Here is a 57,671-nt window from a genome sequence, read left to right as displayed (position 1 = left end):
AAGGATCCAACCAAACTCTTTACGGGATCAGAAGCTCTTGGGAAAGTCTTTGCTATGACGTCTACCAATGTACCGTTCTCCTTCCTATTGACAAATGGGATTGGACTGGTCGGTAGTGCTGGCAAAGGAATGGAACGCGTGACCATCCCAGAAAATGGGGATTGGGTCGATGCCTACGATATGTACGGTGGTCAAGGATTGCTCGTCGATTTCGATGCTTATAAAAAGAAATTGTACCAAATGGGACTGAGATGATATAATAAGGGGATAGGAGTTTTGGACTCCATCCCTTTTAATTTGTAGAAAGATAGAGAATCATGTTGAAGAAAAATGAGATTGTAACCGTTGAGATTGTCGATTTGACCCACGAAGGAGCAGGAGTGGCTAAGGTAGACGGCCTGGTCTTTTTTGTGGAGAATGCCCTACCTGGAGAAGTCATCCGCATGCGCGTGCTTAAAGTCAACAAAAAGATCGGCTACGGAAAAGTAGAGGAGTACTTAGAAAAATCTCCTCATCGTAATGAAGAGCTGGATCTTGCTTATTTACGAAGCGGAATCGCCGACTTAGGTCACCTAGCTTATCCGGAGCAACTGAAATTCAAGGCCAAACAGGTCAAGGATAGTCTTTACAAGATGGCAGGGATCACTGATATCGAAGTGCCCTTAACCTTGGGGATGGACCATCCTGTCCACTACCGCAACAAGGCCCAAGTTCCTGTTCGTCGCGTCAATGGTCAGGTAGAAACAGGCTTCTTTCGAAAGAACTCTCATGATTTGATGCCGATCGAAGATTTCTACATCCAAGATCCAGTCATTGACCAAGTGGTCTTGGCGCTTCGGGATTTGATTCGTCGTTTCGATCTCAAACCTTATGATGAGAAGGAACAGTCTGGCCTGATTCGGAACCTTATCGTCCGTCGAGGACATCATTCTGGAGAAATTATGGTCATTTTGGTCACCACTCGTCCCAAGATTTTCCGTGTGGACCAGTTGATCGAGCAGTTGATTAAGCAATTCCCAGCCATCAAATCTGTCATGCAAAATATTAATGACCAGAATACCAATGCTATTTTTGGGAAAGAATGGCGTAGGCTTTATGGCCAAGATTACATTACCGACCAAATGTTGGGCAATAGCTTCCAAATCTCAGGACCAGCCTTTTATCAAGTCAATACAGAAATGGCTGAGAAGCTCTATCAGACAGCCATTGACTTTGCGGAGTTAAGAGCAGAGGATGTAGTCATTGATGCCTACTCCGGAATTGGGACCATTGGTTTATCAGTTGCCAAGCACGTCAAGGAAGTCTATGGCGTAGAAGTCATCCCTGAAGCTGTGGAAAATAGCCAGAAAAATGCTGGTCTAAATGGCATCACCAATGCCCACTATATCTGTGATACAGCTGAAAATGCTATGAAGAATTGGCTCAAGGAAGGCATCCAACCAACTGCTATCCTAGTCGACCCACCACGCAAGGGCTTGACCGAAAGCTTTATAAAAGCAAGTGCCCAAACAGGAGCTGACCGTATCGCCTATATTTCCTGTAACGTCGCCACCATGGCGCGTGATATCAAACTCTACCAAGAGTTGGGCTATGAATTGAAGAAAGTCCAGCCGGTGGACCTGTTTCCTCAAACGCATCACGTGGAGTGTGTTGTTCTGCTCGTGAAAGATTAGAAACTTTTTAGCGAAAGGCTTTATGAAGTCACTGGGAACAGTGGCTTTTTAACTTGAGTGGGAATGTATCAAAGTAACCTCTCAAGTTGAGATAGTTGCTTTGATACTAATACTCTTTATTTTAAGTATGAAGTTTATTACCATAGACACTTGATAGGGATGCAAACGAACGGAGATACTTCTAATTATTTACGGACTACAGTTTAATTTGTTTTGTCTGTAGATAGTTTCTGTGTATAATCCTATTATTTCAGCTATTTCATGATTTTTTTGATAGTAAATCTGTAGTTTTTGATTGTGTTAGACTACAGATTTCGATATAATTTTATTAGGTAAAAAATCATTCAAATGGAAGGAATATTTCAAATGGCTAAAGTAAAATATTCATTGCAGCGACTAGGAGACAATAGCTTTGTAGATATTGTCAAAGAAACTTTAAGCAAAGAACATTCAAAGGCTTTTTATTATTCAGCTTTTTTAAGAGAAGATAGTGTTTCAGAAATTAAAGAGTTTTTAGAGAAAGAGAGTGATCTAAAAGCGATTATTGGAATTAGAAATGGCGCAACATCTTCTCAAGGATTAAAAGCTTTACTCAGCACAGGAGTTCAGCTATTCGTTGTGGATACTGGCTCCCCTATAACTATTTTTCATGCTAAATCACTTTTAGTTATCGATGAAAAAAATGATAAAGCTTTTGCTGCGATTGGGAGTTCAAATTTTACTCCGGGAGGGTTTTATAGAAACATTGAAAACAACACCTTTATAGAACTTGATTTAAAGGATAAATCTGATAAAGAATTTTATGATGATTTTATGAGCGGCTTTTATAGCTTAATGGCATATGTGGGAAATGGTGATAACGTACTGGAAATTACAAATAATGTGGAGATTGATAATTTTCTTAATGATGGGCGAGTTGTGGATGAAGAAAGTAGCGTTATAAAAGCGAGTTTAGGGAGGAATAGAGCTGGCACAAAAGCTATTAAAGGTATGAAATTGAACCCGTATAAACAGAGAGGTAGTAACTTAAGAAGCAGTGCAAGCAAGAAATCTAAAAGTAGCAAGACCACCCTAGTACTCACATCTATGATTCAAGGACAGATTGAGGAAGTCTGGAAATCAAAAGAATTAAAGGAGAGAGACCTTACTATACCATCTAATAAAAAAACTAACCCCACGGGCTCAATGTTAATGAAAAAAGGAGCCTATGATATTAATCAACAAAGTTATTTTTATAACGAGGTTTTCAAAGATCTTTCTTGGGTAAGAAAGAATCCTAAGCAACCGCATTATCAGTTTGCAGAAGCAAAATTTTATTTTATAATTGAGGGAATAGAGTATGGCCCATATGAACTTACTTTAAAATATGACGAGAGAACTGATACAGCCGGTTACCTTCAGAAACAACCAAATGTGAGTTTAAGTTGGGGTAAAGCAGGAGAAATCATAAAAAATAGAAATTTACTTGGAAAAATAATGTATTTGTATAGAGTAGTTGAGAAAGCAGATGAATTTTTAATCGAAATAAAAGATGATTAAATAATTACTCTATTTGTTGAACTTATTTAAAGGTTATGCTAATATCTACACAACTAAGCTGTACATATTTAGGTCCGATTTAGCTAATAAAGGAGAATACTAGTTGTTATTAAAGGAAAATGCTTCAATTGAAAAATTGAACGGAAGATATTTCACCCCACAGTTAATTGCAGATTTTGTAACTGAATGGGTTGTGGATCAAGAACAAGCTATAAAAAATGTGCTTGAACCTAGTGTGGGAGAGGGGATATTTTTATCAAGTCTTTCAAAATTTGAAAACACTACTAATTCGAATATCATTGCCATTGAAATTGACGAAGATACAGCAAAAGAGGCAATATCAAAAACAGGTTATTCATTTTATTCAAATTGGGGTTTTTTTAGGGAAAAAACAGAAGATAAAAAAGTCGTTATAAATGATGATTTTTACCACGCATATAAAAATGGATTAGAACAAAAGCGGTTTCAGGCGATACTTGGTAATCCTCCATATATTAGATATCAATATTTACAGGAAGATCAAAGAGTTGAACAAAGTGAAATTTTGACCCGTAATTTAATGAAGTCGAATAAGCTTATAAATGCATGGGTTTCTTTTACAGTGGCATGTATAAGTTGTATGGAAGATTCTAGTAGAATCGGCCTTGTTGTCCCCGCAGAATTATTGCAAGTAAAGTATTCTGAGGATTTACGAAAGTTTCTTGTTAAACAACTAAATAGATGTACTATTGTTACCTTTGATAATTTGGTTTTTGATGATATCGAACAAGAAGTGGTACTATTACTTGGAGAAAAGATTGCCAATGATGATGAGCACCTAATTAAAATAGTCCCCTTTGAAAATGCTGAATCACTTGAAATCAATAGATTAGCTTCTATTGATTTCATGGAAGCTGATATTGAGTCAAGCAAGTGGACAAAATACTTTTTGATAGATAAGCAACTTGAGATTATTGATAGAATTAAAAATAGCAATAATTTTTTAAAATTTTCAGATGTAGCTACATGTGAGGTTGGAATAACCACAGGTAATAATAAATATTTTTGTATTAACGATGATACCGTAAGGGAATTTGACCTTAAACAGTATTGTAGGCCATTGATTGCAAGAAGCGTTAATATTCGAGGAGTACAATTTTTAAAAGAAGACTGGGAAGAAAACGTAACTTTAGGGGCAAGAACATATTTACTTGATTTAGCACCCTATGAATCTCGTGAGTTTGCAAAAGGAGTAAAAGAATATATAAAATGGGGAGAAAAAACTGAACAAAATTCATCATATAAAACTAGAATTCGAGATGAATGGTACAAAGTTCCTTCAGTATGGAGTCCAGATGTGTTTTTCTTAAGAAGAAACTATCAATTTCCAAAGGTGATGTTAAATACACCTGAGGTGGAGGCTGTGAGTACAGATACGATGCATAGAATCAAATTGAAAGACTCTAAAAATCGATTAAGGCTGATAGTTTCATATTATACTACTGTTGGACTACTGTTTTCAGAATTAGAGGGACGTAGCTATGGAGGTGGTGTTTTAGAGATTTTACCAAGTGAAGTTTCTAAAGTAATGTTACCAAATATTTTTGAAAATCAAATTCTAACCGATCAAGAAATAAAAGAATTATTCCATAAAATTGATCAGTATATAAGAAGTAATGGGAATGAACGAATTGAGTCTCTGTTGGATGACATTGACAGAAGAATATTAGTCAAAGGGATTGGGATGAGCCAAAGGGAAATTACAGAATTGAGAAATGCATGGAATATATTGAAGAACAGACGCTTATCTAGAGGAAAATGATATATAACTAGTTTAATTTTAATTAGACTTTGATTCAATAAATAAAAATCAGTTAGAATCCTAATTTTTACTTGGATTTTGACTGATTTTATTTAAAAAAGTGTAGCTAAGAAGCTCAAAAAATTACTGCCTGTGCCACACTGTAATTGAAACTTTTTAGTTTAGGTGTTAGAACTGTTGTCTCAGTCCTTGCGCCTTTTATTTTTGATAAGTTTGATGGGTTGAGAGTAGTTTGTAAATAATTCTGAGAATTTTATGTGCACACGCAACTACAGCTTTCATCTTGGTTCCTCTATGGGAGATTCGATTATAGAAAGAAGAAAAATCTGGAACCTTAGAATGCGCTGCAATCAATCCAGTCATAGTCAAAGCCTGTTTGAGATACTGATTTCCTTGCGTGATGTGTGAGGATTTTTTAATACCTGCACTTTCATAATAACCTAGGTAGAGACCAGATCATGACGCTAAGTGTGCATCGGATGGAAAGGCTGTAAAAGTTGGGCCAATTTCGGCTAAAATGATAGCTACACATGTTTGGCTGACTCCTGGAATGGTCATCAAAATATCATATTCTTCAGGGGAACTCCTTTTTAAGATAATGCTGTATTTCTTTCTCCAGTTTGTCTATCATCTCTTGATACATCTGTAACTCATGAAGACTTTGATCGATGAGGAAGAGGTCTTACAATGATAACTTCCCATTCATCGCTTCAAGCAGCTCCTCTGGGCTGGTTTTCACTATTTTTTGAATGCAGGCAAGTATGCTTGATGTATCAATGGCCTCACCGTTCATAAATAAGGTTAATAAAGCTTGTCCAGTCTTTGAGTAGATATCAGAAAGATAACTGGTTAGCTTTATAATGGCTCGCTGTAAGAGATTGTGTATTTCATTTTTGACTTGTGTTTGTCGTTGCTTGTAAGAACGCATGCGACGGGTTAGTAAACGAAGCTGTACAACTTCAGGGCCAGGGATATAGGATGGTTCGATTAGCTCATAACGTCCGAGTTGCGCAATCCATTCAGCGTCTTTCATGTCTGTTTTGAGACTGGGTACATTCTTGATATGTTGGGGATTAGCAAGCACTGAGATTAGATCAGAATCTGAAAAGATATTAAAGAGAGGGAGCCAATATTGATCTGTGGCTTATTGGTATCTAGCGGACTATCTAGAATACAACAAACAATGGACTTTTGGTGGACATCAATGCCACAACATATTTCGATTATAACTTCCAATATAAAAACCTCCTGTCAACCATTGAACAATAGAACAAGATGCATGTTGTAATTTTATTTTCATGTTCACGACGTATTCGAGTTATCTCATGACTCTTGTTCATACAGTTTTTTATACAAGCTAGGTAAAGCCTGCTTATAGTTTCTTGTCCTAAATGAGGGCTTTCTGCACTTTGCTAGAGAGAAGTTATTTGCTTTTTACATATTTAGTGTAGTGTTCCTCATACTGAGATTTTATTTTATACTCTCCTAAGATGTCAAATACCTGAATTGCTTGTTCCATCTTTTCTATTCCATATATTTGACCTTTTTTAAATTCGAAATATCCTGTCGCATAGAGAAAGACAGTCTGTTCATAGTAGTTCAATTCATTTTTTAAAAGTTTTTTAATTTTAGAAATTAAGTATGAACAATTTAAAAATTCACTTTGATCAATACTTAGAATTAAACAGTTAATTGCTAATTGTGTAACAAGTTTTTTATTATATTTATTTAATGATGAATAAATATAATTTTTTAACATTTCTTTTGTTAAGACAAAATAAGAGCTATATTTTATAGTTCTTACACAGTTTCCTAACAATATTATTTCGTAGTATCCCCATTTTTCAACTTTAAAAAGATAATCTGTTAGTTGAAGTATCTCTTTCTCTGTAGGACTAATACTATTATCTAGAGTATGGATGATTGATTTTATCATTGTCTTTTCAAAAGAGTTTAAATTATAGTTGGAAGATTCTAAGAGTAATAATTTAATCTTTTTTATATTTTGCGACGAGTACTCTTTTTGAATATACTGTACTAAGTTAGCAAACGATTCAGTTCTAGTATAATCGTTATCATGGAGAATAAGAAATTCCTCTAAAGAAACATGTAGCTTATCTAAAATATTGATAAGCCTGGAACAAGAGATTTCTGATTCTCCTCGTTCAAACCGTGAAATTTGTGATTTAGATAAATGTTTATCCGCAATAGAGCATATGCTGACTTGTTTATTTTGACGAACTTGTCTTAAGGTTTTACCGAGATTTGATTTCATTTAAATTCCCGCTTTCACAACAAATAATATAACTTCTACGGATTATTATACAATAAATCAAAAGAAAAGGAGTAAATAGATGAAAAATATTTTAAAAGTTATACCAATTTTTCTATTGTTTTTGGATATTATCATTATTGTAGGTGGATAAATTGCTTAGGTGTACACCTAAGTCTATAGGAGCTCCTATAGACTTAGTCTAGATAGTAAATTCTTTTAGTTAGGAGGGTAATGAGTGAAAGTTGTAGTAATTACTGGTGGCAAAAGTGGAATTGGAAGTGCAACTGTTGATATTTTTCTTAATAATAATTATCAGGTTGTAGTTCTTGATAAAGAAGAGGTGGGAAAATCTCATCCAAAATTATTATATTACAATTGCGATATATCTGATGAGCATATGGTTAAAAATGTCTTTGAAGAAATTTATAAAAAATTTTGTAAGATTGATGTTTTAATTAATTGTGCTGGAATTCAAATTTTAGAAGAATGGCATTCAATCAGTACAGTTCATTGGAATAAAGTAATCAAAAATAATTTGTATGGTACCTTTTACTGTTTGAATCAGGCGACTAAATATTTGAACAGAGGAGGAGCTGTCGTAAATGTTACCTCAATTCATGCTAAATCTCCAAGAATAAATAACTATCCTTACGATATTTCTAAAGCTGGAATAGAGTTGTTGGGAAAAGAGCTTGCAATTGAATTGGGGCGTAAAGGAATCAGAGTGAATAATGTTGCTCCAGGCTGTATTGATACACCTATGAATACAGATATTGATTTAACTAGTCAAGTAATTCGAGATAAGATTCCTATTGGGAGAGCAGGACAGCCGGAGGAAGTTGCAAAAGTCATATATTTTTTATCAACTGATAGCTCTAGTTACATTCATGGGGTGACTCTGACTGTGGATGGGGGAAGAAATTTGATAAAGTGAAGTTGACGAATGTTTTATTAACAATACATAAGTATAAAGGAGCGCTAAATATGGAGATATTGAAAAGATTACAATATCATGTTGAAAAATACCCAAATAAGTCTGTGCTTATTTCAAAAGAGTATTCATTAACTTTTAGTGAAATTGAGAACATTTCTAATTATATAGCAGGAAAAATAATAAGTGGATCAGTTAAGAGTGTCATACCGTTTGTTGTTAAAGATACTGTGTACGTTTTACCTATCGTTTTAGGAATTTTAAAGTCAGGAAAAATCCCTCTTCCTCTAATTCAGGGGATAGATTTTACGAAAGCGATAGAAAGAGTTCAAGATGTAGATTTTGATATGGTATTAACTGATTTTCTATTAGATAATCAGGTAGTAGATTTGAATATTTTCTGTATTGGCAATCTAAACTTCATAAAAAAATCAAAGTATCCTTATTATCCAGTAGTAAGTGATGATAATTTAACATACATTATTTGTACTTCAGGAACAACTGGAATACCCAAAAAAGTATTTTTAACAGAAGATAATATATGTTGGCTTCTGGATGAATTTTATAAAATAGTAAACTTTGGCACCAATTCAAAATTTCTATTTACAACACCATATACTTTTGACGTTTCGTTAACTGAGATACTAGCTCCAGTGTTTACAGGAGGAACATTGATTTGTATTGATGTTAATGTTCAAACATTAAAGGAAATGTCATCTGTTATCAAGAAGTATTCAATAACTCATCTATCTTGCCCACCTTCGTTAGCAGAGATGTTACTAGAAACGGCTGGAGAAAATATATTTGAGGGTTTGCAATCGTTGAGCATTGCTGGTGAGGAATTTTCTGTCAACTTATCAAAAAAGTTAAAACGTACAATTGAAAAGGGTTGCGAGGTTTATAATTTTTATGGGCCAAGTGAAACAACCATATATGCAACATACTATCTTGTTAAAGGAGATGAAAAAGATCATGTTCCAATAGGGAAGCCGATTCCAGGAGCTAAAATTAAAGTCTTACCTCAGAAAGAAGAGAATTCAAATGGAGGAGAATTAGCTATTGGTGGAAAAGGAGTCAGTAGAGGCTATTTGTTACAACCAAACTTAAGTGAAAATAGATTTAAAGTATTGGATGAAAGCCGATTCTATTTGTCTGGAGATTTTGTTTATTATAACGAAAATTTAGATTTAGTCTTTGAAGGCAGAAAAGATAGTCAAATTAAGATTAATGGGATAAGATTAGAGATTGAAGAATTGAATTCTATAGTTTCCTCTATCGAAAAAGTATTATCTACTAAAATTGTATATAGTAATAAAGTGCTTTACATTTTTTATAAATCAGAATTTGACTGTTCTAAATTGATTACAGAAAGCCTCCCATCATATTTGAAACCTAAAATAATCAAGGTTGATGAATATCTTTTTACATTTAATAGGAAATTAGATGTGAAGAGGATGATAGAGGCTTACTATAATAAAAAGGATGATTTGGAGAGAACAGTAAAAATAAAAGAGAAAGACATATTAAATAAGATTAATGAGATTGTAGTTAAATATGGTGTTCTTTCTATTAATGAACTAGATTCTTTAGATACAGTAAGATTTTTTTTAGATATTGAAGAAGAATTTAAAATTAAGATTGACAGTGCTAGCTTAGTTTCTTTGAATGATACGGAAAAAATATTACTCTATATTAAGGAGTTTGAGAATAATTTGGGGGATACAAAAGAACCAACGGTTGTAAGAAAGTATCAAAAAGAAACAGATATACTAAATTTAAAAATTAAACTAGAACAAATAGACTTAGATACAAATGCAGTGGAAATTCCATTAACATGTACTCAAAAAAAATTAAAAAATAGTCCAGGAATTCCAATTATACATTGTGAATTTCGTGTTAATGAGGTGAATACTCATGTTTATCATAGAGTCGTGGATGTAGTCTCTAAGATTTCAAAAAGGATTGACTTATTGAGAACGTTTATTGTAAGAGATGGGAACAATGTAACGTTTAAAAGAATGGAATATGGTAAAATTATCCCTACTGTAGTTGTATTTCAAAATTTTCTTTCTGATGATCAAATGGTTAACATTCTAAAGGAGCAGCCAATAACACCAGTTCCAGTAGCTGTGATATCTTTGGAACAAAAGATAGTTAGATTCTATTTTTTCTATCATTCGATTGATGCATCCTCACTCAATATGCTATCAAAAATGTTAAATAACCTCTATGAAGGAACTCTTTTAGAAGATGATATCCCAATTAGTTCGTTTTATAACTATATAAACTTTATTAACCAGAAAACTTCTAATATTAAAATTAAAGATTGTTTAGACCTTATTCCTCGAGAAGAAGGGGAAGTAGCTATCTATAATGAAGAAGAGGTATTCGTGACTACTATTCAAATAGATAGCGAAAAAAATAAAGATGTAAATATCTATTCCGTGTTCCGCATATGCCAGCATATACTTAAATACCAAAATAGCAATAATATAGTAGTTTCAATATCTTATAATTTTAGAGACTTTAGGGGATTTGATGCTTCCCATACAATAGGCGATGTTCATACTAAAATTCCTATCATAATCAAAAGAGATGAAGATTATACTATATTTGAAAATAGATTTAAAAAAATTTTAGCGAGTTATGCAGAAGGATTAGATATAAGATGTCGTGTTTTTAGTGTTTCGCCACAGACAAATAGTATAGAAGAGAAAGAGTTGTTACAGCGTTGGAATAATATTTCTTTATCATTCAACTATATAGGTGAAGTACTTGATCCAGATGAGGTTGTTAAAAATTATAGAGAAGGAAATTTTTCAAATAGAAGTGTTATTCTATTCAGTAATAAAGAAAAAATGTACTATATAATGAAAGGTTATTGTTTTAAATAGGTAAAAAACTTATGAATATTTTATGTATTATTTACGACACGACAAAAGAGTCGTTATTGTTTTCTAAATCGGAGAGTGGCTATTATGTTCCTTCACAATCTTTTTATTCTGAAACATATAAAGCCGACAAAGTGGTTGATTATTTATATTTAAACTATAATTTAAATTTGCAAGAATTGGATTTTACTGAGATTTTTTCTAACGAGGAAAATATAATTTTACTTGCTAATGTACAAAAACCGGCTATTTCTAATGGCGAATGGGTTCCGTTATATGAAATAAAAGATATCTCTATAAAGAATATAGAATTAACTTTATTGAAATACATATTTAATTATTTTTTTAGAATAGATAAGTTCCCTAAAGAAACTTTGGAGATTTATTTAAAATGTACCAATAATAGTTTATTAGTAAAATGTAAAGAATTGATTTTTGAACGTAACCCAGGAATGATTTCTTCGGATAGATATGATAATCTGGGAATTAAAATTGTTGATGAATGTGGTGATAGTTCAGAAGTTATCGATTTAATGCCATTTGAAAAGGATCAAAATGAAACTTTAACTTTTGAAAATATTAAAAAAGGCGATTCGTTTTTAGAAGCACTTTACGAAAATGTTATGGAAAAAATCTCTGATCTATATAGTATACGAGTTAGTAGTAATACCCTGTACTTGCCCTCAGTATTTTATGGAATTACAGGAATGACAGAAAGTGGGAAATCTTATTACTCTAAATACATTGATCTAAAAGAAGACTTTTGGAATTTAAAAATAAGAACGTTTATTGAGTCAGCTAAAAAACTGGTAGATAAATCGATTTCATCTTTGTTGGAAACAGTGAGTATACAACAGATGATTGATTTTGCAAGTTATCACTATTTTAAAGAAGCGTTTGTTATTGAAAGTATATATTCAAGAAGATTTCATGAAAAAATGCGAGAGATTCTAAAATATGATTATAAATTAATTTATATAGAGGCTCCAAAAAATATTAGAGAATTTCGTTCTTTGGATTCAATTGTAGAATTCCAAACTAAGGATATCAAAAAAGAGAAATTAGGGATCTCTTTTTTGAAGAGTGAGGCAGATGTAGTAATTGACAATTCCGATACTGCTTCTAATAGCAAGGAACAGATTAATAAAATCTTTTTAACTTATAAAGAGAATAATCCAATTTTAAAACCTATTAGAGATTTTAATGTGAATGAAAAGTTAAAAGATGAGATGATGAATTTTTTTAATTTTATAGTAAATAATTATCAAGATAAAATTCTTCTCTTTTCATATACGGGAAGTACAACAAATAATTCGTATATTGAAGGCTGGAGTGATGTAGATGTATTACTTGTTTTGGAGGAGAACATAATTGATTTTTATAATGAAGTTAATTGTCAAATATCGAAATACTCTTATAAATTTGGTGTCAATATTATTACAAAGGGTGATATTGAAAGAGATAGAGTTGATACAAAAAACTTATTGAATCTATATAATATTTGTAGAGGGTATATAAAACCCAATTATATCAGAAACTTTAAACTCCCAGTACTTAATATAGATAAGATAACTAATATGCAGATTGTAAATAGAAATAATTTTATATCCTCTATAAAAAAACACATTGTACAAGATTCTTTCAATGTTCGAAAAGTATTTAAAGAATGTTTAATTGTTTTTATGATACTTCTGGCTGAAAACGGAAAACTTTGCATAACTTATTCAGAAGTGGTTGAAGGGATGAGGGAAATTAATCATCCGTTAAGTGAATACCTAGAAGATTTGATTTCAAAAATTCCTAATTTAACTATTGAAGAGGTAAGAGAGTTGTGTCAAAAAGTGATAACAAATTTATAATTGATAGAGTTAAGAAAAAGCTCCCTAATAGTGTCATAGAATCAGTTAGATTTGATCAAAATTCAATAAATGGAGTGCTAACAGATAAAAGTGGAAAAAAATTTTTTAAAATATCTTCAATTGAATCTATAAATCGTGAGAGAATGGGACAACTTAAATATAGTAAATTTAATCAGTGTCCTAAAGTATTAGGTACTTATAGACTAGATGAAGAGAATTCAGTAATTTTGCTTGAATATATTGAGGCAGTAGCAAATTATGAAAACTCCTTATATTTTATTCTAGAGAATGAAGAAGATAATGAGGAAATATGTAAAAGAATATTAAATAACTACTTCCAAACTTTTGACGCCAAACAAATTTATTATAGCGACGATGATATGATTGATAACTATCAATATAATAAATTTTTTTATCAACGTATCAATAGACTTGAAATGATTAGTACAGAAGATCTACTGTTTAAAAGTATCATTGATGAAACTCTATTTTACATTTCTAATATAGAGCTAGAATCAATGAGATTTTTAACGCATGGTGATCCTAGTGATATGAACTTTAATACTTTTGAAATATTTATTGATTTTGAAGAAGCTGATTATAATGATATTTTCTTAGAGTTTGTCATTTTATTTTGGAATTTCTTTATTGGTGGTAGTTACCTATTTCCTAAATATAATAGAACAAAATATAATAATAAAACATTTAGTAACTATAGTGGAATTACTAACAACAGAAAGTGTGTGTTAGTATACTGTATTAGTAAGATGAAAGAAATTTGCAGTATAAATAAAATTAGTAATAATAAAAAGATAAGGTATTGCTTAATTTTCCGAATTTTATCAGTATTACCATACGATAAATTAGATAAGGATGATAAAAAAATGATTGCTGATTTAGTTAAGTTAGTTAATAGTTGGAATTGGGAATGTGATGAAGTAATCTGGGATAATCTTTCAAGATTGGTTTCGGGTGAGTTGCTATGAAAGGTATCTTGAGGCATAAACAAGTAATAGTATTTGATTTTGATGGTTTATTGGTGAATACAGAAGAAATTTACTGGGATGGATGGAAGTTTGCATTTCAAGAAAATAATATATCAGTGTCGAATCAGTTAATAAGTAGCTTTACAGGTAAGTCGATTGAAGAAGTTGATAGATTATTACTGAATCAGGGAATTGATTTCAAAATGTTGCAAAGACTTCGAGAATTTAGGGAGAAATATATTATAGAAATGATTGATTCACCTGCTGTAACACTTCTTCCAGGAGTAAAAGAATTTTTAGACTACTCTATTTCAAAATATAAGTTAGCTATTTGTACATCATCACCACGAAAACGTCTAGAAAAAGTACTTAATTCATTAGGTATTCTTTGCTATTTTGATAAGATTGTTGCTTATGAAGATACGTTAGAACACAAACCTAGTCCAATGCCCTATAAAAAAATTATTGAACACTACACTACACCGAGCTCTAATATAATTGTTTTTGAGGATTCTTGTTCGGGAGTCCTATCGGCTAAAAAAAATGGTCTTGAAACTCATTGTGTAAATAAATTTTTAACGTCTGAGCATCTAAAAATATGTCTTCCAGATTTCTGTCATAAAAGTTTTTATGAAGTGATGAATAAATTGTAAGGTAGAATCTATGTTAATAAAAGATTTAAGAGCAAATCATCATTTTTGGTCGTGGGTACTTCTAATTATATTTCGGTATGGGCAATTTATTGATAATTTACCTTTACCTAAAATTATAAAATTAATTTTATCTACTCCTTATTTTTTAGGTGATACAATTATTATTGAAGGATTATTACACTGTCATTTTCCTAGAACAGTTAAAATTGAACCTGGAATTTCACTATTTCATCCTTATGGAATTATGCTTAATAGAAATACTGTGATAGGATCTGGTGTAATAATTAGGAATAACGTAACTATAGGTGTGAAACATCAAGGTGAGCCTACGTTTGCAGTTATTGAATCAGGGGTAGACATTGGAGCTGGAGCAAAAATATTGGGAAGTGTAAGAATTGGCCGATATTGTAAAATCGGTGCTAATGCTGTTGTTTTGAAAAATTTTAGTGCTGGAAGCATCATAGCAGGAGTTCCAGCCAAAAAAATCAGAACATAGGATTATAGTTTAGAAAGGAAAAATCGTAATGAAAATTATTTTAAATAGATATTCAGCTAGAATCTTTAGATTAGACTATATTTATGATAATGATAATTTTATTATTCTTGCCCCGAAAGAAAGGGAGAATAAATATGATGAATCTATTAAAAGAGGTGATAGGGAAGCGAAAGTAATTTTCTTAGAAGATTATACTCTACCAAACCTAGTTGTAAAAATCAGAGCTCTTAAAAAGGAATTCTTAATTGATAGTATTACAACACTATGTGAAGAGTATGTGGATTGGGCAGGTTTTCTAGATGATCATTTTGTAGAAAAAAATACCAAATCAGTTTCGAATTTAATGTTTAAAGATAAGTTTTATATGAGGTCTTTTCTAACAGATATTGTAGAGCAACCATATTTTAGATTGCTTGAATCGGAAAATGATTTAAGAATTTTTTGGGAAAAAAGTTGTACAAGTACTGCAATTATAAAGCCTAGACGGGGAGCGGCTTGTATAGGTATTAAAAAAATTGATAAGCAAACTGTTTTAGATGAGAACTATTTTGGAGATCATTTTATTATTGAAGAATTTGTAGATGTAAAAACAATGATTACCTGTGATGGTTATGCTATTGGAAATTCGGTAAAACGATTTTTTGTTCACGATAATGTTAAATTGCTTTTAGAGTCTTTGAGTTCTACAAATGGATACTATTTATTGAGAACAAGTAGGTTATATTCAGATAATGATCTTATCAAATTAATTTTTTCAGAGTGTGAAAAAGTAATTAAGGAATTCTCTGTAAAGGATGAACTAACCCCATTCCATTTTGAATGGTTTGTAGATATCTCTGAGAGACGTGTACTACTTTGTGAAGTTGGCAAACGCTTTGGAGGGGGAGATATTCCTGACTTAATTAATGATGTTTACAATGTAAATGTTCTCAAAGAATATTGGGAAATTATGTCTTCTTCAGACAATATCAAAAATATTAACTATGGTGAAATTATTAAAGTGCCTAAAAAAATTTCAGCAACTTTTGCTCTTTATAAACAAGCTGGGCATGTCCAAAGTATTCCAGATGAAAAGGAGTTATCCTGGGCAGAGATGGTTTATTTACCTTTAAAAATTGGAGAATATGTTCAAGCCGCAGAGAATATTGTGGAAAATGCTTTGATGGTTCGTTTTCAGGCTAGAAATGAAATTGAATTAGAAGAAAGAATCGAGAAACTAGACACATTCTCAAAAGGAATTATCTATTCTAAGCTTGATAATTAATTTTGTTTCGTTGAAAAATTAGTTCAGGGAAAAGATATGAGAAAAAATGAAAAAATAAATATAGCTAATTTTGTTAGTAGTAGAGGAATATCCAGGTTTGGCGACATACTATTTGACTTTGCTAATAGTACTTTTTTGTCTAGTATAAACTCCAAATCCTTATTTCTGATTGGTATTTATCAAGCAGCTGAAAATTTAATTGGTATATTATTTAACCTACTAGGCGGTGTAATAGCTGATCGATTTAAAAGAAAGAAGATTTTGCTTTCAACTAATATTATTAGTGGGATAGGGTGTATCATTTTATCTTTTATAACTGTGGAAAAATGGTTGATATATGGAATTGTTTTAACGAATATAATTTTGGCAGTCCTTAGTTCATTCTCTTCGCCGTCTTATAAATCATTTACTAAGGAGATTGTTGAGAAGAATAATATTTCAAAACTTAATTCTTACTTAGAAGTAGTTAGTACTACAGTAAAAGTTGTAGTACCATTGATTTCTGTATTTTTATACGATAAATTAGGAATTCATGGTGTATTATTATTAGATGGCATAACTTTTCTTTTCTCTGGCATACTAATATTATTTATTAAACCAGAGTTAACAGAACGTATGGACAACAATAAAATATCTATCAAAGATATTTTCGTTGATTTAGTAATGGGCTTTAAATATTTGTTAGAATATAAAGTAGTATTTAATTTAATAATTCTATCAGCTTTGATAAATTTTTTTCTTGCAGCATACAATTTATTACTACCTTATAGTGGTTTAATGTTTCCTAAGATTTCAAGTGGATTATATGGTACAATACTTACTGCAGAAGCTACTGGCGGCTTATTGGGTGCAATTCTAAGTTCTTTGACTAACAAAAGTTTAAATCCCTCTAAAATGACATTATACTTAGGACTTTCGGGTCTATCTTTGCTGACTACCCCAATTCTTTATTTTATCTTTCAGAGTAGAATAATCATATTAGGACCAGCAATATTTTCATTATTTTTGGCTATATTTAATATTCAATTTTTTTCCTATGTGCAACAAAATGTTGAAGTTAATTTTTTAGGAAGAATATTTGGAATTATCTATACTGTTGCAGTGTTATTTATGCCAATTGGTACGATTATATTTACAATTGCATTAAAACCGACATTTCAATTTAATTTTACAATTATTGGAGCATCAATTTTATTGTTATCTGGCGTATTTTATAATTTATTTAAAAAGTATTCAATAAGAAAATAAAAATTGAGTAAATGGAAACTAATATAAATAACTTATTAGGCAATGAGAACAACATAATATCGGGAAAGGGTATACAACAGGGCTTAAAACTGAGGTTATGATTCCAATTAACTCTGGAGGGGGTTATCAACTTCCGTGAATGAATCTGGATTCTTTGATTTCAAACAAAGTGTGACTTTGATTGCTCCAGGGGAATCGGACCATAAGTCCTATGTGATTGAAGTGGATGGATAGAATTCAAAAAAATTTTTGAAAATACTTTAAAAATTTTTTTGAATTTGATATACTAAATATAGCAAGATGAAAATAAAGCATAGAAGTTGCTTATAAAAAGGTTGAAATAACAAACTTATTATGGGATATACAAAACCTATAATACTCTGAATAAATCGAAGTGAAACTTTGTGAGCTAGATCTTGCTTCACTTTCTAGTTTCCTTTAGATTTTTAGTGAGTATAAATAAATTTCAAGGGAGGCATTCGTATGTCGTTTATATCAACCATCCAAAATAATTTTTATAATTATTTATTTATTGAGCTTCATTCCTATGTTTTTAACCATAGAGAGTCTATTGAAATTCCTAGCCGTCGAAAGGGGCGAATCCTCTCCATCAAGTTAGACGCTTTTACCATCAAAAAGATGTTAGCTAGTAATCTAGTAAATGGTTTGATCGAATCGGACCTGAAAGTGATAGCTCATCTGGCCGTCCGTGTTCAGACGAAGTTTGATATGGAGTTGGATAATGCGGATATACAGTTGTTCGTGAGGATCAGGTATCACTTAGAAAATGGACTATCTCAACTGGAAATCTTACAAATCAAATCGTATGTTCATTCAAATGAGAAGGGACCGATTCCGTATTTCTCAACTGAATTTGTTCCTTATATCCGATCCAAGGATATGGACAAAATCGCTGAGGGCATTTTAGAGGCTTATTATCCTGATATGCTAGTTTCTCCGATGGGCCTTCCGATTTACGACTTTGCAGAAAAGCTAGGAGTCGTTATTGAGGAAGGAACTTTGTCGAAAGATGGCTCTATCTTTGGTGAGATGGTTTTTAAAGATAGTTTAGTGACTTTCTTTGAAAACGATCAAGAATTAAAAAGAATGGTGCCAGGCGGGACCGTCTTAGTGGATCCACAGGTTAAAGGACTTCGGAATCAAGGAAGCTATAACAACACCATTATTCATGAGTGTGTCCATTGGCTCTTGCACCGGACGCATAATGAATTCAGGAGTTTGTTAGGGAGTGAGGAAACCAAATTTTCCAGTCAGTTGAACCCTCCCGCTATTAAAGAGGGGAAGTGGACGCCTTATGACTGGATGGAGTGGCAGGCAAATGGCATAGCTGCTCGGATTCTGATGCCTCAGAAAACCACCAAGATGATGGTGCAGAAGTTGGTAAGAAAACATTCTTTGAAGTTTGATTCAGCTGATCGTGTGAAGATGTTGAAGAAGGTAATAGATGACCTAGCTCACTTTTTTCATGTTTCACGCTGGGCGGTTAAAATTCGGTTGATGCAGTTAGGTTATACGGAATTTGAGGGTATATACAAGTATATGGGTCACCATTACATCAAGAGTTATACCTTTGAAGCCAATGCTATTCAAAATAACCAGACTTTTACCATCTCCTTTCAAAATGCTTGCCATCTCAACTTTCACAATGACCGCTTTCGGGAGGTCATGGATTCAGGAAGGTATGTTTATGTTGACTCGCATTTCTGCCTAAACAGTGAGAAGTATGTCAAAAAGATTGAACTGGGTGTTTATCAGATGACGGACTATGCTTATTCCCACATGGATGAGTGCTGTCTGGTATTTGACATTCACTACAAAGGGAAACAGAGCATCAGCTCCATGGACTTTAATAACTATATCCTGTACCGTGGAAACTTACCTGAGTTAAACATTGAGCTGGACTTCTCTGAACACCTGATCGAGATTCGTTCCCTTCCGGAATACACAGGTCAGATTTTCCCGGAGATTATGCGCATCATGGCTACGCTTCCTAATCACTTTTGTGGGACCATGCGTTCCCATCGAGATCGGAAACATTGCAGTCAAGAGAAGTTGGTTGAATACAGTGGTCTCAGTATCTCTACCATCGCTCGAATGGAAACGCAACATGACAATGTGAATAAGATAGAGAATATTGTGGCGGTGTGTATCGCATTAAAACTTTATCCAGACTTTAGTTTTGATCTGATTGAGAAAAGCAATTGCCGTTTTAACAATCAGGTTCCTCACCATAGTGCTTACAAAATGATACTTAGGAATTGTTACCACCTGTCCTTGGAAGAGGTGAATCAGCTCCTATCATCCATGGATGTCAAAACGATTTGAAAAAATTATTTTGAACCCTTCATTTTTTGAAGGGTTCTTTTTTGCATTTTAATAGGCTTTTTACATAAGGGGAGACTTCTAAACCCGCATTCTTAGGTTTAAAAGACCTTCATTTTTTGCTCTGTTATATTTCACCAAATGGTTTTATACTAGTCTTGTGAGTCGGAGATGGCCATCACCAGTAACTCCAAAAAAATGATGAAGGACGGATTTTTCCGAATGAAAACAGTATTTATATGTTCACCCTACCGAGGGAATGTTGCAGAAAATGAAAAGAAGGCCATTGCCTATTCTAAGCAAGCTTCCAAAGCTGGTTATGTGCCCCTTGCTCCACATTTACTTTTGACACAGTTCTTAAATGACCGAAATCCTGAAGAGCGAATTCAAGGGCTAACCATGGGGCAGGAGCTTTTAAAGCGGTGCGATGAGATTTGGGTCTATGGTCCCAATATCTCTCAAGGTATGAAGTATGAGATTGAAACGGCGAAAGAGTTGGGAAAAACTTTCCGATTATTCCATGAGAATGGTCAGCCTATTAATCCACATACCATGGAAATTGATGACCGGGTAGAACCTTTGTTTGCACTCCAATGCAGCGGACATAAGGTTCGCTATGCAGGAGAAAAGAATCCAAAAGTTACTAATACTAAAGATTCTGTTTGGTCGAAGTTTCCAAGCATGTTCTTAGAATAAGAAAGGAAAAGCTATGGCACAAATGAAAAGACTAGAAACCGTTATCTCCAACTTACGGATGCTGGCAGACAGTCTGGAAGAACTATGTGGTGCAGTCAACCCTACAGATGAAGTATCTGTTAAAAAAACTGAAAAGGTTTCATCACCAACTATCTCCATTGAAGATATCCGCAAAGTTCTGGCTGAAAAATCTCGGGTAGGCAAGACAGAACAGGTACGAGAACTCCTTCAAAAGTATGGAGCAAACAAGCTCTCTGCAGTAGAAGAAAAGCGCTATTCTTCACTTCTTGAAGATGCGAAAGGACTCTGATATGGCAGAAAAACAACACGCTCTATTATCAGCATCCTCCAGCCACCGCTGGCTGACGGTGCCGCCTCTTGCTCGCTTAGAGGAATTCTTTGAACACAAGACTAATCCTGCAGCAGAAGAGGGGACACTGGCCCATGCTCTAGCTGAGTATAAGCTGAAAAGTGCACTTCGGATAGAAGCAGAAGAACCTGAAGGTGAATTGACGCTTGAGATGGAACAAGCCACGGAAGATTATGTTGCCTTCATCATAGATGAGTTTGAACAACTAAAACAAAGTACCAGTGATCCAATTGTTCTCATTGAGCAGAAAGTTGATTTTTCTCTCTATGTTCCAGAAGGATTTGGGACGGCTGACTGCGTCATTGTGGCAGACAACATTCTTCATGTCGTTGACTTTAAGTATGGTAAAGGTGTCCTTGTTGAAGCCGAGAACAACCCGCAGATGAAGCTCTATGCCCTGGGAGCCTTGGAGCTCTATGATGCTCTCTATGATATTGAGGACATCAAGATGACCATTTTTCAGCCACGAAAAGGCAATGTCTCAACGGCCATTTTACAGCGAGAAGATTTGCTAGAGTGGGCTGAGACGGAGCTGAAACCGAAGGCTGAACTGGCCTTTAAAGGAGAAGGGGAGGTCACCTATGGTCCTTGGTGTCAGTTCTCTCCTTGTAATGCTGTTCTTAGGGCACGAATGGACTATCATAAAGAGCTTGAACAATTCCAGTTGGCTTCCCCTCATCTTTTGACGGATGGCGAGATTGAAGAAATTCTTCTTCATGTGGATGACCTGGTCAAATGGGCGACAGAGGTGAAAGACTATGCGACCAAGGTGGCCATTGATACTCATAAATCATGGAATGGGTTTAAGCTCGTTGAAGGCCGCTCTATCCGTCAGTTCACTGATGAAGATGAAGTGGCCAAACTAGCAGAGGCAGAAGGCTTCACCGATATCTATAAACAAAGTCTGGTTTCTCTGACTGAACTCGAGAAACGGATGGGCAAAAAAGAATTTAACCGAGTGTTAAGTCACTTGGTTCGCAAACCTCAGGGCAAGTTAACCCTTGTTCCTGAAAATGATAAACGAAAAGAATATATTCCAGCAGCAGCTGAATTTGGAGGAAACTAATATGTCAAAAGAAACAAAAGTAATCGTCCCTGGCCGTCTGTCCTATGCCAATGTATGGGAACCGCAATCCATTAATGGTTCTGAACCAAAATATTCTGTATCGGTCATTATTCCAAAGAGCGATAAGGCCACCATTCAGAAAATCCAACAAGCTGTAGAGCAAGCGAAACAAGAAGCTATTTCAAAATTTGGCGGGAAAATTCCAGCCAATCTGAAACTGCCACTCCGAGATGGAGATATTGACCGGCCGGATGATGAAGCTTATGCCAATAGCTATTTCATTAACTGTAATTCCAAACAAAAGCCGCAGGTCGTAGACCAGCAGGTGCAGCCGATTCTTGACCAGGCGGAAGTCTATTCAGGCTGTTATGGTCGGGTTTCTGTTACCTTCTATGGTTTTAATTCCAACGGAAATCGTGGGGTTGCAGCTGGTCTTGGAAACATTCAAAAATTGAAAGATGGAGAGCCACTAGGTGGCCGAGTTCGCGCAGAAGATGAATTCGATACCTTGGATGATGACGACTTTCTAGCCTGAGGTGGGTCTCCACCTCTTTACCTATTGGAGGACGGATGAAAACTCTAAGCATTGATATTGAAACTTATTCAGATGTAGACTTAACAAAATGCGGTGTTTACCGCTATGTGGATAGCCCAGCATTTGAGATTTTGCTCTTTGCCTATAAGGAGGACGAAAACGAAACGCAGGTGGTAGACTTGGCTCAGGGGGTGCAGATTCCGGAGGAGATTCTCTTAGCTCTACTCGATGATGCCATTATAAAAACGGCCTTCAATGCCAACTTTGAGAGGGTCTGTCTTTCCAAGTTTCTAGGAGAGCATCTCTCAGCCAGGTCCTGGTCGTGTACGGCAGTGCTTGCAGCAAGTCTGGGCCTACCATTATCCCTTGAAGGAGTGGGACGAGTTCTCAACATAGAAGAACAAAAGATGAAAGAGGGAAGCAGGCTGATTCGCTATTTCTGCCTGCCCTGTAAAGGAACGAAAGTAAATGGTATGCGGGAGCGGAATTTCCCCCATCATGCGCCTGAGGACTGGGAATTATTTAAACGTTACTGCAAGCGAGATGTGGAGGTGGAACAAGCCATTCGAGAGCGCTTAAGAAATTATCCCTTGCTTGAAAGTGAACAGTTTCTCTATCAGCTGGATCAGGAAATCAATGACCGAGGCATAGAAGTAGACTTGCAGTTGGTTGAACAGGCCATTCTTTGTGACCTCTCTTATAAGGAGCAAGTGACGAAGCGTGCCTATGAGATAAGTGGCCTAGAAAATCCTAACTCTGTCTCTCAACTAAAGGGATGGTTAGAAGAACAGGGAGTTTTCATGGACTCGCTAGGAAAGAAAGAGGTGACGAAGCATCTCAAAGAAGCAGAGGGAGAAGTGCTTGAAATGTTAAAGCTGCGTCTCTTGATGTCCAAGACCTCCGTCAAGAAATACCAGGCTATCGAACGCTGTGTTTGTTCAGATGGACGAGTACACGGGCTCTTGCAGTTCTACGGAGCCAATAGAACCGGCCTCTGGGCTGGACGATTGGTCCAAGTGCAGAACCTTCCCCAGAACAAACTCAAGGATTTGTCCCTTGCTAGAACGCTTGTCAAAGAAGGTCAGTTTGAAACCTTGGATACTCTCTATGACAATGTTCCTAGTGTCCTCTCCGAACTCATCCGGACTGCCTTTGTCCCTAAATCAGGTCATCAGTTTATCGTTGCTGACTTTGCAGCGATTGAAGCTCGAGTGTTGGCTTGGCTGTCTGGAGAATCTTGGCGGCTAGATGTTTTTGAACAGGGCGGGGATATCTATTGCGCATCTGCGTCTTCTATGTTTGGAGTACCGGTTGAGAAACACGGTGTTAATAGCCACCTTCGCCAAAAAGGTAAGATTGCGGAGCTGGCTCTTGGCTATGGTGGTTCAGTTGGCGCTTTAACCGCTATGGGAGCACTGGATATGGGACTGGAAGAAGAGGAGTTGCAGCCGCTCGTCAATCAGTGGCGGTCAGCCAATCCACATATTGTCGATTTTTGGTGGGAAATAGATAAGGTCGCAAAGCAGGTATACGAAACAAGAGACCCGAAGAAGATTAAGAATCTCGTCATCAGCTATCAATCTGGCATGCTCTTTATTACGTTGCCTTCAGGTCGTAAATTAGCTTATGTAAAACCTCGCATGGGAATGAACGCATTTGGCAAGCCCGGCTTGACCTATGAAGGGATTGGAGAGAGTAAGAAATGGACAAGGCTTGAGACCTATGGACCAAAGTTAGTGGAAAATATTGTTCAGGGTATCGCCCGAGATTTATTGGCCTATGGCATGGTGCAGCTCGAGCAAAAGGGATTAGCTATTGTTCTTCATGTGCATGATGAAGTGGTGGTCGAAGTGAGAGAAGAGAGTGTGGGAAAAGTCTGCCAGCTACTTGCCACAAAGCCAAACTGGGCCGAAGGTCTGCCTTTACGAGCCGACGGCTATGCCTGTGAATTTTATAAGAAAGATTAAGGAGGAAAGAATGGAACTTACCATTTCATTAGGAAACAAACGAACCGATAAGATTTGGACGCAAACCAGTTATAGCTTGGAGCAGTTTGAAGCCCGCATTTCAACCACTATCCGAACGGCTGAGACCGTTGCAGAGTATAAGAAACTAGCGAAATCAAAACAAGATAATATTAAAGATGTCGGCGGCTTTGTTTTAGGAAAACTTGACAAAGGAAGACGAAAGAAAGATGCCGTACTGTCTCGTTCTGCCCTGACTCTGGATATGGACTTTGCGACACCTGGCATTATGGATGAAGTCGAACTCTTCTTTTCTTTCTTTGCCTATTTCTATTCAACACATAAACATACCAAAGAGCATCCAAGGCTACGTTTGATTATCCCCTTATCTCGGGAAGTAACGGCTGAGGAATACCAGGCTGTTGCCAGAAAAGTGGCTGAAGATATCGGTATGGAGCTATTTGATGATACGACCTATGAACCAAGTCGCATCATGTATTGGCCTTCAACCTCGCAAGATGGGGAGTTTATCTTTAAGAAATTAGAGGGTGACTTCCTCAGTCCGGACACGGTTTTAGCACGCTATCAGAATTGGAAAGATACGACTGAGTGGCCTGTATCCAGCCGGCAGAACAAGCTACTGGAGCGGGCCATTGCCAAACAAGCAGACCCTCTTGGAAAATCTGGCTTGATTGGGGCTTTTAACCGAACCTACACTATTACAGAAGCAATTGAAAAATTTCTAGGAGATGTTTACAAACCTTCCAGCATTCCAGGTCGTTTTGATTATATTCATGCCACAACCAGTGCTGGGGTTGTTCTTTATGATGACAAATTTTCTTATAGCCACCATGCGACCGACCCTTATGGTCACAGGCTTTTATCGGCTTTTGACCTGGTTCGCCTCCATCTCTTTGGTGATCAGGATGATGAGGAAAAGAAAGACTCAGCTAAGCAACCGTCTTATAAGGCTATGCAGGATTATGTCCTAAAAGATGATGCGACCAGGGAGACACTGGCAAAAGAGCGCTTAGCAGATGCGACTTTGGAATTCGCTGATACGGAGAATTGGCAGGCGAGCTTAGAGCTGGATAAGACTGGCCGCGTTAAGGATACCTTATCCAACATTGCGACCATTCTCCATTTTGACCCCAACCTTCAAAATATTGTCTACAACGAATTCAAGAATGTCATTGATGTGATTGGTGAGCTCCCTTGGAGACGGTCACGCCCAGGCTGGAATGATTCGGACTTAGCTAATGCCAAACTCTACTTTGAGCGTGTCTATGGTATTTGGTCACCAACCAAGTTCAAGGATGCTCTTTTAGCTGTGGTGACATCTTACCGGCTCTACCATCCTATTAAGGAATACCTAGAACCTTTGGTTTGGGATGGGGTTGAGCGGATTGATTCGCTTCTTATCGTTTACCTTGGGGCAAAGGACACTGCTTATACACGAGCTGTTATGAGAAAAACTATGGTGGCTGCGATAGCAAGAATTTATGAACCCGGCATTAAATTTGATTCTATCTTGGTATTAAATGGACCGCAAGGAATAGGGAAATCAACCTTTTTTCTTAAGTTAGGTAAAGAATGGTTCTCGGATTCTCTGGCGATTTCAGACATGCGGGATAAGACTGCAGCAGAAAAGCTGCAAGGCTATTGGATTCTTGAGATTTCCGAGATGACTGGAATCCGAAAAACAGATGTGGAGACTGTCAAATCCTTTATATCTCGCCAGGATGATAAGTTCCGTCAAGCCTATGGGGTGAATGTCGAAAGTCACCCACGCACTTGTATTATTGTGGGTTCAACCAATTCAGAAGGTGGCTTCTTGCGAGACGTGACTGGGAACCGTCGCTTTTGGCCGATTCGAGTGTCCGATGCCAGTCAGTTAAAGCCTTGGGAGCTAGTCGATGTAGACCAATTGTGGGCAGAAGCCAAGGTCTATTATGAAGCAGGAGAGGAATTGTTTCTAAAAGGAAAAGCAGAAAATGAAGCGAATAAAGAGCGACAGGAAGCTATGGAATCGGATGACCGAGAAGGCATTGTGGCTGAGTATCTGGATACTTTATTGCCAGATAACTGGTCCAAGATGGACTTATATGAGCGGCGGACTTTCTTGGCTGGGAGTGACTTTGGCAGTCAGACTTTGAAGGGAACGGAGCAACGTGAGCGAGTCTGCATTATGGAAATTTGGTGTGAGTGCTTCGGTAAGGAACGACAGAATATCAAAAAGGCTGATTCCTATGAAATTGAAGGGATTCTAAATAAAATCGGTGGCTGGAATAAGTACACAGGAAACACGACTGGTAAGATGAAGTTTTCCCTGTATGGTACTCAACGTGCTTTTGTCCGGGTGCCGTAAGGCAACTTGGGAAGCTTTAGTTGGTTTCCGTAGGTTTTCGATTTTACCTTTCAGCAACCGAATGGGAAACCTCTCAAAGCCGTTGCCAATAGTGGTTTCTCTAGTACGAGTTTCCTTAGTTTCCTATTTTCTCTAAGAGAGTAGTGTTACTACTAGTAAAATAGGGGTGATGGGCACCCGTACACGCGTAAGGAGTTTGAACCCTTTTGGCAACCCTTATCGGAAACCCTGGGAGAAGAAAGATGCGAGAAAGAGAAATTGAAGAAAAATTGAGAGTAGAAAGTAAAAAGCGGGGTGGCCTTGCCATGAAGTTTATCTCGCCTGGCTTGGTAGGGGTACCTGATCGAATCGTAGCTTTACCTCAAGGAAAGATTGGTTTTGTGGAGTTAAAAGCCCCAGGAGAAAAGCCAAGAAAAATTCAGGTCAGGCGCATGGAGCAGTTAAGAAAGCTAGGTTTTCTAGTTTATGTGTTGGATGATAAAGAAAAGATTGGAGAAATACTGGATGACATACAAGGCACATCCTTATCAAGAGGTGGCGACTCGATTCATTGAGGAGCATGAGACAGCTTGTTTGATTCTTGATATGGGATTGGGAAAGACCGTGATTACCTTAACGGCATTGTGGAATTTGATATTGGATTCATTTGAGGTCAGAAAAGTCTTGGTCATTGCCCCGCTTCGAGTGGCCAGTCATACTTGGAAGAATGAGCTGGATAAGTGGGAACATTTAAAGGGGCTAGATATTTCCATTGCCATTGGCAGTGAATCAGAACGGAGAGCAGCTTTATCACGTGCAGCCTTTATCTATACCATTAACCGAGAAAATGTTGTCTGGTTGATTCAGAATCAACTCTTTGATTTTGATATGGTGGTGATTGATGAACTCTCTAGCTTTAAGTCTTATCAGGCTAAACGCTTCAAGGCTCTTAGGAAAGTTCGATTTAGAATCAAGCGCATGGTTGGGCTGACGGGAACTCCTGGAAACATCATGGACCTATTTTCTGAGATTGGCATTTTAGATGGCGGACAGCGCCTGGGACGCTTCATCACAGCTTTTCGCAATCAGTATTTTGACCCCGACAAACGAAACGGTCAGGTTATCTTTTCTTATAAGCCAAAGGATGGCGTAGAAGAAGACATCTATGACAAGATAGCGGATATGACGATTTCTATGAAGGCAGTGGATTATCTCAATATGCCAGAACGAGTGGACAATGAAGTTCTAGTTGAGATGTCGGAGCCAGAATTTGCAGTTTATAAGGAGTTTAAAACAGAGATGATGGTTTCTCTCAAGGGGCAGGTACTTGATGCCGTAAACAGTGCCAGCCTTTCGAATAAATTACTGCAGATGGCTAATGGCATGGTTTATGATGAGAATCGAAAGGCGGTACTCTTGCATGATCAGAAGTTAGTGGCTCTTGAAGAAATGGTGGAGAGTATGAATGGCCAGCCTTTGTTAGTCGCTTATTGGTTCCAGCATGATTTGAAACGCATCAAGGAACGCTTTCCAGAAGCTAGAGTGATTCAAAGCAATCAGGATATTGAGGAATGGAACAAGGGAAAGATTTCCCTTGGTTTGATTCACCCAGCAAGCAGCGGTCATGGGCTTAATCTTCAAGCCGGCGGCCATACCATTTGTTGGTTTGGCTTAACTTGGTCCTTGGAATTGTACCAACAGCTCAATGCTAGGCTCTGGCGTCAGGGGCAGAAAGAAACGGTGGTTGTTCACCACATCATTACAAAGAGCACAATGGACGAACAAGTCATGAAACGATTGAAAGAAAAGGACATCTCTCAGCAATCCCTGATTGATGCCGTCAAATATGAATTGAGAGAGGAGGAAGCGGATGGATAAAATAGAGAGCCTTTTCTATGAATATAAGAACATGGAAAAGGAACTGAAGCTCTTACGCAGCCAGTTAAATCACTTTGTCGGCATCTCAGAAAATGAGATGCTGGACACCATGGTCTATGGTCGGTCCGATGAACCAAAGGTGCAAACCAGTAAGAATCCCTATCGCAGTGAGGTCATTGCTTTGTCCTACAAGGAAGAAACAGAAAAAGCCAATCGGGAGCTTTATCAATATTTATCAAAGCGCTACTGCCGTTTAGTTCAGGAATTGCATTTCTTTGAAGTGGCTGTCAGTAAGCTTCCGGATGATTTGGCAGAATTTGTGACGGATTTAGTTATTGAGTCAGAAAGCTGGGACAACCTTATGGTCAAGTACCATATCAGCCGGAGTACTATTAGCAGGTGGAAGCAGAAGGCTGTTAAGGAACTCCGTTTGATTTATGCTATCAGAAACCAGCAATTAGAAGATTTTTTACTTAGTTAGAGGAGAACCATATGTGTAAACGAGGCGATATTTATTATGTAGATTTTGGAAATCAGAAAAACAGTCATATTCAGCAGGGAATTCGACCAGCTATCGTCGTCAGCAATAATAAAGCTAATGACCATTCTCATTTGGTTACGGTTGTTCCCCTAACCAAGCAGGTTCAAAAGAAAAAGCACCTGCCTACTCATGTGTATCTACCTAAGAAAGTTTTCAAAGGGCTCAAATGGTCCAGCTTGGTTTTAGCAGAACAGGTTCTTACGGTGGATAAGTTTCAGTTAAAAAATAAGGTCCTGACCATTCGAGAAGAAGCCTGGCTGGTGCGGATTGACCGGGCTTTACGGGTCCAGATAGGAGTTTAAAAAATTTTGAATAATCTTCGCTAATGACTTGATAAATAAAGAGTCGTACGGTAACATACACACAAAAAAAAGAAAAGGGGTAAAAGCCATGAAAAAAATAGTGGGCTTAATTAAGAAATACGGATTTTACCACGTTGGAAGTTGACGACTACGCTTGGTTGGACTAAGGAGGCAGAAACATGTGGCAAGAAGAAATATTTACAAGCCGCAATCGAAAGGTGGTTTACCTAGCAAAGGTAAGCACTGAACCTTTCGAGGATGGAATAGACAACGGACGAATCTTTAAATTGGGAGTGGACGTAGACGGTGAGGAAGTCATTAGTTACGACAGGGGTTGGGAAATGTACCCCGAAGATGAAAGCTTAGAAGAAATTTTGGACCAGATTCTAGATCGTTTTCCAGCTTAAATATAGAGGGCAGAAATATTTGAAGTTTCTGCCCTAAAAATGTCTGAGATACAAGAAATGGTCATTTCAGGCATTTTTTTGTACATTTGAGAGGATAGCAATCCCTGATCAGTTGTTTTGAGTTATACTAGAAATATCAACAGAAAGAGGTACTACACTTGAAAATCTTAGAAGTTGAAATACTATCTACCTTATTTGTTTCAGGAGTTTATATCTACCATATCAAGGTTCAATTCTTAACACTTTATAATCAACAAACCTACAACATGCAGGGTATGCCAGTGAGAAAGGAAGCCATCTCAGATATGGCAGCATACATAATGGAGAATTATTACAGGCGCATGGTTCGTTGTTCTTTGGATTGTTTTTCATTTGCGTAATAGGTCTACTTAACGTATAATATGATGTAGATGAGATATTCTCATGTCATCACTTTGATGAGACAAGTGACGGTTCTGACTTGTTGGTAAACAAAAAATTAACCGAGTGATGAAATGAGAATTTTTAATTTGAGTGGTCGGCTCATGGTCAATCTGATATTAATCTTGGACATAAGGGCCAAGCGGGTGGCAGACACCAGAATAAACCGACTAAAATAAATGGCTTACAACTTGCTGTAGGCCGTTTTTGTTTAGAATGTGGAAAAAATTTTTGCTAATCACTTGCATACCCCCCTTTCTTATTGTATAATGACTATAGAAAGAGGCGATTCACTGCCTATATCCCAAATGTGAGCGTTAAATGAGGCGATTCACTGCCTATATCCCAAATGTGAGCGTTAAATGAGGCGATTCACTGCCTACATCCCAAATGTGAGCGTTAAATGAGGCGATTCACTGCCTACATCCCAAAGTGAAACTAAGCTAGGAGTTTCCTAGCTTTTTATATATAAATTACACGGAGAAACTCTAGTGAACTTCTTAAACGATTCTATTGCTTTTTATGAAATTGACAATGATTACATTGAATATCTATATCAAGTTGATTCCAATGTATATTACCATCCTTCTTATAGAGCAACGATAAAGCCATACGTAGGTATACTGGTTGATATTGGAAATATCAAGTATTTCATTCCATTAACGTCTGCGAAGGAAAAGCATAAAGAGCAACGAATGCAAAGTCGTGATTATTTAATGATTTACGATTTAGTTGATAAGAACTCCAACGAGAAAAATGCAATTTATCGTGATCATCCAAACTTATTAGATAAAAAATATCACATTCTTGCTGTCTTAGATATTAGAAAAATGATTCCAGTTGTAGAGGGAGCGTATAAGAAAATAGAATTCAAAACTCTTGAATTGAACTACCAATTCCTATTTTACAAGGAGCATGAGTTTTGTAAATCTAAACAAGACAAAATCATCTTGGATGCGTCTAAAATCTACAGTAAAACGATAGCAAAAGGGAGCGCTCTGAGTAAATTTCATTGTGATTATGTTGCACTAGAGAAAGCTTTGCAAAATTATAAATAAGTTAGAAAGACGTTTTGAATCACGTCTTTTTTATTTGTCAAGTAAAAACTGCAAAAATCGAAAAGACGGAACTACCTCGGTACTAGGGTGGAACTAGTGCGGAACTACCCTGGAACTAATACGGTACTAAGTCGGTACTGCTTTGCACGAAATATTGTGATATGATTAAGATGTGAAAGAATATAGAGAGGGGTGAAGGCCATGCCAAGACGACCCGCTCTGCCTTGCAAGCATCCAAACTGTCCAAGGCTAGTGCCTTACGGTTTCAAGTATTGCGAGGAACACAGCGACCTTCATTCACTGGAAATAAAGTCCACGAAGGCAAAAGGGTACGATTCACGATGGAACAAAGCTAGGCTTCGCTTCTTGAAGCTTTATCCATTTTGCGTACGGTGCTTGAAGCGGAATCGCTACAGGCAGGCAACGGTGGTGGACCATATCGTTCCTCACCGAGGAAATCAAAAATTGTTCTGGGATGAGGGAAACTGGCAACCTCTTTGTAAATCCTGTCATGACCATAAAACCGTGACCGAAGACCATACTCCAATTTATGACTATGATTTCTGACGAGGGGTAGGGGGAATAAAATCTCTGTGAGTTGCCTCTCAAAAGACCGTGGCCCCCTTAAACGCGCAGTTTCGCAAAATGCAAAAGGGGTATATTTTTTGAAGAAATAAGTAACTGAGAAACAAGCTGTAACAAGAAATTATGGCTTGTTTTTCTTTCGTTTTATGGTTTAAAAGGTTAGAGATTTCAGTAAAGAAAGGAGGCAAAAATGGACGATTTTCAAAGAAAACAAATTAGAAAACTACGTTCTGAAGGTTTGGGATACCAATCAATTGGAAAGATAGTCGGTTTGTCTAGGGATTCTGTTCGCAATTACTGCAAACGAAACCCAGAACTTTTGGGCTATCGAAATGCCGTCACAAAGATGATAAAAGACCAAGCCAGTGGCCTTCCTTGTTGCCTTCACTGTAAAGAAACCTTTATCCCCAAAGGAACTGGGCGACCTAAGAAGTTTTGTTCGGATGCCTGTCGGAGATACTGGTGGCAGGACCATCCAGAGTTACACCAGAAACAAAATACAGCTTACTATGAATTGACTTGCCAACATTGCGGTAAGTCTTTTTTATCATACGGCAATGCGAACCGGAAGTTTTGCAGCCATGCCTGCTATATTCAATCTCGTTTTTACTAAGGAGGTAGTATGAAAGTTACACAAGATATGAAGTGGGTCACTTTACCCATTGGGACATTAAAACCTGCAGCTTATAACCCACGAAAGAAGTTGAAAAAAGGTGATAAGGAATACGAAAAAATCAAGAAGTCCATTGTGGAGTTTGGCTATGTTGAACCGATTATTGTTAACTACGATGGTACTGTGATTGGCGGTCATCAACGACTGACCGTCTTATCTGACTTAGGCTATAAAGAAGTTCAATGTGTTCAGGTTCGGATTGAGGATGAGAATAAGGTAAAGGCCCTGAATGTTGCTTTAAATAAAATCACAGGCGCGTGGAATGAAGAACTTCTCGCAGACCTGATGGTGGACTTGCAAGATGCGGATTTCAATTTAGACCTAACCGGTTTTGAAGCCCCGGAAATCGATCAGCTATTTTCTAAAGTTCACAACAAGGAAGTGAAAGAAGATGACTTTGATGTAGATGGGGAGCTGACAAAGCCGACTATCTCGAAACAAGGAGATATCTGGCATCTTGGGAAACACCGAGTGATTTGTGGTGATTCTACAAAGCCAGAAACTTATCAGCTTCTCCTGGGAGATAAGAAGGCCAACCTTGTCGTAACTGACCCTCCTTACAATGTTAATGTGGAAGAAACAGCGGGTAAAATCAAAAATGATGATATGTCCGATGCAGATTTCTTTCAGTTCCTTTTTAACATGTTTGTCAACGTAGAACAGTCCATGGAGGATGATGCTTCCATCTATGTTTTCCATGCGGATACAGAAGGGCTGAACTTCAGAAAGGCCTTTAAGGACGCTGGCTTTTATCTGAGCGGTTGTTGCGTTTGGAAAAAGAATGCCCTGGTATTAGGTAGAAGCCCTTACCAGTGGCAACATGAACCTGTGCTCTATGGCTGGAAACAAAAAGGAAAACACCAATGGTTTTCTGATAGAAAGCAGACGACCATTTGGGAATATGACCGTCCAAAATCCAGCAAAGAGCATCCAACTATGAAACCTGTTCAGCTTATGGCTTATCCGATTCAGAATTCTTCCATGCGAGGGACACTTATCCTGGACCCATTTTTAGGCAGTGGCTCTACCTTAATTGCGGCTGATCAGACCGGTCGGGTTTGTTATGGTATTGAATTGGATGAGAAGTTTGTGGATGTTATTGTCAAACGTTATATGGAAGCGACGGAAAAGTCAGATGTGCAGCTAATCCGTGAGGGCAAGACCTTAGCTCTTGAAGAAGCAGTTAGTGAGTATGAGAAGGAAACAAGCGAAGCATAAGAAGGTGACGGAAACAGAAGCCCTCCAATATCTCAAGGGACCGTCTGAAAAAATGGTCGATTTACCACAAAATTCTCCTGAGGTAGAGGAATTGAGGAACGCTATAGAGCGTGCTCGTAAGACTAGACAATTTGGATGTTTGGAACTAGAGTATTTGGACCAAGCGATGAAAGAACTCGAATCAAAATTTCAAAATTAAGCATAATAATTATCTATTATAACTGGATAAATATGCAGATTAGAGGTATTATACCATTGACCAAATTAAATCCCCCAAAGGAGAAACATATGATGCTCTATTCAAGTGCAGAAGCCAACCTCATCTTGGAACAAGCCCACAATCGCTTAGACCTCTTATCCAAAGGATTTATAACCTTGACTCAAGAACGAGAGTTGGGCAGTGTAGAACAGGAAGAAGCTACCCAGGTTCATAACTTACTAACTTCCATTCAAGAAACCGATATGAGTAGAAAAATGGCTGATATGGAATTGTAGCTGATTGTCGAAGATACCAACCGTATCTGGGAAGAAGTGTCTTTCACTTAGAGGAAAGTGAGGGTAACAAACATGAATGCGAAGATTGTAGAATTATTAAAAAAGCGGTATCCTGCTGGAACAAGGGTGCGGCTCTTAAAAATGGAAGACCCGAATCCAGTGCCAATTGGTATGTTGGGAACGGTGGAAGATGTAGATGATATTGGTTCCTTGGTTGTTCAATGGGACAATGGCCGACAACTCCATGTGTTACATGGTATTGATGAAGTAGAGAAAATTGATTCATAAGAAATTAAGCTTTCGGGCTTTTTTCTTGTGGGCTGAAGGAGGTGAGGGCATGGCACAGAAGGGCAGAAAGCCCAAACCAATTAGTTTAAAAATCTTAGAAGGGAATCCTGGCAAGCGTCCATTTCCAATGAATGAAATTCAGCCCAAGAAAAAAGCTCCTAGATGCCCTTCCTGGCTTGAAGAAGATGCCAAGAAAGAATGGAAGCGTATGGGCAAAATCCTAGAAGGATTGGGACTTTTAACGGATATGGATATGACAGCTTTTGCGGGTTACTGCCAAGCTTATGCACGCTGGAAGGAAGCAGAAGAGTTTCTTTCAAAACATGGTTCTATTATTAAAACTCCCAATGGCTATCTCCAACAAGTGCCACAAGTTTCTATTTCTCAGACCAATCTTAAAATCATGCTCAAATTCTGTGAACAGTTTGGCTTAACTCCATCTGCCAGAACACGGCTGGCTTCAATGGATACAGAAGTGGGGTCAGGTGATGAAATGGAAGATTTACTAGGAGGGCGCTTATGACGTATCACTATATCCCTTCTCCCTTCATGCTTCCAACTTCTCATTACGATGAGAAGAAGGCAGACCGGGCAGTAACCTTCATTCAGAATCTCTGCCACACCAAAGGGCGCTGGGCGGGACAGAAATTCTTATTATTACCCTGGCAGGAACAAATTGTACGTGACCTTTTTGGTATCGTAAAGGAAGATGGGAATCGACAATTCCTGACGGCCTATGTAGAGATTCCCAAAAAGAATGGGAAGTCTGAACTGGCTGCTGCGATTGCTCTTTATCTCTTATACGCAGACGGGGAAGCCAGTGCCGAAGTGTATGGGGCAGCTTGTGACCGAAATCAAGCCTCTATTGTATTTGATGTGGCCAAACAAATGGTTCTGATGAGCAGAGCTTTAGAAAAACGCTCCAAAGTCATGGGGACGACTAAACGCATCATTAATTATTCCAATGCAGGCTTCTATCAAGTGTTATCGGCTGAAACTGGAACCAAGCATGGACTCAATGTATCAGGTTTAGTCTTTGATGAAATTCATGCCCAGCCCAATCGCCATTTATACGATGTCTTAACCAAAGGGAGTGGTGATGCCAGGGAGCAGCCGCTCTTTTTTATTATCACGACAGCAGGAAACGATAAGAACTCTATTTGTTATGAATTGCATACCAAGGCCTTAGATATACTAAAGGGGCGAAAAAAAGATAGTAGCTTTTACCCTGTTGTCTATGGCCTTTCAGAAGAAGATGATTGGAACGATGAAGAGAACTGGCTAAAGGCTAATCCTTCACTCGGCCATACAATTGGAATTGACCGGGTTCGGGAAGCTTATCTGAATGCCTTAGATAACCCAGCAGAAGAGAATATATTCAAGCAGCTGCGACTCAATATCTGGACCAATTCAGCAGTGACTTGGATTCCGGAACATATCTACGATAAAGGAAGACAGCCGATTGATGTGGAGAATCTAAAAGGCAGAGATTGTTATGCTGGTCTGGATTTATCTTCCACTTCAGATATTACGGCTCTTGTACTGATATTTCCACCTAGACATGAAGGTGAGAACTATCAGGTTCTACCTTTCTTTTGGTTACCTGAAGATACACTAGCTCTCAGGTCCAGAAGAGATCATGTGTTGTATGATGTCTGGGAAAAGCAAGGCTTTCTTCTTACCACAGAAGGGAATGTCGTTCATTACGGTTTTATTGAACGGTTCATTGAAAAACTCTCCACTATCTACCACATCAGAGAAATTGCTTATGACCGCTGGAATGCGACACAGATGGTTCAGAACCTGGAGGGCATGGGCTTAATAATGGTTCCATTTGGTCAGGGCTATAAGGACATGAGTCCACCTTCCAAAGAGTACTATAAACTCATGATGGAAGGTAAAATACAGCATGGAGGTCATCCGGTCCTAAAATGGATGGCCCAAAACGTAGTCATGAGACAGGACCCATCCGGAAATATTAAGCCTGATAAAGAAAAATCTGTCGAAAAGATTGACGGGATTGTCGCAACCATTATGGCTTTAGACAGGTGCATTCGACATCAAAAGAATGACGGTAGTATTTATGATGAGCGAGGAATCTTATCCTTTTAAATTAATTAGATTTTCCACAATTGAAAGAGTGATTGTAAAGCATCTCAAGCGAGGTGCTTTTTTTCATGCCTAGAAAAGGAGATGACTATGGGAATATTGGAACAATTAGGACTAAAACGACAGAGGGGAGAGCCCAAAAATAAGTATGAAGGGAATGACTTTTCGCTACTCTTTGGTCGAACCACGAGTGGGAAAACGGTCAATGAACGGACGGCATTACAAACGACAGCGGTCTATGCCTGCGTAAGGATTCTGTCAGAGACCATTGCATCTTTACCTCTCCATGTTTATCGATACACCGAAGGAGGAAAAGCAAAGGATACGGAACATGTCCTTTACACGCTTTTGCATGATGAGCCGAATCCTGACATGACATCTTTTGTCTTTCGGGAAACCTTGATGAGCCATCTCTTGATCTGGGGAAATGCCTATTCTCAGATTATTCGTGACCGTTCAGGTCAGGTGATTGGACTGTATCCTTTGCTGCCGGATCAGATGAGTGTTCACCGAAGTGAAAAGGGTAAGCTCTTTTATGTTTACAATCGCTATGAGGAAGATAATCCTAATTTTCAGGAAAAGGGAAGCATTGTTTTATCGCAAGAAGAAGTGCTTCATATTCCGGGATTAGGGTTTGATGGTCTGATTGGTTATTCTCCGATTGCTCTGGCGAAGAATGCGGTGGGTATGACGCTTGCTTGTGAAGAATATGGCGCTAGTTTCTTTGGCAACGGTGCTAACCCTGGGGGAGTTCTTGAACACCCGGGGATTTTAAAGGACCCAGGAAAGGTGCGAGATTCCTGGAATGCGGTCTATCAGGGCACTCGGAATGCCCATAAGGTTGCCGTCCTAGAAGAAGGGATGAGCTATAAACAGATTGGGATTCCGCCTGAAGAAGCGCAGTTCTTGGAAACCCGCAAGTTTCAAATCAATGAGATTGCGCGTCTCTTTCGGATTCCACCGCACATGGTAGGAGATTTAGAGAAGTCCAGTTTTTCTAATATCGAGCAACAGTCTCTTGAGTTTGTCAAATATACCTTGGATCCTTGGGTCGTTCGGTTTGAACAGGCCCTTAAGAAAAGTTTGTTGCTGCCGGAAGAGAAGAAGACCCATTTCATTAAATTTAATGTGGATGGCCTGCTTCGTGGAGACTATCAAAGTCGGATGAACGGCTATGCGATTGGTCGACAAAACGGTTGGCTCTCGACAAATGATATCCGGGAGTTAGAAGAACTCAACCCTATCCCACCAGAAGAAGGCGGCGACCTTTATTTGATTAATGGAAATATGACCAAGTTAAAAGATGCAGGAGGATTTATGAAAGATAACCATGAAGGAGAGAGTCATGAATAAATTTTGGAATTTCAGCGAGGATGAAACGGGGCGTGTGCTGCATCTAAATGGTACGATTGCTAGTGAATCCTGGGTGGATGATGATGTGACTCCGCAAATTTTTAAGAATGAACTCATGAGTGGCACCGGGCCATTAACCTTATGGATTAATTCACCGGGTGGAGATGTCTTTGCGGCAGCCCAAATCTACAACATGTTAATGGACTACAAAGATGACGTGACCGTCAATATTGATGGCATTGCAGCTTCGGCAGCCAGTGTCATTGCTATGGCAGGAACCACCGTCAATATGAGTCCGGTAGCTATGATGATGATTCACAATCCGATGACGGTCGCAATTGGGGACTCCAAAGAAATGGAGAAGGCCATTGCGATGTTATCGGAAGTAAAAGAGTCCATTCTCAATGCCTACGAAATCAAAACTAGCTTATCCCGGGTACAGTTGTCCCACTTGATGGATGCTGAGTCTTGGTTTAATGCTAAGAAGGCTCTTGAACTTGGGTTTGCGGATTCTATTTTGTATGAGCCTGCACCTCATGAAGATGGGACGGTTCAAAGTATGATGTTTAGTCGAGCAGCGGTGACCAACCAGCTGCTTTTAAAATTGGCTGATAAAAAACCTCAGCTCAAAACACCAGTTTCTCAGTTAGAGAAACGGTTGTCACTCTTGAAATAAGAAAGGAATAACCATGAGTAAAATTTTACAATTGCGAGAAAAACGAGCGCAGGTATGGGAGAAAGCAAAAAGCTTTCTGGATACCTGTCGGGATGATAGGGGGCTGGTTTCTGTAGAAGATACGGCCCGTTATGAAGAAATGGAAGATGAGGTTGTTCGCCTTGGTAAAGAGATTGAACGCTTGGAGCGGCAGGAAGCACTGGACAAGGAATTAGCCAGTCCGGTTAGTCAAGCCATTGTCGCCAATCCAACTGTAGGCGGAGGAAATCCAAAAGGCGGACGTTCCTCTAAAGCCTATAACACAGCTTTTTGGAACAATATCCGCAAGAAAAACTTCTATGATATCGAAAATATCCTCAGTATTGGAGACGACTCACGTGGCGGTTACTTGGTTCCAGATGAATATGAGAAACGCCTGATTCAGGCTCTTCAAGAAGAAAACTTCATGCGGAGTCTTGCAACGGTCATTCAGACTTCAAGCGGGGAGCGGAAGATTCCAGTTGTGTCAGGGAACGGTGAAGCCACTTGGATGGATGAGAACTCTAAGTTCAAGGAGTCAGAAGATACTTTTAGTCAAGTAACGCTTGGTTCCCATAAGGTTGGAACAGCCATTAAGATTTCTGATGAATTGCTCTATGATTCCGTCTTTGATTTGGAAAGCTATATGGCTAATGAATTTGCTCGTCGTATTGGTGTGAAGGAAGAAGAAGCTTTTCTGATTGGTGATGGAACAGGTAAGCCAACTGGAATTTTTCAAACAGTCACTGAAGGGGCGACTAGTGGTGGTGCGACGATTACCTTTGACGATGTCATGGATTTGTATCACTCGCTTAAATCACCTTATCGGAAAAATGCAGTATGGATTTTGAACGATTCGACTGTCAAAGCCTTACGGAAACTCAAGGACAATAATGGCAACTATATCTGGCAGCCATCTGTTCAAGCTGGTGTACCAGATATGATTCTGAATCGTCCTTATTTCACCTCTAGCTTTGTACCGACGATTGATACAGGTAAGAAAGTTTTGGCTTTCGGTGACTTTTCTTACTACTGGATTGCGGACCGTCAAGGACGTTCCTTTAAGCGTCTGAATGAGCTCTATGCAGAAAGTGGTCAAGTTGGCTTCCTTGCTAGTCAGCGTGTGGATGGTAAGTTAATTCTGAATGAAGCGGTTAAAGTTTTGACCATGAAATGAGGCTTCTCATGAAGATTAGTTTGGAGGAAGCAAAGAACTATCTAAAGGTTGAACACTCAGAGGATGACCACTTGATTCAAGTCATGATTTCTGCCAGTGAAGAGTTGTGTTCCAGTATCCTACGCAAGAATCTGGAGGAAGTGACGGAGGAGAAAGAAGTTGACTTCCTTCAGACGATTGTTTTATTTGGGACAGCTTATCTTTACGAGCACCGAGAAGAAGGAGGGCAGGAGAGTTTGGTAGAACTCCTCAAGGCTCTTCTTTCTGCTCACAGAAGGGATGTGTTCTGATGAAGATAGCTCCATTAAGCAAACGGGTTTTCTTTGAAAAACGAGTCATTGTGCAAGATGCTATTGGCAATGAAAGCAGTCAGTGGCAGCCATTGTTTTCTAGGTGGTGTTCCTGCAAGGTACTTCTTGAAACGGAAGGCACTGCAACAGTAATGGTCAAGAATATTCATCAGTTACGCTTTACGCTGCGCTATGACCCGGCTATACAAGAGTTGGATAGTAAAACCACTCGTCTTCGCTTTGAGAATAAGGTTTATAATATCAAGGCCATTGATTCGTTGACTTATCCTCAGAAGATAATCCTGATAGATGCGACAGAGGAGGTACAATATGCCAATAATTGACCCGTCTGACCTAGCTTGGTTTGTTCAAAAGGAGTTAGAAGATTATGTTGAAAGGTCTACTGAAACAGTGAAAGCAGTGGTGGAAGACAGTACGCAGGAAGCCGTCAATGAGTTAAAGCAACATTCTCCAAAAAATCGGGGAAAATATGCTCGAGGATGGACCTCTACCGCGACTAAAGAAACGAATCTAGCTTTGACAAAAACGATTCATAATCGAACACCAGGACTGACGCATCTCTTAGAAAATGGTCATGCCAAACGAGGCGGTGGCAGGGTTGAAGGAATTCGGCATATTGCCCCTGTTGAAGAAAAGATGATTCGCCAATTTGAAGAGCGCTTGAAGGAGAAGTTATGAAAAAAGATGAGTGGTTTCCATTTTTAAGCAGTCTAGGTTTGTCCAGTGCTTACCATCATTTTGAGGAGGGGCATAGTCCAGCTCCTCCCTTTTTGGTGTATTGGTTTCCTGCTTCTCAGAATTATGGAGCAGATAATCTGGCTTATCACAAAGGAAGTCAAGTCAGACTGGAGCTTTATACCGAGAAAAAAGACCTTGGTTTAGAAGAGAAAATAGAAGCGGCACTCGATAGTCATTCTCTCTTTTTTGACAAGGAAGAAACCTATCTGGATACAGAAAAGCTGTATCAGGTTATTTATCATTTAAGTCAATAGAAAGGAAAAATCCGATGGAGAAAAATAAAGTCACCTTTGGTCTGCAGGATGTCCATTGGGCAGAAGTAACCAGAGAAGGAGATGATGGGGCGCTGACCTACGGGACAGTGGAGCGACTTAGGGGTGCTGCAGAGCTGACCTTGGAGCCACAAGGGGATTCTGGTTCCTATAAAGCAGACAACATCAATTTTTATACGACAGAATCTAATGATGGCTATGAAGGAACTCTGAAACTGGCTCTTTTGACACAGGAATTTTTGACTCGAGTGTTGGGAGAAACTATTGATGCCCAGAGTAAAGTCATCTCAGAAATTGCAAGCAGTGAGAAAAAAAACTTTGCTTTGATGTTCCGATTTGAAGGGGATAAGAAAGAAACGCTCCATGTGCTCTATTATTGTTATGCAAGCCGGCCAACAGTAGCTTCTAAAACAAAGAGCGGTTCAGACATCAATGAAGTGGAATTGAAATTCAAAGCCAGTCCTCGGCCGCTTGATAAGCTAGTCCGTCGCAGGACCACAGAGGATACCCCAGAAGATGTCAAAAAGACTTGGTTTACAAAAGTCTATGAGCCAACTGTGAAACCGGGAGGTTAATCATGCGAAAAATGATTCAGTTATCAGGTAAGAACATTGAGCTAGCTACTAATGCTTACACACCGATTGCCTATAAAAAAGAATTTGGGAAAGATTATTTTCAGGATCTGTTTCAAATGTTGCAGGCGGAGTCGATTCTAAAAAAAGCTGAACAGCTAGAAGAAGGCAAAACTTTATCTGCATCGGATGTGGATATGAGCATGTTAGCGGATTTTGATATGACGTTTTTCCACCGGCTCTTTTGGGTTTTTGCCAAATCAGCTAACCCATCTATTGAAACTTTTGAAGAGTTCTTTATGGGCTTAGAAGAATTTCCGCTTCAAACAGTAGGACCGGTTCTGATGGAATTGTTAAATCAAGGAATGACCACCAGAAAAAAGTCGACGCGTCGGAAGAAGCGAGTAGAGAAACCTTCACGGTAGAATCCTATCTTCACTGTTGTAAAGAGACAGGACTATCCATGTCAGATTTAAAAGAGATAACGATTGGCATGGCCTTGGACTATCAGACAGACTATGTGGAAGTGCGTACCAAAGAAGCAGATAGAACTCGCAAGGCTACGCAGACAGACTTTGATAACTTTTGATGTAGCGGTAAGGAGGTAGGGTATGGCTGGAACCATTAAAGGAATCACAATTGAAATTGGAGGCGATACCCAGCCCTTACAAAAAGCTCTAAAAGGGGTGAACCACGAAGCCTTAGAAGCAAGCCGAGAACTGAAACAAATTGATAAGGCACTAAAATTTGACACAGGCAATGTCACTCTCTTAACTCAGAAACAAGAGGTTTTAGCCAAGCAAGTTCAAACAACCAAAGAGAAGCTAGAGACACTACGTCAAGCCCAATCTCAGGTAGAAGCTCAGTTTCAAAGCGGGAAAATCGGAGCTGATCAGTATCGGGCTTTTCAAAGAGAGGTCGAAATCACTCAGAACACTCTCAAAAGCTATGAAAATAAGCTAGAGGGTGTCAACCGAGCTTTGGAGCAAAATGGCTCCAGTGTCACCAGCAACAAAAGTAAACTAGCTGCTTTAGGAGCTGAACAAAATCAACTAGCATCAGAGAGTGAGAAAGTCGCTTCCTCCTTTAAGTTGCAAGAAAGTCAGCTAGGTCGTAATGCCAGTGAATCTGAAAAACTGGCCCTTGCTCAGAAAAAGGTTGCGGCTCAGTCAGAGATTGTCGAGAAACAGATTGCCAATTTAGAACGGCAGTTAGAGTTGACCAAGGCTGAATACGGTGAGAACTCAGTTGAAGCCAATAAACTAGAAAAGTCACTCAATGAAACCAAGACAGCTTATCATCATCTGCGAGATGAGATGAGCAGCATGAGTGGAGCAAGTGATAATGCCAACCACAGCTTAGTAGAAACTAACAATCTTCTAAGGTCTGAGATTCTAGCCAACTTCAGTGAAAAACTGAACGAAATCAGTCAGAAGCTGATTGACTTCGGAAAAGCAACACTGGAAGCTTTTCGGGAAGTGGACGAAGTGATGGATATCATCGTCACCAAAACCGGTGCCAGTGGAAAAGCGCTGGATGAGATGACAGATATTGCAAAAGGTCTTGCGACTGAAATTCCAACGGACTTTCAAACAGTGGGCAGTGCTGTTGGTGAGCTTAATACCCAGTTTGGGTTGACTGGTGATGCCTTAAAGGACGCTTCTGCGACTTTGATTAAGTACGCAGAAATCAATGGTTCGGACGTGACGGAATCAGCCATTTCCGCAAAACAAGCCATTGAAGCATATGGACTTGAGACGAGTGATTTAAATCGGGTCTTAGATACCATCACTTATACGGCCCAGGCGACTGGTGTCAGCGTTCAGGATTTGATGACCAAAGCCATTCAAGGTGCTCCACAAATTAAGGCTTTAGGACTTTCGTTTGATGAGGGTGTGGCTCTTATGGGGCAGTTTGAAAAAAGTGGGGTCGATTCTTCGGCTACTCTTTCTTCCCTCTCCAAAGCAGCAGTCAACTATGCGGCTAAGGGCAAGACACTGAGTGAAGGCTTAAGAGAAACGGTCGAACAAATCCGAAACAGCACTAGTGAAACGGAAGCCTTAACGCTTGCATCCAGTATCTTTGGTACTAAAGCTGCTCCACGGATGGTGGATGCCATTAAGAGGGGAGCTCTATCTTTTGATGATTTAGCAGGAACTGCAGAAAAAGCAAAGGGTGTGGTTGCTTCCACCTATGAAGCAACGCTTGACCCTATCGATCAGTTCACGCTTGCACAAAATGCAGCTAAAGAGGCCATGGCCGAAGTTGGAGGAGCAATTGCAGAAACCCTAGCTCCGTTTCTTCAACAACTTGTTCCGCTTTTAAAAAGTGTTGCGGAATGGTTCGTGAATCTTCCGGAACCTGTGCGGGAGTTCATTCTGGTTGTGGGTGGACTGGTGACTGTTGCGGGTATTCTCTTACCCATTATTGTGGCCTTACAAGCTGCAGCTTTAGCTCTTGGGACGACGATTGGAGGGATGTTAGCTGCGGCTGCTCCGATTGTAGGGATTGTACTTGCGGTGATAGCGGCTGTTGCTTTATTGGTCATTGGTATTAAGGAACTGTGGGAACATAATGAAGCTTTCAGAGCAGCTGTTACGGATGCTTGGAATGCTATCTATTCAACTATTTCTTTCATCGTTCAACAAGTCGTAGACTTTGTGATGGAAATTTGGGGAACCTTGGTTTCTTGGTGGCAGGAAAATCACCAGTTGATTCAAGATGCTGCAACAACAGTCTGGAATGCCATTTCGACGGTAATCACCACCATTATGGATTTAATTGGGCCTTATCTAACAGCTGTTTGGGAGAATATCAAGCTCGTTGTCACAACAGCCTGGGATATTATCAAGACGATAATAGAAACAGTCCTAAATGTTATTCTTAGCATTATCACATTGGTCATGCAAGTGATCACTGGGGATTGGTCTGGTGCCTGGGAAACCATTAAGCAAATTGTATCTACCATATGGGAAGGGATTCAGTCCATCATTGGCACCATTCTTAATGCCATCTGGCAATTTATAGTGAATAGCTGGAACGGTATCAGAGATAGTGTTTCAAATATTCTATCAGCCCTTTCTTCTTTATTTTCATCCATTTGGAATGCCATTCAATCCACGGTGACAGGGATTGTTCAGGGGATTGCAAGCACACTATCCAATATCTGGAATGGGATCTTGCAGACCATATCAAATGTCCTAAACAACATCTTCTCAACTGTTCGAAATATTTGGGATGGAATCAAAAATGCCATTTCTGGAGCGATTGATGGGGCTAAAAATGCCGTATCCTCTGCAATCAATGCCATAAAGAATCTCTTTAATTTTCATATCTCTTGGCCGCATATTCCATTGCCGCACTTTAGTGTCAGCGGGTCGGCCAATCCGCTTGATTGGTTAAAGGGGGATATTCCACGGATTGGGATTGAATGGTATGCCAAGGGTGGGATTTTAACCAAGCCAACCATCTTTGGCCTAAATGGTACGAATCTCTTAGCAGGAGGGGAGGCAGGCAGAGAAGCGGTTCTTCCCTTAAACCGAGAAACATTGGGTCAGATTGGTCGTGGAATTGTTTCTACCTTGGATGCTCTGCCACAGATTACTATCACTATTTCAGATGTTGTGATCAGAGAAGAAGCGGATTTAGAACGCTTGGCAGAACATGTAGCAGGAAGATTGGCAGAAGAACTCGCTAGGCAAAAACAACTGAAAGGATTGGGAACATGATTCGATACAATGAATTAGTCATTGATGGAGTGCATACCTCTTCGTTTCCTTTTAAGGTAATAGTGGAAAACAGTCCACCGATTGTCATGAAAGGCAGCAAGACTCAGCTCCTTGAGCATAGAGGGATCAGTGGTGCCGTCATGGAAACCAACAAGCATCGAAATGTGATGGAGTTGACATTTAAGATTTATGTGGTCAAGCCAAGTGAAGAAGAACTTTTTCAGTTTTTGACTCTCTTTTCTAAAGAACAGTTTTGGCTGGAGAGTGAGCAGTTGAAGACAGTCCGTCTTTGGTGCTATAAGGTACTTGTTTCAAAAATGATAAAGGACAAGCATGGAGTCTATGAGATGGAAGCGACCTTCCAATGCCATCCTACAAAATTCTTTAAAGATACAGATAGTCAGTCATTCACTCAAAATGGTGCTTTGCGAACGAAAGGTTCGGCTTTGGCTTTTCCCCAATTGACCATAATGGGAAACACTTCAACTGAAACCAGTTTTACGATTGGTAGTCAGGTTATTCGTTTGGAGAAAATAGAGTCTGGTGAAACACTAGTGATGGATAACAACCCTGACAAACCAAGTTTTAGAGCCTTATCAGGAAAAAGAATCAATTGGTCTGGTGACTTTTTGACGATTGACTCTTCAAAAGATAAAACAGTGGGAGTCGTATTGGGAACTGGGATTCAGTCCATTCGTTTTGAGATTGTCTGGGGGTGGGCCTAATGCTTTATTTATTGGATAAGGAAGTACAAACAGTTAAATGGAACGGTATCCCCCTTTATGAAGCGGTATCTGCTAGGGTAAAGGAAACCTTGAATGGAGATTTTACCTTAACCCTCAAGTATCCTATAACGGACAGCCATCTTTATCGTCAGTTGAAGGTAGATAAACTCATTAAGGCTCCTGTACCTGAACTGGGAGAACAGCTGTTTCGGATTAAGAAACCAGTTGAGATGGATGAACATGTGGAGGTACTATGCTATCACATTACGGATGATGTCATGCAGCATTCCATTAAGCCAATTGGAAATTCTCAGGTCGGATGTATGACGGCCTTATCCAGTATGGTTCAGGCAGCCAAAACTAGTCTTAGTCCTTTCTCTTTTACCAGTGATATCGTAAAGCACAGGGATTTCAATACCAAAGAGACAACAACACTATACAGTGTACTGCTAGATGGAGCGCATTCCATTGTTGGAACCTGGGAAGGTGAGGTCACTCGAGATAATTTCTTATTCTCTATTCAAGAGCACCGAGGAGAGAATCGTGGTGTCATTATTACGACTCATCAGAACCTGAAATCCTACAAACGGAATAGAAGTTCGCAAACTGTAGTGACACGTATCCATGTTCATTCGACCTTTAAACCAGAAGGAGCTAAAGAAGAGAAGACGTTAACCGTGACTATTGACAGTCCTTTGCTTGATGCTTATCCCTACATCAATGAAAAAGAGTTCACGAATAACAATCTTAAAACCCTTGAAGAATTGCGAAAATGGGGTGAGAGTAAATTCTATCATGATAAGATTGACCGAGAGCAGGATGCCATTGTGATAGAAGCCTATGAGCTAGATGGTCAAACGGTTCATTTGGGAGACTGGGTCACTCTAAAAAGCCGAAAGCATTATGTGGATTTGTTAAAGCAAGCCGTGGCTTATGAATACGATGCACTGACTAAAGAATATTTCTCATTGACCTTTGACGATAAAGTCAGAGAAGGTGGCCATAATACCTCTTCAAAATTGACGGTTGCAGCTCATTCCATCTTAACCCTTGCTCAAGGCAGCCATGATTTGATGGTTGAACGAGCTTTAGAAAATGCCAATAGGGCCTTTGATGCTGCTTTTGAGAAGCAAGAGAGTAAGGTATTAGATGGCATTGAAAAGGCAAAAGCAAAGGCAGAGGAAATTGCAGCTCAGACTCGTGATCAGATTCAGAGTTCGTTTACTGCTTTTACGAAATCGACAGAGTCGACTCTTCATACGATTACTCAAAAGACGGAAGAAGCCTTAGGCAAGACAGGAGCCACTCAGAAAGCTCTGAACAATGTCCAAGAAGTAACGAATCAAACAACAGCAGACTTGAAAGTTTTTCAAACAAAAATTCTTCAGAAAATGGGCACTTTTGTCAGTAAGATAGAAGTCAAGCAAACTCTATCCGGTCTTGAAACAACTCTCCAACAGGTTCAGGAGTATGTTTCAAAAGATGGTGAACGGCGGGAACGACTGGAGCAGTATGTACGGACGGAAACAGCCAATCAGGCCAGAACTGTCCGAGAGCAAGTAGCCAAGGACTATGTCGCAAAAGCCTCCTATTCAGAAGATGTGAAAGGCTTAAATCGTCGCTTTGAGAGTTTGCAAATTGGTGGGCGCAACTACATTCGTCATTATGATTTTGATGGTCTGTTGCCCCTCTCGTCTAATGTATCAGAATGGAAGTTTGAACGGGTACCGGATACGAATGCCAAAAGTGGATACTATCTCAAAGCTACTTGTACCAAAGCAGGGAATGGTGGCTTTCATAAGCCCATTTTTGATTTAAGGGGGGCTGAATGGCAAGGGAAGAAAATGGTCTATTCGGCCGACATGAAAGCGAGTCGGTCGGTAGTTGTTCGGTTTGGTTTTGAGACCGGTGGTGTTTCAACCGTGACACTTCAAACTGAATGGCATCGGTTTGTTCATCCTTTTACCGTGAAGTTTGAGAGATATTGGTCCTGGGTATGTTATTCGAATGGCTGGCTTGTTGGTGATGTTCTTTATATTCGGGATCCACAATTGGAAGATGGGACAATTGCGACGACACCGAGTCCAGCTCCAGAGGATGACCGGCAGTACACAGAAACCAAGATTGCCTCCTATTCTCAAACAGTGGAGGGACGCTTTTCAGAAATTTTGCAGACAGTCAATGGCAAGACCAACAGCAGTGATTTTCAAAAGGTTCAGGAAACAGTTAATCTGTACTCACGGCTCATTGGCTCAAAGGAAGACAGTGTCAAACATAACTTGGCCCAGATTGTCCTGACAGATTCTTCCTATGTGACCAAGGTGACGGATTTGACCCAGAGAGTTTCTACTGTTCAAACTCAGCTCGCAAACAGTTGGTCGGTTCAGCATTTGACTTCTAGTGGTAGAGTTTTAAACAGTATTAATCTTCTAGCAGACGGTCGGAATTGGATTCATGGACGACTTACTCATATTACTGGTGAAACGTGGATTGACCATGCTGTGATTAAGTCTGCCATGGTGGATAAGTTAAAGACAGCCAACTTTGAATCGGGATCAGTCACCACCGCAGTCTTAAGTGCAGAAGCAGTAACGGCTGAGAAACTGAAAGTAGATGATGCCTTGTTTAACAAGTTATCTGCGACCGAAGCTTACTTGAGGAAACTTTTCTCAAATCATGCCTTCATCAGCCAGGTGCAGTCTGTAACTTTATCTGCGAACAAGATATCAGGTGGTATCCTAACAGCCATTAACCGAGCTATGGAAATCAGTCTCAATGCGGGTCAAATTTTGTATTATACAGACCAAGCTGCCTTGAAACGAGTTCTAGCTGGTTATCCAACCCAGTTCATTAAGTTTGCGACAGGAAATGTCGATGGTAAGGGAAGGGCTGGTGTGACGGTCATTGGGTCTAATCGCTATGGCAATGAAAGCTCTAATGATGGTGGCTTTGTCGGTATTCGGGCTTGGAATGGGGTTAATGTTGACTCACTTGATATAGTTGGAGATGAATTGTCCTTTGCCAGTTCTGCCTATGATAATAAAGATGGTTGGGTTATGACAACAACAGGAAAGCTTCAGCTCCGTCCAAGCAGAAAACAGGATAGACGAGACTCGACTATTAATGTTGGGGACGTTTGGCTTTATTTAGATACAAGTGGAAATTATGTCTCACTCCATGAGATTCTCCAACGCTTGTCTAATAGCATTGGAGTACTTTATGAGTATCGGGCTAATCATGGTGAAGGGCATCCAGCTTGGTGGGATACCAGAAGCTTAGTGGGACGTTTATAAGAAAGGAAACAAATGAAACCAGAAGAAGTCAATCAGGCTCTTCGTTTAACCATTGAAGAGCTGAGCAGAAAGCTTGCTGATGAGGTGACATCAAAGAACCTCTTAGCCATTCAATTGACGCATAAAGAGGAAGCTTACCAAGTTCTCCTTCAGAAGAAAGAAGAATTGGAAGCTAATCTCAAAGAAGCGACTACACCATTAAAAATAGATGGAGGAAAGAAAGATGGAAGAAAAGGAATTACTACCTGATCTAAGTAGAATTATAGAACCTTTTGATTTGGTGGCGGCACTCACTTATATGCGCGAGAATGGTGAGTTCATTCGCTGCAAGAATGAGGGGGAGGATTTTTATATGTACCGAGAAGTACAAAAGCGTCCCGTGATTAAAGAAGGTCGACGTCAATTGATGGAAATTGAAACAGTGGGAGCTTTGACTCAGTGGGGGGCGACAGTCCCTACCATGAATTTGTCTGAGTTATTCCATAAAAACTTTTATATCATGCAATTTGATGAAAAGGGAAATCCCGACTGGAGTGAACCGCATAGAAAGGAAAATGCATCATGAAGCAGTTAGTTTTTGCGAATAAAGTACTATTTACTACGGTAGGAGGACTTTTAGGAAGTGTTTTTGGCGATTGGGATGGTTTTATTTTTGCCTTGATTGTCTTTATATCTATTGATTATATCAGTGGATTGATGGCAGCAGTTGTTGAAAAGAAGCTATCCAGTGCAGTTGGTTTTCGAGGACTGTTTAAAAAAGTTGTCATTTTGATGTTAGTGGCTATGGGGCAGATTATTGATACTCATATCTTGAAACAGGGAGGCATCATCCGAACCGCTATTATTTTCTATTACTTGTCTAACGAGGGGCTCAGTATTATAGAAAATGCAGCACGGATTGGTCTGCCAGTTCCAGAGAAACTCAAACAAACTTTGAAACAATTAAAATCGGAGGAAAAATAAGATGGCATTATTTGGAGTAGATATCAGCGAACACAATGGTTTTATTGATTTTGATCAGTTGAAAAACAATGTTGACTTTGTCATTATTCGTTCGTCTTGGGGTAGCTTTGCGGAAGACCTGTGTGCACGGCGAAATGCATCTGAATGTGAGCGGGTTGGCATTCCGTACGGATTTTACCATTATAGCTATGCTCGAAATTTGAGAGAAGCACAAGCTGAGGTCAATGCCTTTTTGAATTTTGTCCGGCAATTTCATCCTTCTATGCCTCTCTACATTGACATGGAAGATGCGGACGGTTGGAAAGCCAACAATGGAGGTGTGAGCTGGGAAACTTCTACGGCTATTTGTCAACTGTTTTGTGACAATGTAGAAGCCGCTGGTTACTGGGCTGGTGTGTATGCGAGCCTGTACTGGTTCCAGAATATGGGTGACTTATCCCAATATACGAATTGGGTAGCTCAGTGGCAGGTAGCTGCTTGTTCTGTTCCAACAGATATTTGGCAGTTTACTAGTGACGGAGTTGTTGGCGGTATCAGTGGTCGAGTGGATTCCAACTATATGTATCGGGATTTGCGTTCTGTTTATACTGGCCAAATCCCTGAACCTCGCCCTGCGGTTCCAGCACCGGCAGCACCAGCGTCAACTAGGACTTACACGGTTCAAGAGGGGGATACCCTATCAGCTATTGCGTCTCTTTATGGAACAAGTTATCAGGAATTAGCGGCAATCAATGGGATTGCCAATCCTGACTTGATTTATCCGGGGCAAGTTTTGCAGGTTACGGGAAGTGCTAAAGTATCCAGTACTACCAACTATACCGTTGAAAACGGAGATACGCTTTCCGCTATTGCAGCTATGTACGGCACGAACTACCAGCACTTAGCGGCTATCAATGGAATTGAGAATCCGGATTTGATTTATCCCGGTCAAGTGTTACGAATTGAATAATCCATCAAGGTCTGTGTGGTTGTCCATGCGGGCCTTTTACATAGACAGCATTTCAACTAGAAAAAGCTTGAATGAGTGGGCTGAATACTTGATAAATTTGGCCTTTAGAGTGATATATAGTAAGGAAGAAAGGAGAATGGGATGAAGCCAGGAAAGATAAGAGTTTGTGCCTATGCGCGGGTTTCAACCATGACAGAAAAACAGCAGGAATCCCTCACCAATCAGCAAGCCTACTATAATCATTTTTTTAAAAATAAAAAAGATGTCGAGTTTGTCGGAGTTTATTATGATCAGGGGATTTCAGGAAAACTGGCCAAGCGTCCAGGCTTTCAGCAGATGTTGGAAGATTGTAGGGCAGGAAAGATTGATGTCATTCATACTAAGTCCATTTCTCGCTTTGCCAGAAACACTGAGTTATTACTTGCAGTATGCCGGGAACTGAAAACTATTCAAGTGGATATCTTCTTTGAAGAACAAAATCTCCATACCTTATCAAACGAAGGAGAGGTCATGCTTACGGTTCTGGCTAGCTATGCAGAAGAAGAACTGCGCAACATGAGTGAGAACCAACGGTGGGCTTTTCAGAAGAAGTTCCAGCGAGGAGAGCTAGTGATTAACACTAAGCGTTTCTTAGGCTATGACAAGGATGAGAATGGCGAGTTAATCATCAATCCTGAAGAAGCTAAAATCGTCAAACGGATTTATAACCTTTATTTATCTGGTATGGGAGTTCATGTTATCGCAAAGCTATTCAATGAAGAGGAAGTTCCTACGGTAGACGGTGGGCGATGGTATTCAAGCACCATTACCAATATTCTAAAAAACGAAAAGTATAAGGGAGATGCAATCCTACAAAAATACTATTTTGCGGAAATCAAGGCCAAGCAACGGCTCAACAAAGGTCAGGTGCAGCAGTACCTGATTACAGATAACCATGAAGCTATTGTATCCAGAGAAGATTGGGAAGCCGTTAAAAAGCGACTGAAACAGAATCGAAAGGCAAAGCTAAGCATTGATTACAATAGACGATATCCTTTGAGTGGCTTATTGAAATGCGAGCATTGTGGCTCTACTTTAAAACGACAGAAGTACTACAAAGGAAAGGTTGTGTGGGTCTGCAGCAAGTATATCCGAGAAGGGAAGGTCGCCTGCATCGGCATGCGCGTGCCAGACAGTGTAGTACAGGATTGGAGTATCCATGAGCCCACAGTGGTAAAGGAGGGGAACATCGGTGGCAAAAAATATTACAGTTATTCCAGCAAAGAAAACGATACAAGTCGAGCAGAAGCAACACATTCAGAAAATCCGAATGGCGGCCTACTGCCGAGTATCCACCGACCAAGACGAACAGCTATCAAGCTATGAGAACCAGGTTCGGTATTACAAAGAGTATATTCAGCAGAATCCTCTCTACGAGTTGGTTGATATTTATGCGGATGAGGGGATTTCAGGAACTAATACCAAGAAACGCACAGAGTTTAATAGGTTGATAGCTGACTGCCGAAAAGGCAAAGTAGATAGAATCATTGTGAAGTCTATCAGCCGTTTTTCTAGGAACACGCTAGACTGCTTGAAATATGTTCGGGAGTTAAAAGAACTTGGAATTGGAGTTACCTTTGAAAAGGAGAATATTGACAGCTTGGATGCCAAAGGTGAGGTGCTCTTGACCATTCTTTCTTCCTTGGCCCAAGACGAATCTCGTTCTATCTCAGAGAATGCGACATGGGGGATTCGAAAGAAGTTCGAACGGGGCGAAATAAGAGTTAACACAATCAAGTTTGTAGGCTATGATAAAGGGGAGAATGGAAATCTTGTCATCAATGAGGAGCAAGCCAAGATTGTCAGACGAATCTTTCGGGATTTTTTACAAGGAGAAACGCCAGAAAGTATAGCGAGAACTTTAAAAGAAGAAGGGGTTCCAGGTTGGAATGGGAAAGCCAACTGGTACCCCACTACCATTCAAAGGATGCTCCAAAATGAGAAGTACATGGGTGATGCCCTCCTGCAGAAAACCTATACGGTAGATTTTCTGACCAAGAAGCGCAGTGAGAATCAAGGACAGGTCAACCAATACTATATCGAAGGCAACCATGAAGCCATCATTGATAAGGAAGAATGGGACTTGGTTCAGCTCGAGGTAGAGCGGAGAAATCAGTTTAGGCAGGACAATCACATCAATTTTTACATTATCCAGTGCGAACAAAACCCTTTCACCTGCAAAGTATTCTGTAAAGAATGCGGAGGACTATTTGGCAGAAAGAACTGGACCACGAGCAGAGGGAAACGTCCTGTCTGGCAGTGCAATAACCGGTACAAGGTAAAAGGTGTTCAGGGCTGTACTAATCGCCATATTGATGAGGAAACGCTGCAGCAAGCTTTCCTTAGAGCTTTAGAAATTCTAAGGGAAAATAAAGAAAAGCTACTAGATAAGTGGGATAACTTTAGAGAAGAACAAAAGCTGGAGAGGTACCATGCAGCTAAATTAAAGGAGACACTTAATAGTAATCAGGAAGAATTCAATGGAAGGAAGATGTGCCAGGTTCTTGAGAAAATTAGTCTTGGAGAAGACGGCAGCATCTCTATCAAATTTTTAGAAGGAACGGAAGTTAATTTATAAGGCCATAGCTAAGAGAGTAGCACTCTAGCTGTGGCCTTTTTTGTTTTTATACGGTAAAATAGAACTAACAATAAAATGGAGATCTAGTACGGCATGAGCAGTAATGATGAATTATCACAGTCTAATGAATCAATCAATTTGAAAATGTTGAATGAGGACTATTTTGAAGAACTCAGTAAGCGAATAGATAGATTCAAGGTCCTAAGAAAAGAAGCTATAACTTTAGCTGCTGGAGTAATAGGGGAACATTTATTTGAAGAAGATTTGTTTTTTTCTTCAGCCATTGGACGAACAGTGGATATTTTAGATGGAATATCAAACCTTTTAGAAACTAGGAATATTACTTGTGCAGGTATCTTAGTCAGGATACAATTAGATAATTTGATGAGAGTTTTTGCGGCTTTTATAGCTGCAGATAGGTCAGAATTTATAAAGAAGGTTTTAAAAGGTACACCTGTCCGAAAACTATATGATGATGAAGGAAATAAGATGACGGATTATAATCTCAGGAAAAGAATATCAGTTTATTGTCCTGAGATTGATGATGTCTATGTGAAAGCATCCGGTTATGTTCATTTTTCAGATATAGCAGTTCATAAGAGTTGGTGGGGTAATAAAGAAGATATCCCTCATTATTCTGTTGGTCTTCCAATCAGAGAAGAGGTTAACCCTCTCCTTTTAGAAATTGCGGATGCGTTTATCTATTTTATCGAGATAGAATTTGAATTATATGATGTACTAGTGAACTCAAAGAAAAATGCAGATAAGAAGTTAGGTGGGCAATCTGCTAAGGAAGGATAGTTGGAGGTGAGATATAATTTTGGATGATGAAAAGATGGAATTACCAAAGGAAACTATAGGGAGTGTAGCGGCTACTAGGACTGAGTTTGCGAAGTTGTATGCAAGTATGAATGCTGAACAAATCGCCAGGATGCTACAACCGTTAGAAAAAATTGCTAAAGTAGTCAATGATCCAACAAATAAATCTATCCAGGCTGCAGCTAGTTCAATGGCTAAGACTTTCATTAATCCCATACAGATTGGGACTAATAAAACTCTTATAGATGCTGCAGGGACTCTAACTAAGAGCTATACTGATGCAATGAAAGTTGCCAATATTCCTTTTGATTCTATTAGTTCTATGTCGGCAACTCTGCAAGCATTTTTAAAAAATTTTCAATCAACGATTTTTAAAGATTTATCTAATTTTACAAAAATCTTAGAAACTACAACTACTCATACTGAAGAGGAAATAAAGGATATACAGTATAAGCTAAATATTTTAGCTGAACGAGGTTGGGTAGTATATTTCCTTGATTATGATCTGTTTTATGATGTTAAGATTGACGATTTTGAGGAAGTAGAGGAGTATTGGTTTGAGTTACTAGAATCTGATTTGGAGGATAAAAATATAATTACAAAATTAGAGCAATCTCAGTTTATTCCATCAGTTTTGACTCAATCTATGGTTCAAAGCTATCAATCGGAAAACTATTATGCAGCTTACACAGTTGCAACAATTATAATTGACGGTGCTTTGAATAGATTTGCAGAAGCAGGTAGCAATACCGGCAACAAGTTGAAGGTAGGGTATAAAGCGGTGGATTTTTTAGATTCAGAGTTTACTAATCAATCTTTACGAGATTCTGGATTTATAGAATGGTTAAAGCTGTTCTTCGCAGATACTAAAAACTTCACGTTAGAAAGACCGAATCGACATATGATTAATCATGGAAGATGGGAAGGGCAAATTAGTAAGAACGATTTCCTCAAAATTTTTAATGCTGTGCTATATGTTGAAGACGTACTAAGTAACCGGATAAGTTACGTTTAATGTTTTACTTCAAATATTTAGACGGTCTTTATTTCGTTTCATAGTATAGGAAGATAACGTCAGCACATGTCGAGTGTGTAGCTCTACTTGTGAAAAAATAGAAACCTTTGAACTAAAGGGATAGTAAAAGCCTTGATTGCAAGGCTTTTTGTCATATAGGGAACTAAGTATCAGAGTGATAGTACAAGTTGAGTGTCTTGATGTGATAGCATTATAGGCTGTTAATCTATTTCCATAAACCCTAGGCAGGTACGATTTGTTTCCATAGACTAGGTGTTAATGGGAAAAAACATACTCTCCCAAGTATCACCAAAATGGTGGAAAGAACTATCAGTTCAGTTGTTGATATAAAGTCATAGTTATCTAAAGGGTGTGTTATAATAGTTTTAAAGTTTCAAATAGAGAACATATTATGTTAGACGCTGGTTTTGTAACTCATGAAGAGTTCCATGAGTATGCTGAGAAATTTGGTAATAAGATTCTTCTGGAATCCGATATCAACCGTGTTATCGGAGAAGCAAGGTTCAGAACAAAGTGGGAGAATGTGATTACCGGTGGTCATGGCTATGTTGGAAGTAAATTGCCTATTGCACAATCACTAGTTCACTATCAAAATGATACCTGGACTAAAGGTGATATTGAATTAATGACAGAATAAGCTGCTAAGCGAATTGCTGATTTTGTTTTTGAATGATTTAAGTTAATCATATTGGGAGATAAGGTAGAATTATGTCAGTAAATCACGTTATTTTTGAAATACCATCAGATATTCAGAAAAGTTCAGATGCTGGAGTTTATCAACGTTATGGTTCCGTTATCAGAAACGACTCTGGTAATATTGTAAAGCATCTAAAAGAAGTAAAAGTTGTTGAACCAGCGCAAAAGGCTGCTAAAAGTCTAGCCAAAAATAAATATGCTGTTGCTATTGGAACGGGTGTTCTTTATGTTGGTGGAGCCGGTTATTATATTTTCAATTCTAATAGATACAAGAGGGCAGCAAAAAGCTCATATAGAAGCTAATTCATTTTATTCAATTAGCCCAAAAGGGAGATGTGAATGAGCAAGAAGTTGATAACTACTTAAAGTATTTACATGATAATCAAAATATACTACTTGCATTGAAACTTAATTCTACATTTGATGAATTGTTTGAGCTTATATATGATTATACAATTCAATTTGCTGAGGCAAATAAATCTAAAACTAGAAATATTAGTAGAATAAATAATAATAACAAAGTAGTTAATCTTATAGATTATCTCGAATTCCAAAAAGAAATTTATAAATCCAAATGTATCTAAAATTGGAGAATATAGTAGATTTATCAATAGAAAGTAAAACGGGTAAAAATATTATGACTACATATCATTTAAAATCTAAGTCTGACAATGGTGGGGATAGTTACTGTTTAGATAATATAGAATTATTATCAAATATCGATTTTATCAAGATATTTGAAGAAATTTCTACTTCAGCTAAAATTGATATAGTTACTTACAGTTTTTATGATGATGAATTTGTTAAAAAACTCTTC

Annotated in this window: 62 protein-coding genes (2 of these 62 running past the window's edge); 59 read left to right on the top strand and 3 right to left on the bottom strand. The window is 38.6% G+C overall.

Going from position 1 to position 57,671, the window contains the following annotated elements; all coding sequences use genetic code 11:
* The 4 genes from BTU61_RS00820 to BTU61_RS00805 form a co-directional block, all read left to right on the top strand.
* On the top strand, positions 1–255 hold the end of the coding sequence (locus BTU61_RS00820; RefSeq protein WP_200771924.1) for an LCP family protein. 1,056 nt of this gene lie to the left of the window's left edge; the window shows 255 of its 1,311 coding nt (coding positions 1,057–1,311); its start codon lies beyond the left edge, outside the window; its stop codon occupies positions 253–255.
* A 62-nt stretch (positions 256–317) separates the two neighbouring features.
* Entirely contained in the window at positions 318–1,673 is a 1,356-nt protein-coding gene (gene rlmD / locus BTU61_RS00815) for a 23S rRNA (uracil(1939)-C(5))-methyltransferase RlmD (RefSeq protein ID WP_200771923.1), read from the top strand.
* A gap of 366 nt (positions 1,674–2,039) precedes the next feature.
* Complete coding sequence (locus BTU61_RS00810; protein ID WP_200771922.1) at positions 2,040–3,212, top strand: phospholipase D family protein; 1,173 nt, start codon at positions 2,040–2,042, stop codon at positions 3,210–3,212.
* A gap of 103 nt (positions 3,213–3,315) precedes the next feature.
* The gene (locus tag BTU61_RS00805) at positions 3,316–5,013 is read left to right on the top strand and encodes an Eco57I restriction-modification methylase domain-containing protein (protein ID WP_200771921.1); all 1,698 of its coding nucleotides are present in this window, start codon (positions 3,316–3,318) and stop codon (positions 5,011–5,013) included.
* Between the two features lie 456 nt (positions 5,014–5,469).
* Here BTU61_RS00805 and BTU61_RS10350 read toward each other — a convergent pair whose 3' ends face one another.
* From BTU61_RS10350 to BTU61_RS00785, 3 genes are all read right to left on the bottom strand, one after another.
* Entirely contained in the window at positions 5,470–5,571 is a 102-nt protein-coding gene (locus BTU61_RS10350) for a transposase (RefSeq protein WP_200771920.1), read from the bottom strand.
* A gap of 124 nt (positions 5,572–5,695) precedes the next feature.
* Complete coding sequence (locus tag BTU61_RS00790) at positions 5,696–6,097, bottom strand: IS110 family transposase (RefSeq protein WP_244967044.1); 402 nt, start codon at positions 6,095–6,097, stop codon at positions 5,696–5,698.
* Between the two features lie 339 nt (positions 6,098–6,436).
* Positions 6,437–7,288: a helix-turn-helix domain-containing protein gene (locus tag BTU61_RS00785; RefSeq protein ID WP_200771919.1), complete on the bottom strand. Its 852-nt coding sequence runs from the start codon at positions 7,286–7,288 to the stop codon at positions 6,437–6,439.
* A 235-nt stretch (positions 7,289–7,523) separates the two neighbouring features.
* Here BTU61_RS00785 and BTU61_RS00780 point away from each other — a divergent pair, with 235 nt between their 5' ends.
* The 55 genes from BTU61_RS00780 to BTU61_RS10215 form a co-directional block, all read left to right on the top strand.
* A complete protein-coding gene (locus BTU61_RS00780; RefSeq protein ID WP_200771918.1) occupies positions 7,524–8,222 on the top strand; it encodes an SDR family NAD(P)-dependent oxidoreductase in 699 nt (232 codons plus the stop codon).
* A gap of 50 nt (positions 8,223–8,272) precedes the next feature.
* Positions 8,273–11,113, top strand: a complete 2,841-nt coding sequence (locus BTU61_RS00775) for an AMP-binding protein (RefSeq protein WP_200771917.1) — start codon at positions 8,273–8,275, stop codon at positions 11,111–11,113.
* 11 nt (positions 11,114–11,124) lie between these two features.
* Positions 11,125–12,969, top strand: coding sequence for a nucleoside/nucleotide kinase family protein (locus tag BTU61_RS00770; RefSeq protein WP_200771916.1), 1,845 nt, complete (start codon positions 11,125–11,127; stop codon positions 12,967–12,969).
* Positions 12,942–13,955 (top strand): hypothetical protein, encoded by a 1,014-nt coding sequence (locus BTU61_RS00765; protein WP_200771915.1) that lies wholly within the window; start codon positions 12,942–12,944, stop codon positions 13,953–13,955. Before BTU61_RS00770 ends, BTU61_RS00765 begins: the two co-directional genes overlap by 28 nt.
* Complete coding sequence (locus BTU61_RS00760) at positions 13,952–14,608, top strand: HAD family hydrolase (protein ID WP_200771914.1); 657 nt, start codon at positions 13,952–13,954, stop codon at positions 14,606–14,608. The genes BTU61_RS00765 and BTU61_RS00760 overlap by 4 nt, the downstream gene beginning before the upstream one ends.
* A 10-nt stretch (positions 14,609–14,618) precedes the next feature.
* On the top strand, positions 14,619–15,104 hold the full coding sequence (locus BTU61_RS00755) for an LbetaH domain-containing protein (RefSeq protein WP_200771913.1): 486 nt from the start codon (positions 14,619–14,621) through the stop codon (positions 15,102–15,104).
* A gap of 28 nt (positions 15,105–15,132) precedes the next feature.
* Positions 15,133–16,368, top strand: a complete 1,236-nt coding sequence (locus BTU61_RS00750) for an ATP-grasp domain-containing protein (protein ID WP_200771912.1) — start codon at positions 15,133–15,135, stop codon at positions 16,366–16,368.
* 36 nt (positions 16,369–16,404) lie between these two features.
* On the top strand, positions 16,405–17,616 hold the full coding sequence (locus tag BTU61_RS00745) for an MFS transporter (protein WP_200771911.1): 1,212 nt from the start codon (positions 16,405–16,407) through the stop codon (positions 17,614–17,616).
* Positions 17,617–18,099: 483 nt separating this feature from the next.
* Positions 18,100–19,962, top strand: a complete 1,863-nt coding sequence (locus tag BTU61_RS00740; RefSeq protein ID WP_200771910.1) for an XRE family transcriptional regulator — start codon at positions 18,100–18,102, stop codon at positions 19,960–19,962.
* A 195-nt stretch (positions 19,963–20,157) separates the two neighbouring features.
* Positions 20,158–20,655 carry a DUF7768 domain-containing protein gene (locus BTU61_RS00735; RefSeq protein WP_200772067.1) on the top strand — a complete coding sequence of 166 codons (498 nt, stop codon included), beginning with the start codon at positions 20,158–20,160 and terminating at the stop codon, positions 20,653–20,655.
* Between the two features lie 13 nt (positions 20,656–20,668).
* Entirely contained in the window at positions 20,669–20,965 is a 297-nt protein-coding gene (locus tag BTU61_RS00730) for an rRNA biogenesis protein rrp5 (protein ID WP_200771909.1), read from the top strand.
* On the top strand, positions 20,949–22,091 hold the full coding sequence (locus BTU61_RS00725; protein WP_200771908.1) for a DUF2800 domain-containing protein: 1,143 nt from the start codon (positions 20,949–20,951) through the stop codon (positions 22,089–22,091). The genes BTU61_RS00730 and BTU61_RS00725 overlap by 17 nt, the downstream gene beginning before the upstream one ends.
* 1 nt (position 22,092) lies before the next feature.
* Positions 22,093–22,626 carry a DUF2815 family protein gene (locus BTU61_RS00720; protein WP_200771907.1) on the top strand — a complete coding sequence of 178 codons (534 nt, stop codon included), beginning with the start codon at positions 22,093–22,095 and terminating at the stop codon, positions 22,624–22,626.
* A 35-nt stretch (positions 22,627–22,661) separates the two neighbouring features.
* Positions 22,662–24,593, top strand: a complete 1,932-nt coding sequence (locus BTU61_RS00715) for a DNA polymerase (RefSeq protein WP_200771906.1) — start codon at positions 22,662–22,664, stop codon at positions 24,591–24,593.
* Between the two features lie 10 nt (positions 24,594–24,603).
* Positions 24,604–26,958: a virulence-associated E family protein gene (locus BTU61_RS00710; protein ID WP_200771905.1), complete on the top strand. Its 2,355-nt coding sequence runs from the start codon at positions 24,604–24,606 to the stop codon at positions 26,956–26,958.
* 242 nt (positions 26,959–27,200) lie between these two features.
* Positions 27,201–27,512, top strand: coding sequence for a VRR-NUC domain-containing protein (locus BTU61_RS00705; protein WP_200771904.1), 312 nt, complete (start codon positions 27,201–27,203; stop codon positions 27,510–27,512).
* A complete protein-coding gene (locus BTU61_RS00700) occupies positions 27,463–28,815 on the top strand; it encodes a DEAD/DEAH box helicase (protein WP_200771903.1) in 1,353 nt (450 codons plus the stop codon). The genes BTU61_RS00705 and BTU61_RS00700 overlap by 50 nt, the downstream gene beginning before the upstream one ends.
* Positions 28,808–29,296 (top strand): hypothetical protein, encoded by a 489-nt coding sequence (locus BTU61_RS00695; RefSeq protein WP_200771902.1) that lies wholly within the window; start codon positions 28,808–28,810, stop codon positions 29,294–29,296. The genes BTU61_RS00700 and BTU61_RS00695 overlap by 8 nt, the downstream gene beginning before the upstream one ends.
* Positions 29,297–29,307: 11 nt before the next feature.
* Positions 29,308–29,658, top strand: a complete 351-nt coding sequence (locus BTU61_RS00690) for a type II toxin-antitoxin system PemK/MazF family toxin (RefSeq protein WP_200771901.1) — start codon at positions 29,308–29,310, stop codon at positions 29,656–29,658.
* A 179-nt stretch (positions 29,659–29,837) separates the two neighbouring features.
* On the top strand, positions 29,838–30,065 hold the full coding sequence (locus tag BTU61_RS00685; protein ID WP_200771900.1) for a DUF7678 domain-containing protein: 228 nt from the start codon (positions 29,838–29,840) through the stop codon (positions 30,063–30,065).
* 158 nt (positions 30,066–30,223) lie between these two features.
* Positions 30,224–30,445, top strand: coding sequence for a hypothetical protein (locus tag BTU61_RS00680; RefSeq protein WP_200771899.1), 222 nt, complete (start codon positions 30,224–30,226; stop codon positions 30,443–30,445).
* A gap of 531 nt (positions 30,446–30,976) precedes the next feature.
* Entirely contained in the window at positions 30,977–31,543 is a 567-nt protein-coding gene (locus tag BTU61_RS00675; RefSeq protein WP_200771898.1) for a type III toxin-antitoxin system ToxN/AbiQ family toxin, read from the top strand.
* A gap of 201 nt (positions 31,544–31,744) precedes the next feature.
* Entirely contained in the window at positions 31,745–32,110 is a 366-nt protein-coding gene (locus BTU61_RS00670) for an HNH endonuclease signature motif containing protein (protein WP_200771897.1), read from the top strand.
* A 208-nt stretch (positions 32,111–32,318) separates the two neighbouring features.
* A complete protein-coding gene (locus BTU61_RS00665; RefSeq protein ID WP_037596717.1) occupies positions 32,319–32,741 on the top strand; it encodes a helix-turn-helix domain-containing protein in 423 nt (140 codons plus the stop codon).
* Between the two features lie 9 nt (positions 32,742–32,750).
* Complete coding sequence (locus tag BTU61_RS00660) at positions 32,751–34,019, top strand: site-specific DNA-methyltransferase (protein WP_200771896.1); 1,269 nt, start codon at positions 32,751–32,753, stop codon at positions 34,017–34,019.
* Positions 33,994–34,218 (top strand): XRE family transcriptional regulator, encoded by a 225-nt coding sequence (locus BTU61_RS00655; RefSeq protein WP_200771895.1) that lies wholly within the window; start codon positions 33,994–33,996, stop codon positions 34,216–34,218. Before BTU61_RS00660 ends, BTU61_RS00655 begins: the two co-directional genes overlap by 26 nt.
* Before the next feature lie 89 nt (positions 34,219–34,307).
* A complete protein-coding gene (locus BTU61_RS00650) occupies positions 34,308–34,514 on the top strand; it encodes a hypothetical protein (RefSeq protein WP_234700060.1) in 207 nt (68 codons plus the stop codon).
* 72 nt (positions 34,515–34,586) lie between these two features.
* Complete coding sequence (locus BTU61_RS00645; RefSeq protein ID WP_000992184.1) at positions 34,587–34,802, top strand: DUF4314 domain-containing protein; 216 nt, start codon at positions 34,587–34,589, stop codon at positions 34,800–34,802.
* A 49-nt stretch (positions 34,803–34,851) separates the two neighbouring features.
* Entirely contained in the window at positions 34,852–35,325 is a 474-nt protein-coding gene (locus BTU61_RS00640; protein WP_200771893.1) for a phage terminase small subunit P27 family, read from the top strand.
* Entirely contained in the window at positions 35,322–36,914 is a 1,593-nt protein-coding gene (locus BTU61_RS00635; RefSeq protein WP_200771892.1) for a terminase large subunit, read from the top strand. The genes BTU61_RS00640 and BTU61_RS00635 overlap by 4 nt, the downstream gene beginning before the upstream one ends.
* 87 nt (positions 36,915–37,001) lie before the next feature.
* Positions 37,002–38,264 carry a phage portal protein gene (locus BTU61_RS00630; protein WP_200771891.1) on the top strand — a complete coding sequence of 421 codons (1,263 nt, stop codon included), beginning with the start codon at positions 37,002–37,004 and terminating at the stop codon, positions 38,262–38,264.
* Positions 38,257–38,940, top strand: coding sequence for a head maturation protease, ClpP-related (locus tag BTU61_RS00625; protein ID WP_200771890.1), 684 nt, complete (start codon positions 38,257–38,259; stop codon positions 38,938–38,940). Before BTU61_RS00630 ends, BTU61_RS00625 begins: the two co-directional genes overlap by 8 nt.
* 13 nt (positions 38,941–38,953) lie before the next feature.
* The gene (locus tag BTU61_RS00620; RefSeq protein WP_200771889.1) at positions 38,954–40,135 is read left to right on the top strand and encodes a phage major capsid protein; all 1,182 of its coding nucleotides are present in this window, start codon (positions 38,954–38,956) and stop codon (positions 40,133–40,135) included.
* 8 nt (positions 40,136–40,143) lie between these two features.
* Complete coding sequence (locus tag BTU61_RS00615) at positions 40,144–40,425, top strand: head-tail connector protein (RefSeq protein ID WP_200771888.1); 282 nt, start codon at positions 40,144–40,146, stop codon at positions 40,423–40,425.
* Positions 40,425–40,769, top strand: coding sequence for a head-tail adaptor protein (locus tag BTU61_RS00610; RefSeq protein ID WP_200771887.1), 345 nt, complete (start codon positions 40,425–40,427; stop codon positions 40,767–40,769). The genes BTU61_RS00615 and BTU61_RS00610 overlap by 1 nt, the downstream gene beginning before the upstream one ends.
* Positions 40,756–41,124 (top strand): HK97 gp10 family phage protein, encoded by a 369-nt coding sequence (locus BTU61_RS00605; protein ID WP_200771886.1) that lies wholly within the window; start codon positions 40,756–40,758, stop codon positions 41,122–41,124. The genes BTU61_RS00610 and BTU61_RS00605 overlap by 14 nt, the downstream gene beginning before the upstream one ends.
* A complete protein-coding gene (locus tag BTU61_RS00600) occupies positions 41,121–41,438 on the top strand; it encodes a hypothetical protein (RefSeq protein ID WP_200771885.1) in 318 nt (105 codons plus the stop codon). The genes BTU61_RS00605 and BTU61_RS00600 overlap by 4 nt, the downstream gene beginning before the upstream one ends.
* 14 nt (positions 41,439–41,452) lie before the next feature.
* Entirely contained in the window at positions 41,453–42,031 is a 579-nt protein-coding gene (locus tag BTU61_RS00595) for a major tail protein (protein ID WP_200771884.1), read from the top strand.
* 2 nt (positions 42,032–42,033) lie between these two features.
* Positions 42,034–42,453, top strand: a complete 420-nt coding sequence (locus tag BTU61_RS00590; RefSeq protein WP_200771883.1) for a hypothetical protein — start codon at positions 42,034–42,036, stop codon at positions 42,451–42,453.
* A 38-nt stretch (positions 42,454–42,491) separates the two neighbouring features.
* Positions 42,492–42,617 carry a hypothetical protein gene (locus BTU61_RS10300; protein ID WP_004186359.1) on the top strand — a complete coding sequence of 42 codons (126 nt, stop codon included), beginning with the start codon at positions 42,492–42,494 and terminating at the stop codon, positions 42,615–42,617.
* A 22-nt stretch (positions 42,618–42,639) separates the two neighbouring features.
* Positions 42,640–45,756, top strand: coding sequence for a phage tail tape measure protein (locus tag BTU61_RS00585; protein WP_200771882.1), 3,117 nt, complete (start codon positions 42,640–42,642; stop codon positions 45,754–45,756).
* Complete coding sequence (locus tag BTU61_RS00580) at positions 45,753–46,481, top strand: phage tail protein (RefSeq protein ID WP_200771881.1); 729 nt, start codon at positions 45,753–45,755, stop codon at positions 46,479–46,481. The genes BTU61_RS00585 and BTU61_RS00580 overlap by 4 nt, the downstream gene beginning before the upstream one ends.
* Positions 46,481–49,774 (top strand): phage tail spike protein, encoded by a 3,294-nt coding sequence (locus BTU61_RS00575; RefSeq protein ID WP_200771880.1) that lies wholly within the window; start codon positions 46,481–46,483, stop codon positions 49,772–49,774. The genes BTU61_RS00580 and BTU61_RS00575 overlap by 1 nt, the downstream gene beginning before the upstream one ends.
* Before the next feature lie 12 nt (positions 49,775–49,786).
* On the top strand, positions 49,787–50,023 hold the full coding sequence (locus BTU61_RS00570) for a hypothetical protein (RefSeq protein WP_200771879.1): 237 nt from the start codon (positions 49,787–49,789) through the stop codon (positions 50,021–50,023).
* Positions 49,998–50,339, top strand: a complete 342-nt coding sequence (locus BTU61_RS00565) for a hypothetical protein (RefSeq protein ID WP_200771878.1) — start codon at positions 49,998–50,000, stop codon at positions 50,337–50,339. The genes BTU61_RS00570 and BTU61_RS00565 overlap by 26 nt, the downstream gene beginning before the upstream one ends.
* Complete coding sequence (locus BTU61_RS00560; RefSeq protein WP_200771877.1) at positions 50,336–50,737, top strand: phage holin family protein; 402 nt, start codon at positions 50,336–50,338, stop codon at positions 50,735–50,737. Before BTU61_RS00565 ends, BTU61_RS00560 begins: the two co-directional genes overlap by 4 nt.
* Position 50,738: 1 nt before the next feature.
* Positions 50,739–51,686: a LysM peptidoglycan-binding domain-containing protein gene (locus BTU61_RS00555; RefSeq protein ID WP_200771876.1), complete on the top strand. Its 948-nt coding sequence runs from the start codon at positions 50,739–50,741 to the stop codon at positions 51,684–51,686.
* A gap of 141 nt (positions 51,687–51,827) precedes the next feature.
* A complete protein-coding gene (locus tag BTU61_RS00550; RefSeq protein WP_200771875.1) occupies positions 51,828–53,051 on the top strand; it encodes a recombinase family protein in 1,224 nt (407 codons plus the stop codon).
* Complete coding sequence (locus tag BTU61_RS00545) at positions 52,939–54,303, top strand: recombinase family protein (RefSeq protein ID WP_420882255.1); 1,365 nt, start codon at positions 52,939–52,941, stop codon at positions 54,301–54,303. The genes BTU61_RS00550 and BTU61_RS00545 overlap by 113 nt, the downstream gene beginning before the upstream one ends.
* A gap of 93 nt (positions 54,304–54,396) precedes the next feature.
* Positions 54,397–55,104: a hypothetical protein gene (locus tag BTU61_RS00540; RefSeq protein WP_200771874.1), complete on the top strand. Its 708-nt coding sequence runs from the start codon at positions 54,397–54,399 to the stop codon at positions 55,102–55,104.
* 34 nt (positions 55,105–55,138) lie between these two features.
* Positions 55,139–56,137 (top strand): hypothetical protein, encoded by a 999-nt coding sequence (locus BTU61_RS00535; protein ID WP_200771873.1) that lies wholly within the window; start codon positions 55,139–55,141, stop codon positions 56,135–56,137.
* 412 nt (positions 56,138–56,549) lie between these two features.
* Positions 56,550–56,795 (top strand): GmrSD restriction endonuclease domain-containing protein, encoded by a 246-nt coding sequence (locus BTU61_RS00530; RefSeq protein ID WP_200771872.1) that lies wholly within the window; start codon positions 56,550–56,552, stop codon positions 56,793–56,795.
* 71 nt (positions 56,796–56,866) lie between these two features.
* Entirely contained in the window at positions 56,867–57,157 is a 291-nt protein-coding gene (locus BTU61_RS10225) for a hypothetical protein (RefSeq protein ID WP_234700059.1), read from the top strand.
* 32 nt (positions 57,158–57,189) lie between these two features.
* Positions 57,190–57,438 (top strand): hypothetical protein, encoded by a 249-nt coding sequence (locus BTU61_RS10220; RefSeq protein ID WP_234700058.1) that lies wholly within the window; start codon positions 57,190–57,192, stop codon positions 57,436–57,438.
* A gap of 53 nt (positions 57,439–57,491) precedes the next feature.
* A protein-coding gene (locus tag BTU61_RS10215) for a phospholipase D-like domain-containing protein (protein ID WP_234700057.1) crosses the window boundary here: on the top strand, positions 57,492–57,671 show its 5' portion. Its footprint extends 774 nt past the window's final position; only the first 180 of its 954 coding nucleotides appear in the window; it begins with the start codon at positions 57,492–57,494; its stop codon lies beyond the right edge, outside the window.

It is taken from the genome of Streptococcus lactarius (assembly GCF_016642265.1).
GTDB classification, from domain to species: Bacteria; Bacillota; Bacilli; order Lactobacillales; family Streptococcaceae; genus Streptococcus; species Streptococcus lactarius.
The sequence above is the reverse complement of the archived record's forward strand: the minus strand, read 5'-3'. Positions and strand labels throughout refer to the sequence as shown.

Excerpts from the sequence above, each read along its gene's own strand:
- BTU61_RS00690 (WP_200771901.1), top strand. The coding sequence starts at position 29,308 with ATGTGTAAACGAGGCGATATTTATTATGTAGATTTTGGAAATCAGAAA.
- BTU61_RS00600 (WP_200771885.1), top strand. The coding sequence starts at position 41,121 with ATGAAAAAAGATGAGTGGTTTCCATTTTTAAGCAGTCTAGGTTTGTCC.
- BTU61_RS00705 (WP_200771904.1), top strand. The coding sequence starts at position 27,201 with ATGCGAGAAAGAGAAATTGAAGAAAAATTGAGAGTAGAAAGTAAAAAG.
- BTU61_RS00660 (WP_200771896.1), top strand. The coding sequence starts at position 32,751 with ATGAAAGTTACACAAGATATGAAGTGGGTCACTTTACCCATTGGGACA.
- BTU61_RS00570 (WP_200771879.1), top strand. The coding sequence starts at position 49,787 with ATGAAACCAGAAGAAGTCAATCAGGCTCTTCGTTTAACCATTGAAGAG.
- BTU61_RS10300 (WP_004186359.1), top strand. The coding sequence starts at position 42,492 with ATGTCAGATTTAAAAGAGATAACGATTGGCATGGCCTTGGACTATCAG.
- BTU61_RS00550 (WP_200771875.1), top strand. The coding sequence starts at position 51,828 with ATGAAGCCAGGAAAGATAAGAGTTTGTGCCTATGCGCGGGTTTCAACC.
- BTU61_RS00745 (WP_200771911.1), top strand. The coding sequence starts at position 16,405 with ATGAGAAAAAATGAAAAAATAAATATAGCTAATTTTGTTAGTAGTAGA.
- BTU61_RS00530 (WP_200771872.1), top strand. The coding sequence starts at position 56,550 with ATGTTAGACGCTGGTTTTGTAACTCATGAAGAGTTCCATGAGTATGCT.
- BTU61_RS00810 (WP_200771922.1), top strand. The coding sequence starts at position 2,040 with ATGGCTAAAGTAAAATATTCATTGCAGCGACTAGGAGACAATAGCTTT.
- BTU61_RS00620 (WP_200771889.1), top strand. The coding sequence starts at position 38,954 with ATGAGTAAAATTTTACAATTGCGAGAAAAACGAGCGCAGGTATGGGAG.
- BTU61_RS00785 (WP_200771919.1), bottom strand. The coding sequence starts at position 7,288 with ATGAAATCAAATCTCGGTAAAACCTTAAGACAAGTTCGTCAAAATAAA.
- BTU61_RS00770 (WP_200771916.1), top strand. The coding sequence starts at position 11,125 with ATGAATATTTTATGTATTATTTACGACACGACAAAAGAGTCGTTATTG.
- BTU61_RS00625 (WP_200771890.1), top strand. The coding sequence starts at position 38,257 with ATGAATAAATTTTGGAATTTCAGCGAGGATGAAACGGGGCGTGTGCTG.
- BTU61_RS00575 (WP_200771880.1), top strand. The coding sequence starts at position 46,481 with ATGCTTTATTTATTGGATAAGGAAGTACAAACAGTTAAATGGAACGGT.
- BTU61_RS00655 (WP_200771895.1), top strand. The coding sequence starts at position 33,994 with ATGAGAAGGAAACAAGCGAAGCATAAGAAGGTGACGGAAACAGAAGCC.
- BTU61_RS00725 (WP_200771908.1), top strand. The coding sequence starts at position 20,949 with ATGCGAAAGGACTCTGATATGGCAGAAAAACAACACGCTCTATTATCA.
- BTU61_RS00560 (WP_200771877.1), top strand. The coding sequence starts at position 50,336 with ATGAAGCAGTTAGTTTTTGCGAATAAAGTACTATTTACTACGGTAGGA.
- BTU61_RS00630 (WP_200771891.1), top strand. The coding sequence starts at position 37,002 with ATGGGAATATTGGAACAATTAGGACTAAAACGACAGAGGGGAGAGCCC.
- BTU61_RS00750 (WP_200771912.1), top strand. The coding sequence starts at position 15,133 with ATGAAAATTATTTTAAATAGATATTCAGCTAGAATCTTTAGATTAGAC.
- BTU61_RS00685 (WP_200771900.1), top strand. The coding sequence starts at position 29,838 with ATGTGGCAAGAAGAAATATTTACAAGCCGCAATCGAAAGGTGGTTTAC.
- BTU61_RS00535 (WP_200771873.1), top strand. The coding sequence starts at position 55,139 with ATGGAATTACCAAAGGAAACTATAGGGAGTGTAGCGGCTACTAGGACT.
- BTU61_RS00710 (WP_200771905.1), top strand. The coding sequence starts at position 24,604 with ATGGAACTTACCATTTCATTAGGAAACAAACGAACCGATAAGATTTGG.
- BTU61_RS00595 (WP_200771884.1), top strand. The coding sequence starts at position 41,453 with ATGGAGAAAAATAAAGTCACCTTTGGTCTGCAGGATGTCCATTGGGCA.
- BTU61_RS10225 (WP_234700059.1), top strand. The coding sequence starts at position 56,867 with ATGTCAGTAAATCACGTTATTTTTGAAATACCATCAGATATTCAGAAA.
- BTU61_RS00700 (WP_200771903.1), top strand. The coding sequence starts at position 27,463 with ATGACATACAAGGCACATCCTTATCAAGAGGTGGCGACTCGATTCATT.
- BTU61_RS00640 (WP_200771893.1), top strand. The coding sequence starts at position 34,852 with ATGGCACAGAAGGGCAGAAAGCCCAAACCAATTAGTTTAAAAATCTTA.
- BTU61_RS00740 (WP_200771910.1), top strand. The coding sequence starts at position 18,100 with ATGTCGTTTATATCAACCATCCAAAATAATTTTTATAATTATTTATTT.
- BTU61_RS00720 (WP_200771907.1), top strand. The coding sequence starts at position 22,093 with ATGTCAAAAGAAACAAAAGTAATCGTCCCTGGCCGTCTGTCCTATGCC.
- BTU61_RS00635 (WP_200771892.1), top strand. The coding sequence starts at position 35,322 with ATGACGTATCACTATATCCCTTCTCCCTTCATGCTTCCAACTTCTCAT.
- BTU61_RS00540 (WP_200771874.1), top strand. The coding sequence starts at position 54,397 with ATGAGCAGTAATGATGAATTATCACAGTCTAATGAATCAATCAATTTG.
- rlmD (WP_200771923.1), top strand. The coding sequence starts at position 318 with ATGTTGAAGAAAAATGAGATTGTAACCGTTGAGATTGTCGATTTGACC.
- BTU61_RS00695 (WP_200771902.1), top strand. The coding sequence starts at position 28,808 with ATGGATAAAATAGAGAGCCTTTTCTATGAATATAAGAACATGGAAAAG.
- BTU61_RS00755 (WP_200771913.1), top strand. The coding sequence starts at position 14,619 with ATGTTAATAAAAGATTTAAGAGCAAATCATCATTTTTGGTCGTGGGTA.
- BTU61_RS00610 (WP_200771887.1), top strand. The coding sequence starts at position 40,425 with ATGAAGATAGCTCCATTAAGCAAACGGGTTTTCTTTGAAAAACGAGTC.
- BTU61_RS00715 (WP_200771906.1), top strand. The coding sequence starts at position 22,662 with ATGAAAACTCTAAGCATTGATATTGAAACTTATTCAGATGTAGACTTA.
- BTU61_RS00760 (WP_200771914.1), top strand. The coding sequence starts at position 13,952 with ATGAAAGGTATCTTGAGGCATAAACAAGTAATAGTATTTGATTTTGAT.
- BTU61_RS00590 (WP_200771883.1), top strand. The coding sequence starts at position 42,034 with ATGCGAAAAATGATTCAGTTATCAGGTAAGAACATTGAGCTAGCTACT.
- BTU61_RS10350 (WP_200771920.1), bottom strand. The coding sequence starts at position 5,571 with ATGACCATTCCAGGAGTCAGCCAAACATGTGTAGCTATCATTTTAGCC.
- BTU61_RS00735 (WP_200772067.1), top strand. The coding sequence starts at position 20,158 with ATGATGAAGGACGGATTTTTCCGAATGAAAACAGTATTTATATGTTCA.
- BTU61_RS00615 (WP_200771888.1), top strand. The coding sequence starts at position 40,144 with ATGAAGATTAGTTTGGAGGAAGCAAAGAACTATCTAAAGGTTGAACAC.
- BTU61_RS00670 (WP_200771897.1), top strand. The coding sequence starts at position 31,745 with ATGCCAAGACGACCCGCTCTGCCTTGCAAGCATCCAAACTGTCCAAGG.
- BTU61_RS00650 (WP_234700060.1), top strand. The coding sequence starts at position 34,308 with ATGATGCTCTATTCAAGTGCAGAAGCCAACCTCATCTTGGAACAAGCC.
- BTU61_RS00585 (WP_200771882.1), top strand. The coding sequence starts at position 42,640 with ATGGCTGGAACCATTAAAGGAATCACAATTGAAATTGGAGGCGATACC.
- BTU61_RS00730 (WP_200771909.1), top strand. The coding sequence starts at position 20,669 with ATGGCACAAATGAAAAGACTAGAAACCGTTATCTCCAACTTACGGATG.
- BTU61_RS00665 (WP_037596717.1), top strand. The coding sequence starts at position 32,319 with ATGGACGATTTTCAAAGAAAACAAATTAGAAAACTACGTTCTGAAGGT.
- BTU61_RS00555 (WP_200771876.1), top strand. The coding sequence starts at position 50,739 with ATGGCATTATTTGGAGTAGATATCAGCGAACACAATGGTTTTATTGAT.
- BTU61_RS00775 (WP_200771917.1), top strand. The coding sequence starts at position 8,273 with ATGGAGATATTGAAAAGATTACAATATCATGTTGAAAAATACCCAAAT.
- BTU61_RS00580 (WP_200771881.1), top strand. The coding sequence starts at position 45,753 with ATGATTCGATACAATGAATTAGTCATTGATGGAGTGCATACCTCTTCG.
- BTU61_RS00565 (WP_200771878.1), top strand. The coding sequence starts at position 49,998 with ATGGAAGAAAAGGAATTACTACCTGATCTAAGTAGAATTATAGAACCT.
- BTU61_RS00645 (WP_000992184.1), top strand. The coding sequence starts at position 34,587 with ATGAATGCGAAGATTGTAGAATTATTAAAAAAGCGGTATCCTGCTGGA.
- BTU61_RS00605 (WP_200771886.1), top strand. The coding sequence starts at position 40,756 with ATGCCAATAATTGACCCGTCTGACCTAGCTTGGTTTGTTCAAAAGGAG.